At 62.8% G+C, this 54495-nt stretch carries 61 protein-coding genes, 1 tRNA gene and 2 pseudogenes (1 of these 64 only partly in view); 34 read left to right on the top strand and 30 right to left on the bottom strand.

Going from position 1 to position 54495, the window contains the following annotated elements:
* The 5 genes from HAQ05_RS21955 to HAQ05_RS21935 form a co-directional block, all read right to left on the bottom strand.
* Window positions 1–450: the 5' portion of an amino acid ABC transporter ATP-binding protein gene (locus HAQ05_RS21955; RefSeq protein ID WP_190424544.1), read on the bottom strand. Its footprint begins 288 nt before the window's first position; the window shows 450 of its 738 coding nt (coding positions 1–450); it begins with the start codon at window positions 448–450; its stop codon lies beyond the left edge, outside the window.
* A 3-nt stretch (window positions 451–453) separates the two neighbouring features.
* Complete coding sequence (locus HAQ05_RS21950; RefSeq protein WP_190424541.1) at window positions 454–1215, bottom strand: amino acid ABC transporter permease; 762 nt, start codon at window positions 1213–1215, stop codon at window positions 454–456.
* Window positions 1215–1889, bottom strand: coding sequence for an amino acid ABC transporter permease (locus HAQ05_RS21945; protein ID WP_190424540.1), 675 nt, complete (start codon window positions 1887–1889; stop codon window positions 1215–1217). The genes HAQ05_RS21950 and HAQ05_RS21945 overlap by 1 nt, the downstream gene beginning before the upstream one ends.
* Window positions 1890–1919: 30 nt before the next feature.
* Window positions 1920–2726 (bottom strand): transporter substrate-binding domain-containing protein, encoded by an 807-nt coding sequence (locus HAQ05_RS21940; RefSeq protein WP_190424539.1) that lies wholly within the window; start codon window positions 2724–2726, stop codon window positions 1920–1922.
* Window positions 2727–3112: 386 nt separating this feature from the next.
* The gene (locus HAQ05_RS21935) at window positions 3113–3772 is read right to left on the bottom strand and encodes a GntR family transcriptional regulator (RefSeq protein WP_202988106.1); all 660 of its coding nucleotides are present in this window, start codon (window positions 3770–3772) and stop codon (window positions 3113–3115) included.
* A 168-nt stretch (window positions 3773–3940) separates the two neighbouring features.
* Between HAQ05_RS21935 and HAQ05_RS21930 the strand changes: the two genes are divergently transcribed.
* The 9 genes from HAQ05_RS21930 to HAQ05_RS21890 all read left to right on the top strand — a co-directional run bounded on the left by HAQ05_RS21930 (window position 3941) and on the right by HAQ05_RS21890 (window position 11078).
* On the top strand, window positions 3941–4486 hold the full coding sequence (locus HAQ05_RS21930; RefSeq protein ID WP_202988105.1) for a flavin reductase family protein: 546 nt from the start codon (window positions 3941–3943) through the stop codon (window positions 4484–4486).
* 64 nt (window positions 4487–4550) lie between these two features.
* Window positions 4551–5615 (top strand): LLM class flavin-dependent oxidoreductase, encoded by a 1065-nt coding sequence (locus HAQ05_RS21925; protein WP_190424535.1) that lies wholly within the window; start codon window positions 4551–4553, stop codon window positions 5613–5615.
* A 137-nt stretch (window positions 5616–5752) separates the two neighbouring features.
* Window positions 5753–6415, top strand: a complete 663-nt coding sequence (locus HAQ05_RS21920) for an amino acid ABC transporter permease (RefSeq protein ID WP_190424533.1) — start codon at window positions 5753–5755, stop codon at window positions 6413–6415.
* Between the two features lie 2 nt (window positions 6416–6417).
* Window positions 6418–7074, top strand: coding sequence for an amino acid ABC transporter permease (locus HAQ05_RS21915; RefSeq protein WP_190424531.1), 657 nt, complete (start codon window positions 6418–6420; stop codon window positions 7072–7074).
* Window positions 7071–7796 (top strand): ATP-binding cassette domain-containing protein, encoded by a 726-nt coding sequence (locus HAQ05_RS21910; RefSeq protein WP_190424529.1) that lies wholly within the window; start codon window positions 7071–7073, stop codon window positions 7794–7796. The genes HAQ05_RS21915 and HAQ05_RS21910 overlap by 4 nt, the downstream gene beginning before the upstream one ends.
* A 32-nt stretch (window positions 7797–7828) precedes the next feature.
* Window positions 7829–8638, top strand: coding sequence for a transporter substrate-binding domain-containing protein (locus HAQ05_RS21905; RefSeq protein WP_190424528.1), 810 nt, complete (start codon window positions 7829–7831; stop codon window positions 8636–8638).
* A 40-nt stretch (window positions 8639–8678) separates the two neighbouring features.
* Window positions 8679–9509, top strand: a complete 831-nt coding sequence (locus HAQ05_RS21900) for a transporter substrate-binding domain-containing protein (protein WP_190424526.1) — start codon at window positions 8679–8681, stop codon at window positions 9507–9509.
* Between the two features lie 32 nt (window positions 9510–9541).
* Window positions 9542–10303 carry an SDR family NAD(P)-dependent oxidoreductase gene (locus HAQ05_RS21895; protein WP_190424525.1) on the top strand — a complete coding sequence of 254 codons (762 nt, stop codon included), beginning with the start codon at window positions 9542–9544 and terminating at the stop codon, window positions 10301–10303.
* A 397-nt stretch (window positions 10304–10700) separates the two neighbouring features.
* Complete coding sequence (locus tag HAQ05_RS21890) at window positions 10701–11078, top strand: hypothetical protein (protein WP_190424523.1); 378 nt, start codon at window positions 10701–10703, stop codon at window positions 11076–11078.
* Window positions 11079–11125: 47 nt separating this feature from the next.
* On the opposite strand, the gene HAQ05_RS21885 is transcribed toward HAQ05_RS21890, so the two are convergent.
* The 7 genes from HAQ05_RS21885 to HAQ05_RS21855 all read right to left on the bottom strand — a co-directional run bounded on the left by HAQ05_RS21885 (window position 11126) and on the right by HAQ05_RS21855 (window position 18302).
* Window positions 11126–11602, bottom strand: coding sequence for a MarR family winged helix-turn-helix transcriptional regulator (locus tag HAQ05_RS21885; RefSeq protein ID WP_190424521.1), 477 nt, complete (start codon window positions 11600–11602; stop codon window positions 11126–11128).
* Between the two features lie 108 nt (window positions 11603–11710).
* Window positions 11711–12475, bottom strand: coding sequence for a class II aldolase/adducin family protein (locus HAQ05_RS21880; protein ID WP_190424519.1), 765 nt, complete (start codon window positions 12473–12475; stop codon window positions 11711–11713).
* Window positions 12476–12491: 16 nt separating this feature from the next.
* A complete protein-coding gene (locus HAQ05_RS21875; RefSeq protein ID WP_190424517.1) occupies window positions 12492–13478 on the bottom strand; it encodes a ketopantoate reductase family protein in 987 nt (328 codons plus the stop codon).
* A gap of 9 nt (window positions 13479–13487) precedes the next feature.
* Window positions 13488–14246: an ABC transporter ATP-binding protein gene (locus tag HAQ05_RS21870; RefSeq protein WP_190424515.1), complete on the bottom strand. Its 759-nt coding sequence runs from the start codon at window positions 14244–14246 to the stop codon at window positions 13488–13490.
* Window positions 14247–14250: 4 nt separating this feature from the next.
* Window positions 14251–16038, bottom strand: coding sequence for a branched-chain amino acid ABC transporter ATP-binding protein/permease (locus tag HAQ05_RS21865; protein ID WP_190424513.1), 1788 nt, complete (start codon window positions 16036–16038; stop codon window positions 14251–14253).
* Window positions 16035–17072, bottom strand: coding sequence for a branched-chain amino acid ABC transporter permease (locus tag HAQ05_RS21860; protein ID WP_190424511.1), 1038 nt, complete (start codon window positions 17070–17072; stop codon window positions 16035–16037). The genes HAQ05_RS21865 and HAQ05_RS21860 overlap by 4 nt, the downstream gene beginning before the upstream one ends.
* Window positions 17073–17144: 72 nt before the next feature.
* Window positions 17145–18302, bottom strand: a complete 1158-nt coding sequence (locus HAQ05_RS21855) for an ABC transporter substrate-binding protein (RefSeq protein ID WP_190424509.1) — start codon at window positions 18300–18302, stop codon at window positions 17145–17147.
* Between the two features lie 560 nt (window positions 18303–18862).
* Between HAQ05_RS21855 and HAQ05_RS21850 the strand changes: the two genes are divergently transcribed.
* From HAQ05_RS21850 to HAQ05_RS21790, 13 genes are all read left to right on the top strand, one after another.
* Entirely contained in the window at window positions 18863–19984 is a 1122-nt protein-coding gene (locus HAQ05_RS21850) for an amidase (RefSeq protein WP_190424507.1), read from the top strand.
* A 14-nt stretch (window positions 19985–19998) separates the two neighbouring features.
* Complete coding sequence (gene iacA, locus HAQ05_RS21845; protein WP_190424505.1) at window positions 19999–21171, top strand: indole-3-acetate monooxygenase; 1173 nt, start codon at window positions 19999–20001, stop codon at window positions 21169–21171.
* 18 nt (window positions 21172–21189) lie between these two features.
* On the top strand, window positions 21190–21552 hold the full coding sequence (locus HAQ05_RS21840) for an IacB protein (protein ID WP_190424503.1): 363 nt from the start codon (window positions 21190–21192) through the stop codon (window positions 21550–21552).
* Window positions 21553–21562: 10 nt separating this feature from the next.
* The gene (locus HAQ05_RS21835; RefSeq protein ID WP_190424501.1) at window positions 21563–22075 is read left to right on the top strand and encodes a nuclear transport factor 2 family protein; all 513 of its coding nucleotides are present in this window, start codon (window positions 21563–21565) and stop codon (window positions 22073–22075) included.
* A 37-nt stretch (window positions 22076–22112) separates the two neighbouring features.
* Complete coding sequence (locus HAQ05_RS21830; RefSeq protein WP_190424499.1) at window positions 22113–23387, top strand: Rieske 2Fe-2S domain-containing protein; 1275 nt, start codon at window positions 22113–22115, stop codon at window positions 23385–23387.
* Window positions 23388–23402: 15 nt separating this feature from the next.
* Entirely contained in the window at window positions 23403–23879 is a 477-nt protein-coding gene (locus HAQ05_RS21825) for an aromatic-ring-hydroxylating dioxygenase subunit beta (RefSeq protein ID WP_190424497.1), read from the top strand.
* Between the two features lie 11 nt (window positions 23880–23890).
* Complete coding sequence (locus HAQ05_RS21820) at window positions 23891–24631, top strand: SDR family NAD(P)-dependent oxidoreductase (protein WP_190424495.1); 741 nt, start codon at window positions 23891–23893, stop codon at window positions 24629–24631.
* A 22-nt stretch (window positions 24632–24653) separates the two neighbouring features.
* Window positions 24654–25607, top strand: coding sequence for a PDR/VanB family oxidoreductase (locus tag HAQ05_RS21815; protein ID WP_190424493.1), 954 nt, complete (start codon window positions 24654–24656; stop codon window positions 25605–25607).
* 10 nt (window positions 25608–25617) lie between these two features.
* Window positions 25618–26115, top strand: a complete 498-nt coding sequence (locus tag HAQ05_RS21810; RefSeq protein ID WP_190424491.1) for a flavin reductase — start codon at window positions 25618–25620, stop codon at window positions 26113–26115.
* A 202-nt stretch (window positions 26116–26317) separates the two neighbouring features.
* Entirely contained in the window at window positions 26318–27562 is a 1245-nt protein-coding gene (locus HAQ05_RS21805) for an OprD family outer membrane porin (RefSeq protein ID WP_190424489.1), read from the top strand.
* A gap of 71 nt (window positions 27563–27633) precedes the next feature.
* The gene (locus tag HAQ05_RS21800) at window positions 27634–28926 is read left to right on the top strand and encodes an MFS transporter (protein ID WP_202988104.1); all 1293 of its coding nucleotides are present in this window, start codon (window positions 27634–27636) and stop codon (window positions 28924–28926) included.
* Window positions 28927–28989: 63 nt separating this feature from the next.
* Window positions 28990–30198, top strand: a complete 1209-nt coding sequence (locus HAQ05_RS21795) for an alpha-hydroxy acid oxidase (protein ID WP_190424484.1) — start codon at window positions 28990–28992, stop codon at window positions 30196–30198.
* Window positions 30185–30808 carry an NIPSNAP family protein gene (locus HAQ05_RS21790; RefSeq protein WP_190424482.1) on the top strand — a complete coding sequence of 208 codons (624 nt, stop codon included), beginning with the start codon at window positions 30185–30187 and terminating at the stop codon, window positions 30806–30808. Before HAQ05_RS21795 ends, HAQ05_RS21790 begins: the two co-directional genes overlap by 14 nt.
* 156 nt (window positions 30809–30964) lie before the next feature.
* On the opposite strand, the pseudogene HAQ05_RS28810 reads toward HAQ05_RS21790, so the two are convergent.
* The 5 genes and pseudogenes from HAQ05_RS28810 to HAQ05_RS21770 form a co-directional block, all read right to left on the bottom strand.
* A pseudogene (locus tag HAQ05_RS28810) lies at window positions 30965–31093 on the bottom strand (tyrosine-type recombinase/integrase); the annotation flags it as partial.
* Window positions 31094–31990: 897 nt separating this feature from the next.
* The gene (locus tag HAQ05_RS21785) at window positions 31991–32347 is read right to left on the bottom strand and encodes a type II toxin-antitoxin system RelE/ParE family toxin (RefSeq protein ID WP_190424480.1); all 357 of its coding nucleotides are present in this window, start codon (window positions 32345–32347) and stop codon (window positions 31991–31993) included.
* A 2-nt stretch (window positions 32348–32349) separates the two neighbouring features.
* Window positions 32350–32640, bottom strand: a complete 291-nt coding sequence (locus HAQ05_RS21780; RefSeq protein ID WP_190424557.1) for a type II toxin-antitoxin system ParD family antitoxin — start codon at window positions 32638–32640, stop codon at window positions 32350–32352.
* A 126-nt stretch (window positions 32641–32766) separates the two neighbouring features.
* A pseudogene (locus HAQ05_RS29190) lies at window positions 32767–32874 on the bottom strand (His-Xaa-Ser system protein HxsD); the annotation flags it as partial.
* A gap of 348 nt (window positions 32875–33222) precedes the next feature.
* A complete protein-coding gene (locus HAQ05_RS21770) occupies window positions 33223–34137 on the bottom strand; it encodes a LysR family transcriptional regulator (RefSeq protein ID WP_238935046.1) in 915 nt (304 codons plus the stop codon).
* A 206-nt stretch (window positions 34138–34343) separates the two neighbouring features.
* Between HAQ05_RS21770 and HAQ05_RS21765 the strand changes: the two genes are divergently transcribed.
* The 4 genes from HAQ05_RS21765 (at window position 34344) to HAQ05_RS21750 (ending at window position 39427) form a co-directional block, all read left to right on the top strand.
* Window positions 34344–35357, top strand: a complete 1014-nt coding sequence (locus tag HAQ05_RS21765; protein ID WP_190424478.1) for a zinc-dependent alcohol dehydrogenase family protein — start codon at window positions 34344–34346, stop codon at window positions 35355–35357.
* Window positions 35358–35874: 517 nt separating this feature from the next.
* Complete coding sequence (locus HAQ05_RS21760) at window positions 35875–37257, top strand: undecaprenyl-phosphate glucose phosphotransferase (protein ID WP_190424476.1); 1383 nt, start codon at window positions 35875–35877, stop codon at window positions 37255–37257.
* Between the two features lie 116 nt (window positions 37258–37373).
* Window positions 37374–38588, top strand: a complete 1215-nt coding sequence (locus HAQ05_RS21755) for a putative DNA modification/repair radical SAM protein (RefSeq protein WP_190424474.1) — start codon at window positions 37374–37376, stop codon at window positions 38586–38588.
* Window positions 38585–39427 (top strand): TIGR03915 family putative DNA repair protein, encoded by an 843-nt coding sequence (locus HAQ05_RS21750; protein ID WP_190424472.1) that lies wholly within the window; start codon window positions 38585–38587, stop codon window positions 39425–39427. Before HAQ05_RS21755 ends, HAQ05_RS21750 begins: the two co-directional genes overlap by 4 nt.
* 89 nt (window positions 39428–39516) lie before the next feature.
* Here HAQ05_RS21750 and HAQ05_RS21745 read toward each other — a convergent pair whose 3' ends face one another.
* The 7 genes from HAQ05_RS21745 to HAQ05_RS21715 form a co-directional block, all read right to left on the bottom strand.
* Complete coding sequence (locus HAQ05_RS21745) at window positions 39517–40503, bottom strand: glutathione S-transferase C-terminal domain-containing protein (protein ID WP_190424471.1); 987 nt, start codon at window positions 40501–40503, stop codon at window positions 39517–39519.
* A 90-nt stretch (window positions 40504–40593) separates the two neighbouring features.
* On the bottom strand, window positions 40594–41595 hold the full coding sequence (locus HAQ05_RS21740; RefSeq protein WP_190424469.1) for a glycosyl transferase family protein: 1002 nt from the start codon (window positions 41593–41595) through the stop codon (window positions 40594–40596).
* On the bottom strand, window positions 41592–41927 hold the full coding sequence (locus tag HAQ05_RS21735; RefSeq protein WP_190424466.1) for a TusE/DsrC/DsvC family sulfur relay protein: 336 nt from the start codon (window positions 41925–41927) through the stop codon (window positions 41592–41594). Before HAQ05_RS21735 ends, HAQ05_RS21740 begins: the two co-directional genes overlap by 4 nt.
* Window positions 41924–42199 carry a sulfurtransferase complex subunit TusB gene (gene tusB / locus HAQ05_RS21730; protein WP_190424465.1) on the bottom strand — a complete coding sequence of 92 codons (276 nt, stop codon included), beginning with the start codon at window positions 42197–42199 and terminating at the stop codon, window positions 41924–41926. Before tusB ends, HAQ05_RS21735 begins: the two co-directional genes overlap by 4 nt.
* Window positions 42199–42558 (bottom strand): sulfurtransferase complex subunit TusC, encoded by a 360-nt coding sequence (tusC, locus tag HAQ05_RS21725; protein ID WP_190424463.1) that lies wholly within the window; start codon window positions 42556–42558, stop codon window positions 42199–42201. Before tusC ends, tusB begins: the two co-directional genes overlap by 1 nt.
* A gap of 1 nt (window position 42559) precedes the next feature.
* Window positions 42560–42952, bottom strand: a complete 393-nt coding sequence (gene tusD, locus HAQ05_RS21720) for a sulfurtransferase complex subunit TusD (protein ID WP_190424461.1) — start codon at window positions 42950–42952, stop codon at window positions 42560–42562.
* A gap of 106 nt (window positions 42953–43058) precedes the next feature.
* On the bottom strand, window positions 43059–43730 hold the full coding sequence (locus HAQ05_RS21715; protein WP_190424459.1) for a Bax inhibitor-1/YccA family protein: 672 nt from the start codon (window positions 43728–43730) through the stop codon (window positions 43059–43061).
* 178 nt (window positions 43731–43908) lie between these two features.
* Between HAQ05_RS21715 and HAQ05_RS21710 the strand changes: the two genes are divergently transcribed.
* Window positions 43909–43996 (top strand) — tRNA-Ser (locus tag HAQ05_RS21710).
* A gap of 826 nt (window positions 43997–44822) precedes the next feature.
* Here the strand turns inward: HAQ05_RS21710 and HAQ05_RS21705 are convergent.
* On the bottom strand, window positions 44823–45128 hold the full coding sequence (locus HAQ05_RS21705; RefSeq protein ID WP_190424457.1) for a HigA family addiction module antitoxin: 306 nt from the start codon (window positions 45126–45128) through the stop codon (window positions 44823–44825).
* A gap of 8 nt (window positions 45129–45136) precedes the next feature.
* Window positions 45137–45415: a type II toxin-antitoxin system RelE/ParE family toxin gene (locus HAQ05_RS21700; RefSeq protein ID WP_190424455.1), complete on the bottom strand. Its 279-nt coding sequence runs from the start codon at window positions 45413–45415 to the stop codon at window positions 45137–45139.
* A 506-nt stretch (window positions 45416–45921) separates the two neighbouring features.
* On the opposite strand from HAQ05_RS21700, the gene HAQ05_RS21695 reads away from it, so the two are divergent.
* Window positions 45922–46140, top strand: coding sequence for a hypothetical protein (locus HAQ05_RS21695; RefSeq protein ID WP_190424453.1), 219 nt, complete (start codon window positions 45922–45924; stop codon window positions 46138–46140).
* Between the two features lie 126 nt (window positions 46141–46266).
* Here the strand turns inward: HAQ05_RS21695 and HAQ05_RS21690 are convergent, their stop codons facing one another.
* The 4 genes from HAQ05_RS21690 to HAQ05_RS21675 form a co-directional block, all read right to left on the bottom strand.
* Entirely contained in the window at window positions 46267–46497 is a 231-nt protein-coding gene (locus HAQ05_RS21690) for a hypothetical protein (RefSeq protein ID WP_190424451.1), read from the bottom strand.
* Between the two features lie 84 nt (window positions 46498–46581).
* Window positions 46582–47865 (bottom strand): NAD(P)/FAD-dependent oxidoreductase, encoded by a 1284-nt coding sequence (locus HAQ05_RS21685; RefSeq protein ID WP_190424449.1) that lies wholly within the window; start codon window positions 47863–47865, stop codon window positions 46582–46584.
* A gap of 10 nt (window positions 47866–47875) precedes the next feature.
* Window positions 47876–48796, bottom strand: a complete 921-nt coding sequence (locus HAQ05_RS21680) for a dihydrodipicolinate synthase family protein (RefSeq protein WP_190424447.1) — start codon at window positions 48794–48796, stop codon at window positions 47876–47878.
* A 16-nt stretch (window positions 48797–48812) separates the two neighbouring features.
* Entirely contained in the window at window positions 48813–50306 is a 1494-nt protein-coding gene (locus HAQ05_RS21675; protein WP_190424445.1) for an aldehyde dehydrogenase, read from the bottom strand.
* Between the two features lie 195 nt (window positions 50307–50501).
* Here HAQ05_RS21675 and HAQ05_RS21670 point away from each other — a divergent pair, with 195 nt between their 5' ends.
* From HAQ05_RS21670 to HAQ05_RS21650, 6 genes are all read left to right on the top strand, one after another.
* Entirely contained in the window at window positions 50502–51122 is a 621-nt protein-coding gene (locus tag HAQ05_RS21670) for a helix-turn-helix domain-containing protein (protein ID WP_190424443.1), read from the top strand.
* A 221-nt stretch (window positions 51123–51343) separates the two neighbouring features.
* Window positions 51344–52132, top strand: coding sequence for an ABC transporter permease subunit (locus HAQ05_RS21665; protein ID WP_202988103.1), 789 nt, complete (start codon window positions 51344–51346; stop codon window positions 52130–52132).
* Between the two features lie 346 nt (window positions 52133–52478).
* Window positions 52479–52658, top strand: a complete 180-nt coding sequence (locus tag HAQ05_RS28805) for a hypothetical protein (protein WP_238935045.1) — start codon at window positions 52479–52481, stop codon at window positions 52656–52658.
* 30 nt (window positions 52659–52688) lie between these two features.
* Window positions 52689–52850, top strand: coding sequence for a hypothetical protein (locus tag HAQ05_RS28800; RefSeq protein WP_238935044.1), 162 nt, complete (start codon window positions 52689–52691; stop codon window positions 52848–52850).
* The gene (locus HAQ05_RS21655) at window positions 52847–53140 is read left to right on the top strand and encodes a Dabb family protein (protein ID WP_190424439.1); all 294 of its coding nucleotides are present in this window, start codon (window positions 52847–52849) and stop codon (window positions 53138–53140) included. The genes HAQ05_RS28800 and HAQ05_RS21655 overlap by 4 nt, the downstream gene beginning before the upstream one ends.
* A 216-nt stretch (window positions 53141–53356) precedes the next feature.
* Window positions 53357–54495, top strand: a 1139-nt coding sequence (locus HAQ05_RS21650) for an amidohydrolase family protein (protein ID WP_190424437.1), incomplete at its 3' end; no start/stop codon positions are given.

The raw sequence follows: 54495 nt of genomic DNA, 5'->3' as shown, positions 1-54495 counted from the left end.
GATTGCCACTCGCTGCTGCTGGCCCCCGGAGAGCTGCGCCGGGTACACGTTGGCTTTGTCCTTCAAGCCCACTTTGCTTAGCAGCGTCATGGCCTCGTCGCGCACCTTGCGTTCGTCCCGCTTTTGCACCCGGGTGGGGGTTACCATGACGTTGCGCAGCACGCTCATGTTGTTGAACAGGTTGTACTGCTGGAACACGATGGCGATTTTTTCCCTGGCAGCACGCACGCTGGCTGCCGAGCCGTAGTCCACCGCCTGCTCGCCAATGCTGATGCTGCCCCCGGTAGGTTGCGTCAACCCCATGATGACCCGCAGCAGCGTGCTCTTGCCTGAGCCGGAGCCGCCAATAAGGCTGACCACCTGGCCTTTTTCGACGCTCAGGCTGAGGCCGTCGAGCACCGGTTGCGAGCCGTAGGAACATGAAAGGTTATTGATATCCAAGTGCGGCATGGGTTATCTCCGGTCCAAGAGCGCTGGGTTGGGCAGGGCGGGTGTGATGGGCGTGGTACCGGCGGGCATGGCGTCGGCCGTGGGGTTGAAGGCGCGCTGCGTGCATTGTTCCAGCCAAGCTCCGAGCAGGCTCAGCGGCCACGACAGTGCGAAGTACACCAACATCACCAGCCCGTAGATCAAAAACGCCGAGTAGCCGCGGGTGATGAGAATTTTGCCGGCGAACGTCAGCTCCACCACCCCCAACTGCGATGCCAGGGCGGTGTCCTTGATGAACGACACCATAAAGCTGAACGCTGGGGGCAACACTACTTTCCAGGACTGGGGCAGCATTACCGTAAACAGGATTTGCAGCGGGCTGAAGTTCAGGGTTTTCGCGGCGTCGATCTGCGGTTGCGGCACCGAGTCAAAGCCTGCTCGGAAGATTTCCGCCAGGTAGGCGGTGGCAATCAGGCACACGGCGATCAGCGCGATGCTGAAGAACGACAGGTTGGTGCCCAGGGCCTGCAATACGAACAGGGTCAGGAATAACGTGACCAGAAACGGGATTCGCCGCATCAGCTCGACGAACACCACCAGCACCATGCGCAGCGGCAACAGGTACAGCGTGCGACTGCGGCGCAGGCAGGCTACCACCAGGCCCACCAGCAGGCCGCAGCTGCAACCGGCCACGGCCAGCGCCAGGGTACTCAAGGCTGCCTGCAGCAAAAAGGTGAAAGTGAAGCCGGTGAACAGTTGGTGAAGTTGTACCGAAAGCGGCAGCATCAGATAAACCTCGCTCGAACGCGCAGGCAGAAGTAGCCCACGGCATACAGAAACAAGCTGGCGATGAAGGTCAGCACCACGTAGATGGCCCCGGCCACGCTGAAGGCCTCGATACTGCGCATGGTGGTGGAGCTGATCTCGATGGCCTTGCCGGCCAGTTCATCCACGCCGAACAGGCCGCCGATGGAGCTGCCCAGCACGATCCAGATGAAGAAATTCGACAGCATCGGGTACAGCGTCTGTGCCAGGTGTGGCAGGGTCACATAGCGAAAGCGCTGGCAGGTGTTCATGTTCAAGGTGGCGGCGGCCTCAAGCTCGGCTTGACGGACCGAGGCCAGGCCGCCACGGAAAATATCGGTCAGGTATGCACCGGCGTTCAGTGACAGGCCGATCAGCACCGCCTGCATCGGCGTGAGCACAATGCCCACGTCTGGCAGGCCGTAGAACAGCACGAACAGCTGGATCAAGGAGGGCGTGTTAGTGAAGAACACGACATAAGCCCGCACCGACCGACGCAGCCATGGCCGGCCGTGGCGTTGGGCCAGGGCGCCGCCAAGGCCGATCAGCACGCCCACCCAGAACGCGACGAAGGCAACCAGCAGGGTAGTGATGGCGCCGGCGAGCAGGTCCGGCCAGTGCCGAAGTATTTCACCGAACTGCAGCGAGTAATTCATAGGCGGCCTCCCGGGCGCAGGGCAGGGCGGTCAGAAGTACGGTGAGGGCTGTACTTTCACCAGCATCGGGGCCTTGAACCACTGCTCCCACGTCTGGTTGACGAAGCCACTGGTGTGCAGGTTGTACAGCGCTATGTTGAGCAGGTCGCGCAGGGCGGTGTTGTTCTGCGCCACCCCGATGCCGTCATAGCCGGTGTTCAGCGCCTCGGGCATGGTCACCCAGTGGGTGTCGGGGTAGTTCTTGGTGAAGGGCACGTAGAACTCGATGTTCTCCACCAGCGCGTCGGCGCGGCCCTGGGCAATCGAACGGATAGTGTCGGCCATGGTGTCGACATATAGGATCTTGGCGTTGGGCAGGTTCTGCTTGAGGAAGTCAGCCGTCCACACGCCGCGAATCAATACCAGGGTGTATTTGGCGTCATTGAGTTCCTTCCAACTGCTGATCTTGACTTTGTCAGTGGTCAGCACCCCCATCGACTCGGTGTGCAGCGGCACTGTGTAGCTGATCAGCTTGGCGCGCTCGACCGTGCGGGTCAGCCCTCCCAGGCAGATGTCGATACGGTCGCTGACCAGGAATGGCACGCGCTGGGCGATCTCGGTCATCACGAACTCAGGCTTCACGCCGATGCTTTCGGCCAGCTTCTTCGCGACGTCGATGTCAAACCCTTCCAGTTCGTTGGTACTGCCCAGTGCCGACTGCGGTGGCGAGTTGGGCAGCACACCCACCCGCAGCACGCCACTTTTGAGAATGTCATCCAGCGGCCTTGCCTGCGCCGGCAGTTGCGCCCCAATCACCCACAGCAAACCGAGTACGGCAACGGAAAATCGCTTGAGCATGCTTGACTCCGGACGTTAATCATCGGCCGCAACGAGGATCGAGACGGCATCTTTTTTGATGATTATCAACAATCCGTGGAGTGTCAATGGGGGGTGCCCCGGCGCAGGGAGGTGCTTTTCGGGAGGTGCTTATGGGGTCTGTAAGGCAAAGGAGGGACGGCGCCTTCGATTCAAGATTGCAGTTAAGCTACTGAATATCAATATGTTTATGCGGGTTTCAGGGGTGCCGCACTAGAAAGGGCCAAGGCAAATAGCATGTGATTCATGCCCTTAGGCAGGGCGGGCTTGCAAGGTATTCGTAGCCAAGTGCACGTTATTGGTGCATAAAATAATTTGGCTTTTTACAAAAGGGTATGGCCGCTGCCGTCAGGCAGCGGCACAAGGAATCACCCGTGGGCCAACCCCGAACCGACATGGGCCAGGTAACGCTCTACCGCGCGATCAAACTTCGCCTGCCAGATGTGCTCGGCCCGCAGCAGGTCGCGAGCCTTGATGGCCTCGTACAATGCCAGCACGTAATTGATCGCATCGCCTTCGCGGTCGGTGTAGGCGATGCGCGAGAGATTGTTGAACCTGCGCACTTCAGCGCTCAGTTCGGCGAAATAGCGCTCGCAGCGCTCCTGGCCGCTGGCCTCGACGATAGCCTGCTGGAAGGCCAGATCGTTGTCCACGGACGCGGCCTGGTCAGCTTGGCGGGCCAGCTTGAGCGCTTTGTTGGCCATGCTTTCCAGATGTTTCAGGGTCGCCGGTGTCAGTTGGCCTTCACGGCTCAGCAGCGCCTTGAGCGCCAATTTTCCCAGGGCCGAACGCAGGCTGTAGACCTCCAGGATCATGTCCACGCTGAGTTCTGCGACGATCGCGCCGCGGTTCACCCGTATCTCCACCAATCCCTCGCGGCTGAGCAGGCGCAATGCCTCGCGTACCGGGTGACGAGAAATGTTCAGTTGGTCCGTGAGCTGTTTCTCGATCAGCCGGTCACCGGGCTTGAACCCGCCGTCGATGATCGCGGCGCGGATCTGCGCCGCAGCGTATTCCGCGCTTTCCATGTTGCTCATTGGTGCGAGCATCGTCGCCGTTTTTTTGCTGCTGGAAACCATAGTCCTGGCTCACGTTGAAGAGTACCCCGAGTTTATCACGGGGTAAGGCCAGCTGCAGATGATCAACAATTTTCTGATCACCGCTTGACCGATTGTTGACAATCTGCAATTTTAAAAATGTCTTCACGCCATAGTGGGCTTTTCACCGTGATCCTTCCCGCCATTTCCCCCGCACTGCCAGACAACTTCAAGCAGGCCATGCGCCGCCTGGCAGCGGCGGTCAGCGTCATCACTTGTGCCGATGAACAACAGTGGTTCGGCCTGACGGCTACCGCGGTCACCTCGCTGTGCGTGGAGCCAGCCTCGATCATCGTGTGCATCAACATCGCGTCGTCGGTACTGCCAGCCCTCAACGGTTCGCGGCGCTTTTGCGTGAACCTGCTCACCACTGAGCAGCACAGTATTTCCAGCAATTTCGGTGGCCGCTTGAAGGGCGCAGAGCGCTTCAGCGAAGGGCACTGGGAGCTGGACAAGGGCGGTGTGCCCTACCTGGTCGGTGCCCAGGCCAACCTGTTTTGCGAACTGGACAACAGCATCGCCTACGGCACCCACCTGATTGTGATCGGCCTTGTGACCCAAGTGCATTGCGCCGAGGCGGTGGCGCCGCTGATTTACCAGAACGGCAGCTACGCCGGCACCGCGCCCTTGGCTGCGTCTTTTTGAAATGGCCGGTGACCACCGGCCTTCGCCCTGGCCCCGCCAGGCTACACGTTAGGAGCACGTATCCATGAAGTTTGGCATTTTCAGCCTGATGACCTTGCGCGACCATCCACAGGGTGCCGCCGGCGTGATGGCCGATACCCGTGAAATGGTGCAAGCCGCCGAGCAGGCTAATTTCGATATCGCTTGGTTCGCCGAGCACCACTTCTGCAACTACTCCTCGTCGCCTTCGCCGCTGATGATGGCCAGTTACGCCGCTGGGTGGACCTCGAAAATCAAGCTCGGGGCCGGCGTGCTGGTCCTGCCCCTGTACAATCCGCTACGCGTGGCGCAGGAGATCGCCTTGCTTGACGTGCAGTCCCAGGGCCGCGCTGTGATCGGCCTGGGTACAGGGTACCAGGCATTCGAGTTCGAACGTTTCGGCGTCGACATCCACGACAAAGTCGAGATTTTCCTGGAGTACTGGGAAGTGATCGAGCAAGCGTTGACCCAAGGCGTGGTCGAGTTTCAGGGCAAGCACATCCAGGTGCCACGCACCACCTTCTCGGTCAGCCCGATCCAGAAGCCGCTGCCACCTGTGTACTACACCTCCACGGGGCCGGCGCTGCTGGAGCGCTTCAAGAACACCGATGCCGTGCCGTTCCTGGCAGCCAGCACGTTGGGCTCGCCGGTGCTGTACAAGATGATCGACGGCCTCAACGCCAACTGGGAAAAAGTCAGCGTGGCACCGAAAAGCAAACCGCTGTCGATCATGCAGTACGTGCACGTCACCGACAGTCGCAGCGAAGCCCTAGAAGCAGGCGAGCGTGCGCGCTACGTGGGCAGGCTGGCCCATCATTTGCGTCATAACACCTTGCCCATGGATGGCAACTTCATTCGTGACCAGGCCGTGGACGGCGAACAGAGTATTGAACAGTACGCCGCCAACATCGTCTGCGGCAGTGTGGAAGAGGTGGCCGCGAAGATGATCGACAACATTCAACGCCTGGACCCGTCGCACTTCGCCTGCAACTTCCAGTTTGGCTGCATGCCGCTGGCGCGCGCGCGCCGCTCACTGGAGCGGTTCACCACTGAAGTGCTGCCACTGGTCGAGCGTGAGCTGGGCCCGCTGGAAAACATCGGCAAGCGCTGATGGGTTTGACCCGTACCGCGCGAAACAGCGTGGGCGTACCGTGCCTTGCAGCACATGTCTCGACTGCCGCTTGATGGGTATGCGTGCACGCATGCCTGAAAGGCCCGCAAGGGTCGGCTGTATCGGAGTGGCACGCCATGTTCGGTTATACCTTCTATTGGTCTCTGGTCTGGGATGCGATCCCCGAGCTGCTTGCAGGTGCCTGGCTCACGGTACAACTGGCAGCGCTGTCGATGCTGCTGGGCACTGTGTTCGGCCTGCCGCTGGCGGTGGCCCGCCGGCAGGGCGAGGGGCGCGCGTATCGCCTGGCCACCGCGTGGGTGGAGCTAGCGCGTAACACGCCAACGCTGTTCCAGATCTACATGATGTACTTCGGCCTGGGCGCGCTGGGCATCCAGATCAGCAGCTACTGGGCCGTGTTGATCGCACTTACCTTCAACAACACCGGTTACCTGGCGGAGATCTTCCGCGGCGGGCTGGCGGGCATCGCTCGCCAGCAGTTGGCGGCGGCACGGTCCCTGGGGCTGAACCAGCGCCAGGGCTACCTGCATGTGGTGTTCCCACAGCTGTTGCGCATTGTGTTTCCTGGCTACGTCACGCAGGCGGTGTGGGCCATGCTCAATACCTCGCTGGGAATGCTGGTGGGGCTGCAAGAGCTCAGTGGCGCAGCGCAGTCGGCCCAGTCGGTGAGCTTCCGCAGCTTCGAATTCTTCCTGATAACCGCCTTGATCTACTACGTGATCGCCAAGCTCATCGAGTTTGGCGCGCGCGCGGTTTTCTGGCGCTGGTTGAGGACCTGATCATGCAATTCGTTCTCTCGGACCCGTCCCTGCATTGGCGTGATCTGTGGTTTCTACTGCAGGGCGCCGGGCACACGTTGTGGGTAACGCTAGTGGCCGGACTGCTAGGCACCTTGGGCGGCATTCTGCTGGGCTGGATGCGCTTCGGCTCAGTATGGCTGCGTTGGTTCACCGCGCCCTACGTGGATGTGGTGCGCAGTGTGCCGATGATCATTCAGTTGATCCTCGCCAACAGCTTCCTGGCGCTCTCCGGGCTGGGCGTCAATGCCTTCTGGTTGTCGGTACTGGTGCTCAGTTCGTCCATGGCGGTGGTCACCAGCGAAGTGGTGCGCGGGGGCCTGGAAGCCGTGCCGCCCACCTATCGCCGCGCGGCGCGTTCGCTGGGCATCAATTGGTTGCAGGAGTTCTGCCACATCAGTGCGCCGCTGGCGCTGCGCACCAGCTTCGCGGCCTGGGTCGGGCTGCTGTTGGGGCTGGCCAAGGACAGCGCGCTGGTCAGCGTGGTCGGCTACGTGGAGTACATGAAGTCTACCCAAATCCTCATCACCCGTACCCATGAAGCCTTGTTACTGCTGTTGGGCGTGGGGCTTTTCTATTTTGTGATCTGTTACCCGGTATCGCGCTACAGCGCGCGCCTGGAAAGGAGGATGGCGCTGTGATCGATATTCGTGGCGTTCGCAAGCATTTCGGCAACATCGAGATTCTCAAGGGCATCGACCTGGACGTGAACAAGGGCGAGTTGCTGTGCCTGCTCGGCGCCAGTGGTTCGGGCAAGTCCACCTTGCTGCAGTGCATCAATGGCCTGGAGCCCATCCAGGGCGGCAGCATCAAGGTCGACGGTATCGAGGTGCATGCCGCCTCGACGGACCTGAACATGCTGCGCCAGCGCCTGGGCATCGTGTTCCAGCAGTTCAACGCCTTCCCGCACCTGAAGGCCTGGGAGAACGTGGCCCTGGCGCCACGCCTGGTGCAAGGCAAAAGCCGCCGCGAAGCGCACGAGATAGCCCTGCATCACCTAGCCCACGTGGGCCTGGCGGAAAAAGCCGACCTCTTGCCTTCTCGCCTGTCCGGTGGGCAACAGCAGCGCTTGGCCATCGCCCGGGCATTGGCCATGAAACCTACCTACATGTTGTTCGACGAGGTGACCTCCGCGCTGGACCCTGAGCTGGTCGGCGAGGTGCTCGACACCATGCGCCTATTGCGCCAGGAGGGGATGACCATGGTGGTGGTTACCCACGACATCACCTTTGCACGCAACTCCAGCGACCGCGTCGCCTTCCTGCACCAAGGCACCGTGGCCGAGATCGGCACCGTGAGCCAGGTGCTAGGCCAACCCCGCAGCGAGCACACGCAGAAGTTTCTGCGGCGTGAGCATTGCTGAACATTCGTTTTTTCATTGCTTAAGGTTCGACCATGAATAAAACCGTATTGGTTATGGCCATGGCGTTGGCCGCCGGGCAAAGCTGGGCCGCCTCTACACTCGACACCGTGGTGCAGGCCAAGGTGCTGCGCTGCGGCGTGATGCTCGATTCACCGCCATCGGGCTATCGCACCGCGGACAACCAGCCCGCTGGATATGACGTGGCCTACTGCGACGACTTGGCCAAGGCGTTGGGTGCCCGCGCCGAAATCGTCGAAACCCCGTCGCCGGACCGCATCCCGGCGCTGGTATCCAACCGCATCGACGTACTGGTGGCTTCAACCACCAACTCCACGGCGCGCGGGTTGTCGGTTGCCTTCAGCCAACCTTACTTAAGCGTGCCGATCGCCGTGCTGACCCGTGAGGGATCGGGCATAAGGGGCTGGGATGACCTCAAGGGCCACGCCCTAGGTGGGGTGACCGGCACCACCACCGAGCAATTCCTGAAAATGGCCATCGGCAGTTGGAAGGTGCCAAGCACCCATTACGTGGGTTACGGCAACGACAACGATTCCTACGTGGCGCTGGAGCAGGGCAAGGTCGACGCGATCCTGCTGTCGGTGCCGGTCTCCACGCTATTGATCAGGAGTGGGCAGTTCCCACACTTGCAACTGGCCGGCATGGCGCCGATGCCGCCAGACCTGCTGGCCATCGCGGTCAAACGCGGCGATACCGAGTTCCTCAACTGGACGCGCCTGTTCGTATGGAACCAGGTGGCGTCCGGCCGTTACAAGACCCTCTACAACCAATACTTCGCCCCGGGCGATGCGCCGTCGCTGAGCATCGGCGGCGTGGACTACTGATCTGCCTATCCCTGTATCTACAACTTCAACGGAGCGTGCCATGCAGTTTTCATCGATCAAGCCGCTGTTACCACTAACGCTGGTGCTGGCCGGGTCTCTCGCCGCCCAGGCCCATGCTGATTCCACCTTGGACCGCATCGTGCAGGCCAAAAAGTTGCGCTGCGGGGTGATGCTCGACTCGCCGCCCTCCGGCTACCGCACCCCGGACAACCAGCCTGAGGGCTTTGACGTGGCCTATTGCAAAGACATGGCCAAGGCTCTGGGCGCCACGGCGGAGATCGTCGAAACCCCGTCGGCCGACCGCATCCCCGCGTTGGTGTCCAACCGCATCGATGTGCTGGTGGCCTCCACCACCAGCACCGTAGCCCGAGGCCTTTCGGTGGCGTTTACCCAGCCATACATGAACTACACCACGGCGGTGATCACCCGTAAAGACAGCGGCATCAAAAGCTATGCCGAGCTCAAGGGCCACACCCTGGGCGGTGTGACAGGCACCTCCACCGAGCAGATGCTCAAGCGCGACATCGCCGCCTGGAACGACAGTAAAACCCAGTACACCGCCTATGCCAGTGACACCGAAGCCTTCCTCGCCTTGCAGCAAGGCAAGGTTGACGCCGTGCTGCAGGCCACTGCAGTGGCCGCTGCGCTGATCAAGAGTGGGCAGTTTCCCACCTTCGAACTGGCTGGTGAGGCGCCATTCCCGCCAGACCTGGTGTCGATCGCTGTGCGTCGCGACGACCAGCAGATGCTTGGTTGGGCGAAGCTCTTTGTGTGGAACGAGGTGTCATCCGGCCGCTTCGGCGAACTCTACAAGCAGTACATCAGCGCCACTGAACTCCCGAGCCTGAGGGTGAGCGGCGTCGATTTCTAACCCCCCCCCCTACTGCGTAATAGGACACTTCCATGATTCGCTTTGAACTGAAAAACCGCCGCGCGCTGGTCACTGGCGGCGCCTCCGGCATAGGCCTGGAAACCGCGCGCATGCTCGCCGAAGCCGGTGCCGACGTGGCCATCAATTACCTGCCGGGCGACGCCCGGGCCGAGCAGGCGCTGGAAAGCCTGGCCAAGTACGGTGGCCGTGTGATCGGCGCGCCGGGCGACCTTTCCGATGCCGCCGCCGCGCAGGCCATGGTGGAGCAGGCCATCGCCGACCTCGGTGGCCTGGACCTGTTGGTCAATAACGCGGGCACCCCGGGCTTGAGCAAGCCAGTGCCGGTCGGTGACCTGGAGGGCATCAGTGAGGAGCTATGGGCCACGCTGCTCAACGTCAACCTGATGAGCGTGTTCCGCTGTTCGAAAGCCGCCGCCACGGCGCTCAAGCAAAGCCGCGGCGCGATCGTCAACACGGTGTCGATTGCGGGTTTCAGCGCGGTCAGCAGCAGTATCTGCTACAGCGCCTCGAAAGCCGCTGCTATCAACCTCACCAAGAACCTCGCCCGTGGCCTAGCGCCGGAGGTGCGGGTCAATGGCGTGGCCCCCGGGGCGGTCGACAGTAGCTGGTCGATCCAGTGGACCGAGCAGCATCGTGCCAACTCCGAGGCCTCCACCCCGCTCAAACGTTGGGCAACCCCTGCGGACGTGGCCGAGATGATCCTGTACCTGGGCTTTGGCGCTGCCATGACCACCGGGCAGGTGCTGGTGATCGACGGCGGAATTTCGATCTGACTCGCCCCGACCTTTGCTTCGAAGAAATGCCCGAGCCCAGTCCGTACTCCCATGGGCTCAGTGGCAAGGCAAATGGCGTCGATACGGATCGCTTGGCAAGCCCAAGGATAAAAAGGGCGCCCCCATCAGGATTTGAGGATGGCCACTTCACCGTGAGGTTCTGCTGGCCGAAAGGGACCTCGATGCTGACGGGCTTTATAGACCGGGCAGGGTTTCTGGCGCCAGTGTCATTCGAACAAAAGCGGGCAACGCCGGGGCCTGGCGATCACGATAAAGAGGTATCCACTTTCAAACCAAGTTGGCGTTGATGCCGCGGCGCGGGGCTACACTGGCCATCCACATGCCAGGTTGCAGGCACTCCTGAACGATCCTCGGCTTTCAACAGTTTGCCGCGGCCTTGCGTGATGGTATCCGCGCCAACGGTGCCAACCACTACCCGGCCACGCCGTACACCGCCTACCGCGGGCTCCCCGGCAGCAATATCCAAGCGCTGCACACCTACTTCACGCACGGCGTATCCGCGGTGGATGAACCGGTGGCACGAACGCAACTGGCGTTTGCGTTCAACCAGCGCTGGCTGATCAAGGGCTGGAACCTGCTGTTCCTCAAGGGTGAACCGCCACCAATCACGCCACTGGCCGAAGACAAGGTCGCCCGCGGCCGTTACCTGGTCGATACCCTCGGCCACTGCGGGCTGTGCTACACCCCGTGCAACCTTGTGGCGGTGCTGGCTCTGTTGATGTTGGCCTTGTCTAGGCGCACGCGCGCTCGCTGAAGTGGCGATCAGCCAAGCACCCGGGCCGCTCGGTCGCGGCCCGGGGGTCAGAAGTCTTCAAGGTTGTGAAAGACCGTTTCGAGCAACCGGCTCAATCGTTGGATCTGCGCTTCGGTCAGCCCGGTGAAGCTGCGCTTGAACAGCTCCCTGGTGGCGCCCTGCATGCGCTCGATATTGGCAAGGCCATGGGCAGTGATGCATACCCGGGTCACGCGGCCATCTTCGGTGCTGGTGGCGGTGTCGACCAGGCCGTCGTCTTTCATGCGGTAGACAATTTTGGTGATGGTCGACAGCTTAGCGATGGCATGGGTAGAAATTTCTGAAATGCTCGATTCGCCGTTTTCCTTGAGAATCCACAGCACTCGCCAGCGAGGTATGTCGAGGTCGATCTTCTTCAGCACACGCTCCATCGACTGTGTATAGCGCCCGTGCACCCGGGCCAGCCAGTAAAAAGGGAATTCCTCTTTGCAAAACTCGTCGCTGGCAGGGTCGTAGCGGTTACGGCGTTTTTTCGGGATGTTCATCGTTCACTCAAACTAGGGGGCGGGAGCAAGACGCGCAATAATAGACTTTTCCCGCAATTTGGACATCCGTGCCGTCAAGCTCGGGCCGTGCCCCCCCTCTGAATTGGCCTACCAGGCAAGAGCGCGTTCAAGGCTCATCTTGCGCACCATGGCGTCGAAAAACTTGCTGGCAAAACCGCTTTCGCGGATCAGCATGGCGGTCAGGCCCGCGCACTTGGCGGCGATGCCGTCTTCCAGAGGGTGGTCTTCACCGCCGAGGGCACCGGCCGCGCACTGGTTTTCGGCGGCGCGCTGCACCGTCCAAAGCAAAAACAACGCCTTGTCGATACTGCTTTCGCCCACCGCGATGCCGTGGTTGCGCAGCACCAGCACATGGTTGCTGCCCAGGCTGTCGATCATCCGCGCCTTTTCGTCATCGAACAGGGTGATGCCTTCGAAGGTGTGGTAGCCCACCCGGCCGTACAGCTGCGCGCCGTAGAAGTCGTCGTGGGTGAAGCCGCGTTTTTTCTGTACCACCGCCGAAATCGGCGTGGTGTGGGTATGGATCAGGCAGTGGATGTCGTCCCGGGCGCCATGCACGGCGCTGTGCAGGGCAAACCCGGCCGGGTTACCGTCGTAAGCTGACGGCTCGAGCTTGGTGCCGTGCAGATCGACCTTGAGCAGGTTCAGCGGGGTGACCTCGGTGTAGTTCAGGCCGAACGGGTTGACCAGGTAGTGGTGCGCGGGGCCCGGCAGGCGCGCGGAGATGTGGTTGAAGATGGCTTCGGTCCAGCCGAACCAGTCCACCAGGTGGTAGCACTGAGCAAGCTGGACGCGCAGCGCCCATTCTTCGTCGTTGATGTGGGCGGGCTGAATGAATTCGTCACGGTTCATAGGGAGGGCCTGCTGATCAGAGTGAAGGTTGGCCGCGAAAACGTGCCAGGTTGAGGATGTCGCGGGTCACCGGCATGGCCAGGCCCTGGCGCTCGGCCAGTTCCACCACCGCGTCGCCGATCGCCTGCAGCTCCAGCGGGCGGCCATGTTCGTAGTCTTGCAGCATCGAGGTGCGCACCGCACCCATGCCGGCGCCCATTTCCATGAAGCTTTGCGGGTCGATGGCCACCCGCGCGCCATAGGCGGCGGCGGTCAGCAGGGCCTCGTTGAACACTTTGCTCACCACTGCCTTGAGTTCGGGCTCGCCGTACAGCTGCGCCAGGGTTGCGCCGGTGACCACCGACAGCGGGTTGGAGGTAAGGTTGGCGATGATCTTGGTCCACAGCGCATCGCGGATGCGCTCGCTGGCGCGAGCTTCGATGCCGGCGGCGGCGAGCAGCGCGCACACCCGTTGCAGCCGCGGGCTCTGGCTGTTGTCGGGTTCGCCGAGGATCATCAAATGCGGGTTGCTGGCGCGTACCACACCCGGGGCCAGCACCTCGGCGGTGATAAACACTACGCAGCCGAGGATGCGTTCCAGCGCCAGCGCCTGGGTGAGTACCCCGGCCGGGTCGACCGCTTCGACGCGGGAACCGGCAAAGCGCCCGGGCTCGCCGTGGAAGTACCACCAGGGCACGCCGTTGACCAGCGGGACCACCACGGTGTTCGGCCCCATCAGCGGGGCGAGGGTGGGCAGCAGCGCCGCCAGCGCCGGGGCTTTGGTGCAGAGAAACAGCACGTCTTGTTCGCCGAGGGCGGCCGGGCTGTCACTGGCGCGCACCATCACCTGGTGTTCTCCGTCTAGGTCTGCTAGGCGCAGGCCGTGCTCGTTGATGGCCGCCAGCGCCGCGCCGCGGGCTAGCAGGCTCACCGGTTGGCCGCTGGCGGCCAGGCGCGCGGCCAGGGTGCAGCCGATCGCGCCGGCACCGGCCACGCATACCCTCAAGGGGTGGGCAGTTGTCATCGCAGTTCCTTAGCTGGCAAGCATGGCTTGGTGCTTGCTGGCGGCGCCCAGGTAGGCGTCGATCACTCGCGGGTCGGTGGCCAGCTGCGCGGCTGGGCCTTGCATCGCCACCTGGCCGGTTTCCAGCACATAAGCGTAATCGGCAACCTTCAGTGCGGCGCGGGCATTCTGTTCCACCAGCAGGATTGACACCCCCTGGCCACGCAGTTGGGCGATGATGCGGAAGATCTCGCGGGTGATCAGCGGTGCCAGGCCCAGGCTCGGTTCATCGAGCATCAGCAGCTTGGGCTTGGCCATCAGCGCGCGGCCCACCGCCAGCATTTGCCGTTCGCCGCCGGAGAGGGTGGCGGCGGCCTGCTTGCGCCGCTCCAGCAGGCGCGGAAACAGGCTGTATACCTCCATCAGGCTGGCATCGAGGTAACGGTCGCGCTGGCGGTAGCGCATGAAGCCGCCCAGCTTGAGGTTGTCTTCCACGCTCATGCTGGAGAACAGCTCACGTTTTTCCGGCACCAGGCCCAGGCCGCGGCCCACCAGAACTTCCACTTCCGGCACCGCTTCCAGGCGGCCATCGAAGCTGACCTGCCCGCGCGAGCCCAGCACGCCGATGATCGCCGACAGCAGAGTGGTCTTGCCGGCGCCGTTGGGGCCGATCACGGTGACGATCTGGCCTTGGCCAACGGCCAGGCTGGCGTTGCTCAAGGCCTCCACCTTGCCGTAGGCAACGCTGAGGTCCTTGACCTCCAGCAAGGGGTTATTCACTTGGTTCATCGTTTCACTCCGCACCTAGGTAGGCTTGCAGTACAGCGGGGTCGGCCTGGATCGCTTCGGGCAAACCGTCGGCGATTTTCTGGCCGAATTCCATCACGGTGATGCGGTCGGCTAGGTTCATCACGAAGTCCATGTCGTGCTCGACCAGCAAAATGGCCATGCCCTCATCGCGCAGCCGTGCCAGCAGTTCGGCCAGGGCCTGCTTCTCTTTGTGGCGCAGGCCGGCCGCGGGCTCGTCGAGTAGCAACAGGCAAGGGTCGGCGCACAGCGCCCGGGCGATTTCGAGGATGCGCTGCTGGCCCAGGGCGAGGCTGCCGGCCTCTTCGAACAGATACCCACCCAGCCCGACACGCTCCAACTGCTGGCGTGCCTCGGCCAGCAAGCGCGCTTCTTCATGGCGCTCCAAGTGGGCGAAGCTGGCCAGCACGCTGCCGCTGGCGCGCAGGTGAGCGCCGATCGCAACGTTCTCCAGCACGCTCATGGCCGGCAGCAGTTTCACGTGCTGGAAGGTCCGGCTCATGCCACACTGGGCGATCTGCCGCGAGGGCACCCCATTGATGCGTTGGCCGAGAAACAACACCTCGCCGGAGGTGGGCACGTCGACCCCGGAGAGCTGGTTAAACAGGGTGCTCTTGCCGGCCCCGTTAGGGCCAATCAGCGCGAGGATTTCCCCGGCGTGCACGGCCAGGTCCATCTCTTTATTGGCTACCAGCCCGCCGAACCGGCGGGTCACCTGGCGCGCCTCGAGGATCAGCATGCCCTTGGTTGGCGGCAACCGCCGCGCCAGCGGGTCGGCCGGTGCCGGTGGCACGCGGCGCACCGGGGCCACCGGCAGGTACCTGACCAGCAGAGGCCACAGCCCGCCGGGTATGCGCTGCATCATCAGCACGATGAGCAAGCCGAACACGATGGTTTCATAGTTGCCTTGGCTGCCCATCAGCAGCGGTAGCCAGTCCTGCAACCACTGCTTGAGCAGGGTCAGCACGCCGGCGCCGAGCAGGGCGCCCCAGACGCTTCCCACGCCACCGATCAGCGCCATGAACAGGTAATCGATGCCCATGTTCAGGCCGAACGGGGTGGGGTTCACGAAGCGCTGGGTATGGGCGTATAGCCAGCCCGACAGCGCGGCGAATAGCGCCGCCACCACGAAAATCACCAGCTTTGCGCGAAAGGTGTTCACCCCCATGGATTCGGCCATCACTTGGCCGCCCTTGAGCGCGCGGATGGCGCGGCCCTGGCGTGAGTTCAGCAGGTTCTGGGTGATCAGCACGGCGGCCAGCAACACGGCCCAGATCAGGTAGAAGACATGCTCGCCTTTCTCCAGGCTGAGGCCGAACAGAGTGATCGGCGGCAGGTCGGTGATGCCGGTCTGGCCGCCAAAGCCTTCGAGGTTGCCGAACAGGTAGTACAGCGAGATGCCCCAGGCGATGGTACCCAGCGGCAGATAGTGCCCTGAGAGCTTCAGCGTCAGCGCGCCGAGCACCAGCGCCACCACCGCAGTGAGCACCAACGCCAGCAGCAGCGCCAGCCACGGCGAACCGCCAGCCCAGGCCAGCCAGCCTGGCAGTTGCGCCGTGGTGGTGAGGTAGGCGCTGGTGTAGGCGCCCAGGCCGACGAACGCCGCCTGGCCGAAGCTGGTCATGCCTCCCACGCCGGTGAGCAGCACCAAGCCCAGCACCACCAAGGCGTACAGGCCGATGTAGTTGAGCAAGGTGACCTCAAAGGCTGGCAGCAGCAGTGGCGCTACCGCCAGTACGGCGATGAACGCCAGGATCAACACGCGCGGTTTCATGCGTCTTCCTCCACGTGATGGCTGCGCAGCGAACGCCACAGCAGGAACGGGATGATCAGCGTGAACACGATCACCTCTTTGTAGTTACTGGCCCAGAACATCGAGAACGCCTCCACCAGACCCACTGCCAGCGCGCCCAGGGCAGCCAATGGGTAGCTGACCAGGCCGCCGATGATGGCGCCGACGAAGCCCTTGAGGCTGATGATGAAACCGGAGTCGAAATACAGCGTGGTGATCGGCGCGATGAGAATGCCCGACAGGCAACCGATGAAGGCCGCCATGGCGAAGGTGGCCTTGCCGGCCAGCTCGGGTGAGATTCCCATCAATCGCGCGCCGTTGCGGTTCACTGCAGTGGCCTGCAGGGCTTTGCCGTAGAGGCTGCGGCCGAAGAACAAGAACAGGGCGATGATCAGTACCAGCGACAGCGCCAGCACCCACAGGGTCTGGCTGTTGAGCGTCACCGGGCCCAGTTCGAGGCCGGCCTGGGAGAACGGCGTGGTACGCGCGCCTTCCGGACCAAACAGCAGCAGCCCAACGCCGACCATCGCCACGTGCACGGCGATCGACACGATCAGCAACACCAGCGGGGTGGCGCCAGCGATGGGCTGGAAGAATAAACGGTACAGGCGCGGGCCCAGCGGCACCACCAGGCACAGGGTGAGCAGGGCCTGGGCGGCCACCGGCAGGCTGGCCAGTGGCAAGTGGTACACCGAGATGACCAGCGCCGCGCACCAGGCGAGCTTGCCGAGCATCCCCCGGTCTACCCGCAGGCCTCGGCCGGCGCGGTAGCGGGCGAGCACGTCGAGGGCGCATTCGGTCACGGTTAGGGCCAGCAGCAGCCAGGCCAGCGGCGTGGGCTCGCCGGCCTGGATCGTGGCCATGGTCAGGGCGCCGTAGGTCACGAACTCACCCTGGGGGATCAACAGGATGCGGGTGACGGTGAACACCAGCAGGATCGACAGCGCCAGCAGGGCGTAGATGGCGCCATTGGTGACGCCATCCTGGCCTAGCAGCAAGGCTATCTGCAGATTCATATTCTAAGGTCTCGCAGCAAGGTCAACGGCGTCGCGGCGGGAGAGGGCGCAGGCCCCCAGCCGCGGCCTGGTTTATTTCAAAAGCGCCCAGTGCCCGTCCTTGACGGTGATCAGCTCGCGGCCACGGGTATCGAAGCCGCTGTGGTCTTCAACACTCATGTTGTACACGCCCTGGGTCGCGGCCAATTCGTGGGTGTTTTCCAGCGCATCGCGCAGCGCCGCGCGGAACGCCGGGGTGCCGGGTTGGGCTTTCTGCTCGGCCGCCGGGATGGCTTTTTCCAAGAGCAGGCCGGCGTCGTACACATTGGCGCCGAAGGTCGCCGGGGTTTGCCCATAGGCGGTTTTGTAGGCGTCGATGTAATGCTGGGCGATGGCCTTGGACGGGTGGCTGTCGGGCGTTTCATCGAGCACCAGCATCAGGCTGGCGGCGAGGATGGTTCCCTCGACCTTCTTGCCCCCCAGCTGCAGGAATTGATCCAGCGCGGCGCCGTGGGTCTGGTACATCTGGCCCTTGTAGCCTTGGTCGAAGAGGGTGGTTTGTGGCATCACCGAGGAACTGCCGGGGGCCGCAACCAGCACGGCGTCGGGTCGCGCCATGAGGATTTTCAGGCCCTGGCCGGTGACGGAGGTGTCCTGGCGCTGGAAGCGCTCATTGGCCACCACCTTGATGCCGTTCTTCTCGGCCAATGCCCCTATCACCTTGCTCCAGTTTTCACCGTAAGGGTCCGCGGTGCCGATGAAACCCAAGGTTTTCACCCCGCGCTTGACCATGTTTTCCACCAGCGCCTGGGCGATCAGGTCGTCGTTTTGGGTGGTTTTGAACACCCATTTCTTCTGCTCGGTCATCGGCAGCACCACCGCGGCGGTGCCTACCGGCGCCAGCATCGGTGTGCCGGACTCGGCTGCGAATTGGATCACCCCCATGGCATTGGGCGACCCACTGGGGCCGATGATCGCGTCTACGTGCTCTTCGTCGATCAGCTTCTTGAAGGCCTTCACCGAAGCGGTCGGGTCACTGCCGTCATCCAGGGTGATGTAGCGCACCGGCTGGTCGCCTATCTGTTTGGGCATCAGCGCCACGCTGTTTTTCTGCGGGATGCCCACCAGGGCGATGGGCCCGCTGGCGGAGGTGATCACGCCAATTTTCACCTCGGCCCGGGCCGCGGGGGCCCCACTCAGCGCGATGCCAGCGGCGCCGGACAACAGGGCGGCGGTCAACAGTTTCTTCATCTCGTTCTCCATCAGGGCAAGGTCGGCTGGGCAGCAAAAGCGCCACGGCGTTGGTGGGGCGATAGCAGGTTGCATGCCAGCGTTTGGCCTGCACCGTGGCCGGGCACGGCGTTTTCAGCGCCGGGCGGCGGGGTGCGCCGGGCTGGTCGTAGGTGGGGTAGGGCGGCCGAGGGCCCGCGAAACAGGGGTTTGGAGCGTTTTTATATTCGTTTTAGAATATTTTTTGGCATTGTTTTTAGCCTAATTATTTTTATTTTATTTAGGCTTTTATCGCGCTTTGACCGTGGGCTTAACAGCGGACTTTCGCCAAGTAAACGATCTTTAAGGTAGCTTATATATTAATAGAATGCCACTTAAAACAGATAGATAGAATAGTTTTGATGATTTTCAGAGTCAGGTATGAAATGCCCAATTTCGGTGCTTGGGTGCATCTTTTTGCACCAAAATGGCAGTGATATTTCCATTGAAAAATCAGTTGACGATTCACGTAAAACTGCGCGATGTTGGAAAAAAGCGAGGCACAGCCCGCTTGGCGTGAGCGGCACAACGAGGTAGCGCAGATGACGATCGTGGTAGAGCAACTTTCCCTGGGTGGTAGCGGCCCGTGCGTGATGGTCAAAGACACCATCGATGTGGCCGGGGTAGCCACCCGTGCCAGCAGCTGCGCCCTGGAAAACGCAGCACCGGCCGCTGCCCATGCCGAAGTGGTCGAGCACCTGCTCGCCGCCGGCTGCCGGCTGACCGGTAAAACCGGCCTGCACGAGTTGGCGTTTGGTACTACCGGCATCAATGCCTACACCGGCACGGCGACCAACCCACGCTTTGCCGGGCGCATCCCGGGTGGTTCGTCGAGCGGTTCGGCGGCCGCGGTGGCCGCGGGCCTGGCGGATTTCACCCTGGGCACCGACACCGGTGGCTCGGTGCGCATCCCGGCTTGTTGCTGCGGTGTATTCGGCTTCAAGCCCAGCTTCGGTCGGGTCAGCCGCCGCGGCGTGATGCCGGCGCACAGCAGCCTTGACTGCGTAGGCCCGTTCGCCGCCAGCCTACCCATGCTCGAAACCGCCATGTGCGCCATCGACCCCACCTGGCAGCCCAAGGCCGGGCCGTGCCAGGTGCGCATTGGGGTGATCAATGTGCTCGCCAGCGCGCCGGTGCAGCAGGTGGTCGACGGGGCCCTGGCCGCCACCGGTCAGCCGCTGGGCCAGGTGGCGTTGCCCAGCTTCGATGCGGCGTACGCCGCCGGCATGGTGGTGATCAACCGCGAAACCTTCAACGCTTGCCAGGGCTTGCTCGCCAGCGGCCTGGTCGGCGCCGACATCGCTGGGCGCCTGGCCGCCGCGGGCGAAACCACCGATGCCGCGCTGGCCGAGGCCGAAACGGTGCGCGCGCGGTTTACCGAGGAGGTGAACGCCGCGTTCGCCCAGTACGAGGTGCTGGCGCTGCCGACCATGCCGGACTTCCCGCTGCGCCTGGAGCAGGCCACCGACACCCGTGCGGTGCTCGGCATGACTGCCTTCGTGCGGCCGTTCAACCTCTCTGGCCACCCGGCCTTGAGCATTCCGCTTGGCAGCGAACAGGGCCTGCCGGTGGGCCTGCAGTTGGTGGGCGCCCACGGCACCGACGAAGCGCTGCTGGCCGCCGCCAGTCTGCTGTTGCAGCAGCTGTATTCCAACCGTACCTGATCATGGAGCCCTTCATGAATTCGCTCAGCGCGCCGGCCCTCGATGCCGCCGCCACTCCGCTTGCGGGCGAGGCCTTCGAGGCCCTGCTCGGTGACATCCGCCAGCGCGCCCGTGAAGGCGAGTTCGACCGCCAGCGGCACATCTCCCAAGATGTGATCGACGCCTTCAGGGCGCAGGGCGTGTACCGCGCGCTGGTGCCCAAGCGCTTTGGCGGCAACGAATGCTCGCCGGCGCAGTTCTGCCAGATGATCGAGCGCATCGCCCACGCCGATGGCTCGGCCGGCTGGGTCGCCAGCTTCGGCATGAGCCCGGTGTACCTGGCGGCGCTGCCACCACAGACCATCGCCCAGGTGTATGCCAATGGCCCGGACGTGGTGTTCGCCGGCGGTATCTTCCCGCCGCAGCCGGCCGAGGTGATCCCTGGCGGGTTCAAGGTCACTGGCCGCTGGAAGTACTCCAGTGGCTCGATGGGGGCCGACCTGGTCGGGGTGGGTATCGCCCCAAAGAACGGCGCCACCCTGGCCTTGCCGCGTTTGGCGGTGATGCCGAAACATCAGGCGCGCATCGAAGACACCTGGGCCACCGTCGGCCTGCTCGGCACCGGTAGCCACGACCTGGTGGTCGAGGAGGTGGTCGTGCCGGAAGAATGGACCTTCGTTCGTGGCGGCGCGCCGAACCTCGATGAGCCGTTCTTCCGTTACCCGTCGCTGGCCTTCGCCACCCAGGTGCTGTCGGTGGTGGGCCTGGGGGTGGCGCGCGCGGCGCTGGACGAACTCGCCGGCATGGCCAGTGGGCGCATCTCGGTCACTGGCGCTCCGGCGCTGGCTGACCGCCCGTTGGCCCAGGTTGAAGTGGCCAAGGCCGAAGCGGCCCTGCGCGCTGCGCGGGCGTTCTTCTTCGAAGCTATCGAGCAAGCCTGGGCCCACGTGCTGGCTGGTGACCCGGTGCCAGCCGCAGCCACCAACCTGCTGCGGTTGTCGTCTACCCACGCTACCCGTGTGGCCGCCGATGTGGCGCGCACCGCGCAGATGCTTTCAGGCATGAGCGGCGTGTACAGCACCAGCCCCCTGGCGCGCTGTGTCAACGACGCCCAGGTGGTGACCCAGCATGCCTTCATGGGCGATGTGACCTATCAGAACGCTGGGGCAATGTTCTTCGGCAAAGCGCCCCTGCCGGGCTACCTGTAATTTTTCGAGGATTGCTTTATGAGCGAGAAAAAACCATTGCGCGTGTTGTTCTGCATGGGCATCAACCAGAATTTCTTCAACGCCCCGCGTGATGAACAACTGCAGGTGTGGGGCGCGTTCAGCGCCATGTGGAACGGCATCCACGATCTGGCCGGGGTGAGCGTGCTCGGCAATATGGACGACGACCAGAGCATGGTCGGCCCCTCCGATGGGTTCCCCTGGACCACCTACCTGCTGGCTGACGTGCCGGACGTGGAAACGGTGCACGCTGCCTGCAACCTGTTCCGCACCACCGCAGTGGGCGATGGCCCGTACAAGCTTTGGCGTTACGCCAAAGTGGAGGCCCGGGTGGGCCGCGAACTGATCATCCAGCGCAGTTGAGTACGCCGCCATGACCGAACAGGACCAAGCACGCCTGCGCCGCTTCGAAAGCGAACACGCCGTGCGCGCCTGCATGAACCGTTACATGGTGCTGTGCGATGCCCTCGATGAACGCACCCCGCTCGATGAATTGGCCGGGCTGTTCACCGCTGAAGCCGTGTGGGAAGGCAAGGGCGCCCGGTACGCCCATAGCTTTGGCGGTTACCGTGGCCGCGAGGCGATCCGGGCGATGTTCTCCAGCTACATGAAGCCGCCCGCGCACTTTGCCCTGAACGTGCATTTTCTCACCAGCGAGCTGATCCAGGTGAAGGGCGATGAGGCGCTCGGCAGCTGGGTGATGTTGCAGGCCAGCACCTTCGCCAGCGGCGCCTCGCACTTGAACGCGGCGCGCCTGCACGTGCGCTTCGCCCTCGAAGAAGGGCACTGGCGCATGGCGCACTTCCAGACCGAAAACCTGTTCGGCCGCCCGGTATCGACCTGGAACAGCGAGGCGCCGTTGCCGGTGCCCACCCCTGAAGAATGAACTGAACGGCCGGCCCAAGCGCCGACGAGGAGACACCGTGAGCAATCTGATTCCCGCCATCAACCTGGCCGTGGACCCTGCCGAGCTGGTGCAGAGCGACCGCGTGCATACTTCGCTGTACAACGACCCGGCGCTGTTCGACGCAGAGCTGGCGAAGATCTTTCACAGCACTTGGGTGTGGGTCGCCCACGCCAGCGAAATTCCCGACAACGGCAGCTACAAGACCACGTACATAGGCAAGCAGCCAGTGATTGTGGTCCGTGACCGCAAAAAAGACGTACACGTGCTGCTCAACCGCTGCCGCCACCGTGGCGCCACGGTGTGCGAGCACAAAAAGGGCAAGACCAACAGCTTCGTCTGCCCGTACCACGGCTGGGGCTATGCACTGGACGGTTCGCTGCGCGGTATCCCGCACCCGGAGAGCTACGGCGACTGCATAGATAAGGCCGAGCTGCCGCTGGTGAGCCTGCGTACCGAAAGCTACGCCGGGATGATCTTCGCGACCTTCAAGCACGACATCGAGCCGTTGGTGGACTTCCTCGGCCCCGCCAAAAAGTGGATGGACCTGTTCATGAAGCAGGGCGCTGGGTACGGCATCAAGGTGCCGGGCGAGCACCGCTTTCGCTTCCCTGGCAACTGGAAGATCCAACTCGAGAACACCACCGATGCCTACCACTTCCCGCTGGTGCACAAGAGCTTCCTGAGCTCGGTGGATGAGCAGACCTTGGAGCTGTTCGACTTCGTCAAAGGCCCCGGCTACGTTGAAGACCTCGGCAACGGCCATAGCGTGATGGTGATGATCCCCGACCTGATCGACCTCGAGGCGGACCTGGACAGACCCATCCCCGAGCGCTTCGAAGCCCTGGCCGCCGAGCTGCGCGAAGAAGGCATCGACGAGCCACAGGTGCGCCGCATCGTCCGCGCCGTGGGCGGCACCGGCTTCAACTTGAACCTGTTCCCGAACGTGGCCTGCTCGATGGCGTTCTTCCGCGTGCTGCAACCGATCTCGGTGCACGAAACCGAAATCCATCACTCGGTGATCACCATGGACGGTGCCCCGGCCGCGGCCAACCGTTACCGCCTGCGCCTGCATGAACACTTCCAGGGGCCGATGGGCTTCGGCACCCCGGACGACTCCGAAGCCTGGGAGCGGGTGCAGAAGGGCGCCAAGGCCGGCGAAGACCTGTGGATCATGCTCAACCGCGGGCTGCCGGGCGAGAAGCCCAGCGAAGACGGCCTGGTGTCTGACGTGAGTGCCGAAACCGGCATGCGCGCGGCCTACCAGCAGTGGAAAAAGATGATGCAAGCCTGACCCGTGGAGAACCTTATGAACCTGCAACTGCTGCAAGAAGTGACTGCCTTCATCTGGCAGGAAGGCGACATGCTCGACCACGGTGAATACGACGGCTGGCTCACGCTGTGGACCGAGAAGGGTACCTACATCATCCCGATCGACCCCAAGGCGACTGACTTCGAGAACACCCTGAACTACGCCTACGACGACCATCACATGCGCCAGCTGCGCGTGCAGCGCCTGATTGGCGGCGAGTCGATCTCCACCAGCCCGCAGCCGCGCACCGTGCGCACGATCTCGCGCTTTCGCGTGCTCTTCGACGACGGCGTGAACGTGACCGTGCGCTGTGCGCAGAACGTGCGCGAGTTCCGCAAGGAAACCCTCAAGCACTACAGCGCGGACCTGGTGTACGAGCTGGTGCGCGCAGAGCGCGGTTTCAGGATACAGCGCAAGTTGGTGAGCCTGATCAACAGCGACGATGCCCTGGCGGGCATCGGCTACATCCTGTGACGGGGGCGAGCATGACGCATGTGGCATTGGTCACCGGGGCCGGCCAAGGCTTGGGCGCGCGCTTTTGCGCCCAACTGCTGACGGCCGGTTACCAGGTGGTGGTCAGCGACCGCAATCTGAAGGCCGCCCAGGGGGTGGCCGCGCAACTCGACGCCAGCGGCGAGCACACGCTGGCGGTGCAGCTCGATGTGGCGAGCAAGGCTGACTTCGAAAGCGTCCTGGCTCAGGTGCTGGTGCGTTTCGGCGCGCTGCACGTGGTGATCAATAACGCCGCGGTGACCAAAACCACCCCGCTGATGCAGATCAGCCCGGAAGAGTTCGACGCCGTGGTGGGCCTGAACCTGCGCAGCGTGTTCCTCGGCTGCCAGGTGTTGGGTGCCTACCTCGCCCAGCAGGGCTACGGGCGGATCATCAACATGGCCTCGCTGGCCGGGCAGAACGGCGGCACCGCCACCGGTGCCCACTACGCCGCGAGCAAGGGCGCGATCATCACCCTGACCAAGATCTTCGCCAAGGAGTTCGCCGCCCGCGGCGTGACCGTTAACGCCATCGCCCCGGGCCCGATCGACTCCCCGGCGGTGCATGCTGCGGTGCCAGCCGAACGCCTGCAAGGGCTACTGGGCAACATCCCGGTACAGCGCCTGGGCGATGCGGGTTTTCTCGGTGACCTAATCGTGCAACTGGCGCGTCCCGAAGCCTACTTCACCACCGGGGCGACTTGGGACGTGAACGGCGGGCTGTTCATGCGCTGACCCTGAAGGAGGGTGATTCGCGATGGCTGAACAACTTCTCGATGTGATCGTGCGCAAGCGTGAACTGCAGGGCGACGGCGTCGTCGTGCTCGACTTGACCCGGGCCGACGGCGCCGCGCTACCACTGTTCGACGCGGGCGCCCACGTAGACATCCACATTGCCCCAGGTCTGGTGCGCCAATACTCGCTGTGCAGCGACCCGGCCGACGCCAGCGTTTACCGCCTGGGCGTACTCAAAGACCCGGCCTCCCGCGGTGGGTCTGCCGGCGTGCACGCCCATTTGCTCGAAGGCCGGCAGGTGCAGATCAGCGCCCCGCGCAACCTGTTCCCGCTGGCTGAAGGCGCCACCCGCTCGATCCTGTTGGGCGGCGGCATCGGCATTACCCCGATGATCGCCATGGCCTATGCCCTGGAACAGCGCGGTGACGCGTTCGAGTTGCATTACTGCGGGCGCTCGCGCAACCACAGTGCATTCCTCGCCGAACTGGGCAGCGCGCCGTTCGCCAGCAAGGTGGTCACCCACTTCGATGACGAGCATGGCCGCCTCGACCTGGCCGCCGTTTTGGGCCAAGGCCGGGCTCGCGTGCACATGTACACCTGTGGGCCGGCTGGCTTCATGGACTGGGTGATCGACGGCGCGCGCCAGCAGGGCTATGCCGAAGACCACATCCACAAGGAGTACTTCCAGGCCGAGGTCGACGCCAGTGGTGAAGGCTTCGAAGTGGTGGCCGCGCGTAGCGGCAAGACCGTGCAGGTGGCCGAGGGCCAAAGCATTCTGCAGGCGCTGACCGCGGTGGGCATCGACATTCCGATTTCCTGCGAGCAGGGCGTGTGCGGCAGTTGCCTGTGCGACGTGCTCGAAGGCGAGCCCGACCACCGCGACGTGTACCTGACCGATGACGAAAAAGCCGGCAATGACCAGATCCTGGTGTGTTGCTCGCGGGCGAAGTCAAAAAAACTCGTGCTCGACATCTGAGGAGGACTCCATGGTCGATGTAGCTGATTTTCGTAACGCCATGGCCTTGCTCGGCGGCGCCGTGTCGGTGATCACCACCGACGGCCCCGCGGGGCGCTTCGGCTTCACCGCCTCGGCGGTGTGCAGCGTGACCGACGAACCGCCCACCTTGCTGGTGTGCATGAACCGTGCGTCCCATTCCAACACCCAGTTCAAGGCCAACGGCACGCTGTGCGTGAATGTGCTGGCCGGCACCCACCTGGCGTTGTCCGGTGCCTTTGCCAGCAAGGCACTGACGATGGACGAGCGCTTCGCCAGCACCCCCTGGACCACCCTGGAAAGCGGTGCGCCGGTGATGCTCGAGGCGCTGGTGAACTTCGACTGCCGTATCACCCAGGTGCATGAGGTGGGCTCGCACAGCATTTTCTACTGCCAGATCCAGAGCATCCGCCAGGGCGGTGCCGATGAAGGCCTGGTGTATTTCAACCGCGCTTACCACCGCCTGTGCGAGCACTCCAAGGCGGTCTGAACCACCTGCGTTACCACTGCTTGAAAACAACAAGAGCAATAGCAGGCCCGGCCCCCTGAGGGAGCCGCGCAAGGGGCACCGTACCCCGCCACAACGTGAGCGCCGCCACAGAGCGCGCCGCGTCTTCCTGCCGAGTTCCGCTTCGTTGATCTGCTCACACATCGAAAAGGCCCGCACCGCGGGCTATGAAAGGGGCCGTGACATGTTGTACTCGTCGATTGCGCACAATTTGAAAGTCATGGGGTTGCTGGGCCTGGCCGCCGTGCCGATGGGCGCCTATGCCGACATCTGGGACGACAGCCACCTGAAGGTAGACGCCAAGAACCTTTGGCTCGACCGCAACTACACCGAAAGCGGTGCCACCACCAACAAGGTCGGTAACTGGTCGCAGGGCTTCGACCTCCAGTTCACCTCTGGCTACACCGATACGCCGCTGGCCTTCGGCCTCGACCTGGACGCCCAGTACGCCTACGTATTCGATGCCAAGGGCAACGACGGCTCGCTGCCGTACGATGCCAAAAATGGCGTGCCGGACGACTATAGCCGGGGCGGCGCTACCTTCAAGATGAAGTATTCCAAAACCGAACTGAAGATCGGCGACATGCGCCCTGAGCTGCCGATCGCCTGGCACGACCCCAGCCGCCAGCTCGACACCATCTTCCAGGGCGCGGTGATCGAGTCGAAGGAAATCCCCGACCTGACCCTGACCGCTGGGCGCTTCTGGTCGGCGGTTACGCGTGAATCCTCCGACCACGAAAAATTGTACAAATATGGCTCTACCGACAACCTCGATAGCGACGGCCTGGACTTCGGCGGGGCGACCTACAACGTGACCAAAAGCCTGCAGGCCAGTTATTTCTACGGGGTGATGCACGACATCTACAAGCAGCAGTACTACGGGCTGGTGCACCTGGCGGACCTCGGTGAAGGCTACAAGCTGCGCACCGACGTGCGCTGGTTCGACAACAACGAAGACGGCAAGGCCCTGAACGGCGAGATCGACAACCGCGCGCTGAGCGCTGGCTTTGCCCTGAGCAAGGGCCCCCACAAGTTCACCCTGGCCTACCAGCGCATGTACGGCACCAGCATCTTCCCCACGCCCAATGGCTACATCCCGCAGTTCTACCTGCTCAACTGGGCCAACCAGCCGTTCATGCGCCCGCAGGAACGCTCGGTGGGCCTGGGTTACAGCTACGACTTCGTCGGCTGGGGCATCCCTGGGCTGACCTTCAGCACCCGCTACATCAAGGGCACCGACATCTTGCGCAGCGGCAACCTGTCAGATGGCCACGAGAACGAACGGGACCTGGCCCTGCGCTACGTGGTGCAGAGCGGCCCGCTCAAGGGCCTGGGCTTCGAATGGAAGAACTACCTGGTGCAGCAGAACTTCGGCGATGACTTCCAGGAGAACCGGTTCTACACCACCTACACCTGGAAGGTCTGGTAACCCGCCGGCGCCCCGCAGGCGCGCAGCCTGGCTGCGCGCCTACTGTTCTCACCCCTGGAGGGATGCTAACCATGACCGCGCAAACGCCTCAGTCCCTGCGCCGCATCGTAGTCGCCTCGGTGATCGGCAACGCGCTTGAATGGTACGACTTCTTTCTCTATGGCACCGCCGCCGCACTGGTGTTCGGGCCGTTATTCTTCCCCGCCGGCACCGACCCGGTGCTTGGCACGCTGGGCGCCTTCGCTGGCTTTGCGGTCGGCTTCGTCGCCCGGCCGGTCGGCGGGGTACTGTTCGGCCACATCGGTGACCGCCACGGGCGCAAGCGCGCGCTGGTGATCACCCTGGCGCTGATGGGCATCGCCACCTTTCTCATGGGCCTGCTTCCCACCTTTGCCCAGGCCGGCTACCTTGCGCCGTTGGCGCTGGTATTGCTGCGTGTGGTGCAGGGCGTGGCCTCGGGCGGTGAATGGGGCGGCGGCGTGTTGATGCTCAGCGAGAATGCCCCGCCGGGAAAGGCCGGTTTCTATGCCGCCTGGAGCCAGCTGGGTGTAAGCGGCGGTTTCGTGCTGTCGGCCGCGGCCTTCTATGCCGTGCAGTTGCTGCCCAATGAGGCGTTCATGAGCTGGGGCTGGCGTGTGCCCTTCTTGGCCAGCGTGCTGATTTTCGGTGTGGGGCTGTACATCCGCCGGCGTTTGCCGGAAAGCCGTGACTTTCAGCAAGAAGCCGCCCCGGCCGCCGCGGTGCAACACCTGCCGGTGTGGCAGGTGCTGCGCGAACACCCCAAGGCAGTGTTGCAAGCCATGGGCCTGCGCTTGGCGGAGAACGGCGGGGCGTATATCTTCCTGGCGTTTTCCATGGCCTATGCCAAGTTCAGTGGCCTGGCGACCCAGGTCGTGCTGGCCGGGGTGATGCTTGCCATGGTGCTGGAGGCATTCAGCATCTTGTTCTGGGGCTGGCTCTCGGATGTGATCGGCCGTCGCGCCGTGTACGCCTTTGGCTCGGTCGGGTTGGTGGTGCTGGCGTTTCCATTCTTCTGGCTGTTCGACACCCACCAGCCGGCGCTGGTGTACCTGGCGCTGGTCCTCGGCTTACCGATCAGCCACGGTGCGATGATCGGCACCCAGCCAGCGCTGATGGCCGAATTGTTCCCTACCCATGTGCGTTACACCGGCCTGGCCCTGGGGCATGAGATTGCTTCGATCTTTGCAGGCGGTTTCGCGCCGATGATTGCCACTGGGTTATTCGCCAGTGTGCACGCCGCCTGGCCGGTGGCGCTGATGCTGGTACTGTTCGGGGTGCTGACCAGCCTGACCCTGCTCACGCTGCCGGGGCGGCCGCGCGCCATGCGCGCTACCTCGGCTTGAGTGAATGGTTTTCCTCGCCCGGTTGCTCGCCGGGCTTTTGTTATCTTGTAGAAGGGGTGCCCGATGCGCCGTTATCACACTGGCCGTGACCTCACCCAGGTGCACAGCATTGCCGAGCTGGCGGCCATGGCCCGCCAGCGTTTGCCGCATTTTGCCTGGGAATACCTGGCCGGCGGCGCCGAAGAGGAACAGACCCTCAGCGGCAACCGCCAGGCCTTCGCCGAGCGCCACCTGCACGCGCGGGCGCTGGTGCCGTGCCAGCCGCCGGCGACCGAACGCAGCCTGTGGGGCGAAACCCAGGCCTTGCCGTTGATGATCGGCCCCACCGGCTACAACGGTATGCTTTACAAGGATGCCGACCTGCACCTGGCCCGCGCTGCCACAGCCCGTGGCGTGCCGTTCTGCCTGAGCACGGTGGCCTGCGCGGCCCTGGAAACCATTGCCGAGCGGGTGCCTGGGGTGAACCTGTGGTTCCAGCTATACCCCATGCGCGACCCGGCAGTGCAGGCCAGCCTGCTGGCCCGGGCCCGCGCCGCCGGGGTGCGCAACCTGGTGGTGACCAGTGATGCGATGGTGCTCGGCAACCGTGAGTGGGACCGGCGCAACTTCACCCGGCCACGGGTGCTCAGCTGGCGCAACCGGTTCGACGTGCTGCGCCACCCACGCTGGATGGCCCAAGCACTGTGGCCGCACGGCCTGCCCACCGTGGGCAACCTCAACCTCTATCTGCCCGAGGGGCAGCGCACGGCGCTGGGCTCGATGAAGTTCATCGGCGAGCAGATGGATACCGGCTTGGACTGGGACTTTCTGGCCCGGCTGCGCCAGCAGTGGGAGGGGCGGTTGCTGCTCAAAGGCGTGCTGCACCCGGCCGATGCCGAGCGCTGCATCGCCCTGGGGCTCGACGGCGTGGTGGTGAGCAACCACGGTGGCCGTCAGCTCGACGGCGCCCTGGCCAGCCTCGATGCCCTCGAGGCGATCGTGCCGGTGGCCCGGGGCAAACTGGAGTTGTTGCTCGACGGGGGCATCCGCCGCGGCAGCGACATCGTCAAGGCGCTGGCCCTGGGCGCCGACTCCGTGCTGCTGGGCCGCGCCACCCTCTACGGTGTGGCGGTGGGCGGGGAGGCCGGTGCTGGTAAAGCGCTGGATCTGCTCGCCGACGAGCTGCGCCGCTGCCTGAACCTGGCCGGTTGTACCGGCATCGATCACCTCGGCCGGCACTGGCTGGCTGGGGCACCTCGTTCCGCTCATGAGCCCGCCCATGCACCTGTATGAATTGATCCGCTACACCCTGCGCGTACGCACCCCCGCGCAGGCCTTGCCACGCTTGCGGGCCACCCTGCAGGAAGCCGGCGAGGGCGTGCGGCTGATGGGCTGCTGGGTGTCGGAAATCGGCCCGCAAAACACCGTGGCGGTGTTGCGCGGTTTCCGCGATAGCCAGGCCCGCCAAGCCGAGCGTGAGCGGGTGCTGCTGGCGCTGGATGCCTTCGGCATCGGTGAGTTCGTGATGGACCAGCAAATAGATGACTACAGCCTGTTTCCCTTCCTGGAACCGCTGGCGCCTGGCGCCCATGGCCCGTTCTACGAGCTGCGCGAGTACAACCTGGTGCCGTCCGGCCTAGTCCCGACCCTGGCCGGCTGGCGCAAGGCGGTGGGGCCGCGCACCGCCGCCACCTACTCCCCGGTGTATGCCGCCTTCTACGCGACCAGCGGGCGGCTGCCGCGCTACCTGCACATCTGGCCTTACGCCAGCCTTGAGCAGCGCCTGGAGGTGCGCACCCGCGCCGTGCAAGACGGCGTGTGGCCACCGGAAAACTCCGCGCCGCAACTGCGGGAGATGCACTCGGTGGTGTACCTGCCCGCGGAGTTTTCGCCCTTGCGGTGAGTGCCGCCGGCACGCCTTCACGTGCAGACAACAACCCGACCAGCCTGAACCTTTTTTGCCCGACGCGCCTGGGGTTCATCACAGCCCGTTCGGCCTCGGCGCCAGCCTGTGGACCAATGACCTGTCCGAGGCGCTGCGGCTATTCCCACAGGGCGAAGCTTGCTCCGGCCGGGGTATGATGTGCTTGCTCTTGTCGAGGTGCTTGGCTTTGCTGCCGACATAGCGCCAGTCCGCGCTTATCAGGTCGACGTCCTCCCAACGCATTCTGGCCAGCTCACCCGGCCGGCCGTTCGCTTGCCGGGTTGTTGTTCACCGCCTGGCGAATTTTCAGCTGTTCACATCGCCATGAAGGCATCGCTGAGTTTTCATCGAAAGGCGAGATGAGGAGTAGTCGCCATTGCTGGGGGTACCGTTTTCGATAGAAGGAGAAGGTACCCCAACGACACCCCAGATGCTCTAGGAACCATTGGGCTACGACGGGCGACAGTGGGTAAAGGTATTTGTAACTGCTTGATCTTGATAGGAGTTTTGGATTTCAGTGGGCATCAGCTACAGACTATCCGGGTCCCCAAAAAACATTTTGACGTCGCTCTAGCACGGGAGTTATAGCCTGAAAAAAACGAAATGTGCCCCCAGTTGTGCCCCCATTCGCGCCGGGTGTGCAAGTGATCGCGAATGGAGACCTCCGACTGACTCCAGTATGGCACTGGCTGGTATTTAGCGCGCCTCCGTATACTGGATGAGCAACCCGTACCTGGCAAATCCTTGGTCGTTCGGAAAAGGATATGGGTAATGATTCGATATCCTTAAGCGGAGTTGTCGGGTCTGTCTCTTAGCACCTATCCTGAAATTGACTCGCGAGATGCTCGTGCTCTGCGTGCTGCTGTAAGGCCGCTGGTCGACAGGGCATCGATCCGTGTGTCCATCGGCAGTTGGAGCGTAATGCCAGGCGCCTAGCTTCTGAAAACGCCTATGAAGCGGTTGTTCAGCATTGAAAGTGTTGGGCAAAGTTGAACATCGTGTTTCTGGTCGTGGATCTCGATAGTCCGGTCGGGCCCAGAGCCTGGCGCTTCAGTTGGCCGCCGAGCCGGCTGGCAGCGGGAGGGGTCGGGTTGAGATGTAGAGGGGGGCGCCTTACCTTCTCTGTTCATGGCCGGTTCAACCGTTGGGCCAGGTCGCTGATCAGTCGTTCGGCAAATGCAACTGCAGTTCCATGGCGTCATGAAGGAGTCTGACGACCTCGATCACGTCGTCGTTTGCCACACGATAGAACACGATATGGCGGGGGCTTTTGACCGTTCCATGTGTTTGTTTGGCCTGCTGACGTGAATAGATGAGGTGATAGCTGCGAAGGCCCGGTGCGAGCTCATCGCGGTCGTGGCTGCCAATGCGATGAGGCGTGTCGGCAAGCGCTTGGAGCGCCGCGAGGATCAGCGCCTGGTAGCGCTGGCGTGCTTGATCGCCGAACTGCGTCTGGGAGAGCCTGAGGATGTCGACAATGTCGGCGCGCGCCGGGTTGGAGATCCGATACTGCGGCATGCTCAGTGTTTCTCTCTCGCGGGGAGGGTTGCCTCCAGGCTCAGGCCCTCGAGGTAGTGCTCCAGATCCCCTTCGTTCACCTGAGTAAAGCGCCCGTGCTCAAGATCCATGATGCCGATCGAGGTCGCCTGGCGCAGTGCCTCAATTTTGGCGGTGTCTTCGGCGACGCGCTGCTCCAATAAACGCAAACCTTCCCGCATCACTTCGCTGGCATTCTGATAACGGCCGGACTGCACCAGGTCATGGATAACCTGATCCTGGTGAGGGGTGAGCACAACGTTTCGCGTCGCCATAACTAGCTCCAGTTCCATGCAAACAGGTACTTTTGATTGTTGGCATATTATGCCATTTTCGCTCAGGAGAATAGCTTGGGGCCGACATCCGGCGATCCGGTGATGGCTGACTCGGCGCCAATCAGCAATAGCGACCTGGATCGCGACAGTGTCAGCCAGGGAATAAGCGGCGCGATGCACCACGCTGAGCGGGTAGGCTGCGCTGTCGAGTTTCAGCGTGACTGGCCATGTCATCGGAACCGGTCCTTCAAATCCATTGGGAACGTGTGGATTTTGCCTGTTGCCAAAGCATTATGCCATCATATTATTTTTTACATTCGCAGGTATTTGTCGAGCGTGGTGGGTGGTGCGCTCACTAAGGTTCGGTCATTGATACGGGGTAGGGCGAGGATCCACATCTCCCTCAGTGCATCCATCCTCATCAATAGCCCACTTGGCCTCAGGCTGGGTGCATCCTTTTCAAACCATCCAAAGCATGCCCTCAAATGTGCCCCCAATGTAGCAATCCACTGGAAGTGAATGGAGCTCCATGGTTTGTGGAAAGGCAAAAATGATCAACTGAACAGCCCGCCCGACGGACACCTAAAGACTATCCGGGTCCCCAAAAAACATCTGCAACCGTGAGCGCAGCCAGCGCTCGGCCGGGTCGTTATCTTGTGAGCCGCGCCAGGCCATGTGCAATTCGAAGCTGCGCACCGGCAGGGGCACTTCCTGTGCGCGTAAGCCGCCGGCAGCGATCAGGCTTTCGGCGGTGTAATCCGGCACCATGGCGATGATATCGGTGCCGGCGAGGAGGGTACCCAGCCCGTTGAACTGAGGCACCGCCAGCACCACATGGCGCTTGCGCCCGACTTTTTCCAGTTCCTCGTCGATAAAGCCTGCTAAGTCGCCCGCAAAAGATACCAACGCATGGGGGCGGCTACAGAAGGCATCCAGGCCGATGCTGCCGGGGATGCTGTCGGCACGCAACACGATCGGCTTGCTGCGGCGCAGCACCTTGCGCTTGGCGTTGGCCGGTAGTTCGTTGGTATAGCTCACGCCTACCGAGATTTCGCCGGACGCCAACAAGGCTGGCATCAAAATGTAATTGGTACGCCGTACCACCAACACGATGCCTGGTGCCTCTGCCCGCAGGCGCTTGAGCAGTTGCGGCAGCAAGGCGAACTCAACGTCGTCGGATAAGCCCACGCGAAACACGGTGGTGCTGGTGGCGGGGTCGAATTCGGCCGCGCGGCTGACCGCGGTGGAAATCGAGTCGAGCGCCGGCGTTAGCAAGGCGCCGATTTCGATGGCCCGTGCGGTGGGCTCCATGCTGCGCCCGGTGCGCACGAACAACGGGTCGTCGAAGAGCGTGCGCAGGCGTGACAATGCCGCGCTGATGGCCGGCTGGCCAAGGAAGAGTTTTTCCGCGGCACGGGTTACGCTGCGCTCATGCATCAGCGTTTCGAAAACGATCAACAGGTTGAGGTCGACGCGGCGCAGGTCGTTGCGATTCATCGGTGGGCTCTGTTCCGGTGTCAGCGTGCGGGAGCCTCGAATAGTAAGGCGAAAAGCTGGTAGGCTGCATAAATATGTGAAAACGGCCAGGTATATCGGCAGGCCGATCAATGCCAAGCATGGTGACTATTAACCGGCCCCCATGGCACTGCCGGCAAAGCCCGGATAATCTGCAAGCCTTTAGAGGTCATTGAACGAGGTTCGTAATGTCCCGCACAGTTCGCTTCCATAAGTTCGGCCCGGCCGAAGTGCTCAAATGCGAAGAGCATGAGGCTCCGTTGCCCGCGCCCGGCGAAGTGCAAGTGCGAGTCGCGGCCATCGGTGTGACCTGGTACGACGTGCTCTGGCGGCAAAACCTGGCGCCGTCCCAAGTGCGCCTGCCCGCGGGCCTTGGCCTTGAGATGGCCGGCGTGGTCACCGCCTTGGGCGAGGGCGTTGATGACCTCGCCGTGGGCGACCAGGTCGCAAGCTTCCCTGCCGCTAGCGCCAACGAGCACCCGGTGTATGCTGAAGTAGTGGTGTTGCCGCGGCGGGCACTGACCCGTTACCCCGGCATCCTGACCCCCGAGCAAGCGGCGGTGCACTATACACCGCTGTTGATGGCGTGGTTCGCCTACACCGAGCTTGCTCGTGCCCAGGCTGGGCAAACCGCGTTGGTGACGTGCGCTGCATATTGCGCTGGGCCTGCGTTCGTGCAATTGGGCAAAGCCCTGGGGGTAAAGGTGATCGCCCTGGCCAAAAACGGCGCACAAGGCGAGGCGGTGATGGCGCTGGGTGCCGATAAGGTGATCGTGACCGAAGAGCAGGACCTGGTGAGCCAAGTGGCCAAGTACACGAACGGCAGCGGCGTGAACATGGTCTTCGATGGGCTCGGCGGCCCGCAAATGGCGGTGCTGGGCGATGTAATGGCGCCGCGTGGCAGCCTGGTGCTGTATGGGCTGCAAGGGGGTAACCAAACAGCGCTGCCGGCCTGCGCGGCCTTCCAGAAAAGCCTGCAGCTTCATCTGCACTGCCTGTGTAACTTTACCGGCACCCCGGAACTGGGCATTCCCCAAGACACGGCGGCGGTGCAAAAGGCATTGCAGCAGATCAACCAATTGACCGCCGACCGTGTGCTAATGCCCGCGACCCCGCGAGTGTTCCGCTTCGATGAGGTGGTCGAAGCGCACCGGTACATGGATGAATGCCCGTGCATGGGCAGTGTGGTATTGACGGTATGAGGCCGCCGCCGGGTTTCCGGCGGCCGTGCTGTAGCAAAGTTAATTGGCGCCAATAAACACCCTGCGCCACCGGATCAAATAATTGGCACCTTGATATTTAGTTTTTAACCATCTGATTTATATATGTTTTATTTTTCACTGTGACGGCGGCCGATTTTTTGCTGGCAAATTGCCGTTGCTGCTTGCCACTTGCTTTTGCCCCCCTTTACTATCGCCCTCATTCACCTAAGTAGCCTCAAACGCCGCTTAGATGACCTGGCAGTGCGTTCACGTGCGTAGCCCTCGTACCTTTTCAAACCGCCCCCGCCGCCACCCCAAACCGCGCAAGCCCCACTTGGGGCGGTAGCGTGCCTGGGGGGTGGCCCCCTCCTGCTGCTATGGCCGCTCGGTTGTTCTACCGGTGCGGTTTTTTACCTTCCAGGCATCCCTTGCGCCGCGCTATAGCGGGGCAGTGCGCGGCTGCCCGGTATTTACGTGCCGTTCTGGCACGCCTTACCCGTTTGTGGAGGATTGTTCGATGATTGCGCCTCGCTTGCACCCGATGGTTAACCGTCGGGGCCTGACATTCTGGGCTATGTGGCTCACCGGTAGTGTGGTGTCGTGCGTGCTGTTGGGGAGCGTGATATATGCCCACTTCGGTGGTTTCCCACCGCCCCACCGGGCGTTGATGGTCATAGGCGTGCTCGCCTCCGTACCGATCTATAGCGCGCTGCACGTGTACCACAAACGCCTGAACTATGCGGCGGGCCTGCTGCGGCTACTGGCGGGGTGGTGCGTGCTGGTGGGTACTCTGGGGCTGGTGGCCATGGCCAGCGGCAGCCCGGAAAGTATTGACCCTGACCTGGCCTTGCAGGCTATTGCATTCGGCTACTGGGGGCAGGCTGCAGCGTTCGTCCCGCTACGTTTTTTGCTGAACAGGCACACATTACGGCTCAAGAACGACCGCAAAGCGGTGATCATTGGTAGCGGCGAGCTGGCTGCCAAGTTGGCCCGGCAACTCAAACCGCGGGTGCCCGTGCTCGGTGTGGTCGCACTGGAGCAGGGCGCCGACGCCGTCGTGGGCCTCGCCACCCTGGGCAGTTTCGCTGAGTTGCGCCAGATCATACAGCGGGCGCACGTACGCCGAGTGTACATCGCCCTGTCACTGGACCGGATGGTGCAGATCGAGTCGATATACGTAGACCTGCTAGATCTTGCGGTAGACGTGGTGTGGGTGCCAGATTTCGGGAGCATGATGTTGCTGAACCAGTCGATTTCGCAGATCGAACAGATCCCTGCCATTTACCTGAACGAAACGCCGCTGAGCTCTCACCCCGCCGCGGCCTTTGGCAAGGACCTCATCGAGCGTTGCCTGGCCCTGCTTGCGCTGGTCGTATTGGCCCCGGTGATGCTGGCCGTGGCGGTGGCCGTCAAGCTGTCATCGCCTGGCCCGGTGTTTTTCCGACAAGGCCGTGATGGCTGTAACGGAAAGGTGATACAGGTGTACAAATTTCGCTCGATGCGCATGCACGATGACCAAGACGTGAAACAAGCCACCCGTAATGATTCGCGGGTGACCCGGGTGGGGGCCTTTTTGCGCCGTACTTCATTGGACGAACTGCCGCAACTGTTCAATGTGCTCAGCGGCGAGATGGCGCTGGTCGGCCCTCGGCCACACGCCATTGCCCATAACCACTACTATTGCGGCAAGCTGATGGCGTATATGGCACGCCACCGCATTAAACCAGGCATCACAGGCCTCGCCCAAGTAAACGGTTTTCGCGGTGAAACCGAGACGTTGGAGAAGATGCAAGGCCGCCTGGAAAGGGACTTGGCGTATATCAACCATTGGTCGCTATGGCTCGACATCAAGATCCTGCTCAAGACGCCGTTCACCCTGTTTTCGAAAAACATCTATTAGCACGCCTGGCCCTCGGGTGTACTGGGGTGCATGCTGCGCAACCATGACCGACGGTGCTTGTTTTGCGGTTGGGTGCTCTGTACTGTATTTAAATACAGTATTATCCTGAGCATGCCATGGAATTGATCGACAAACTCAGCATCCTGGCCGATGCCGCCAAGTATGATGCCTCGTGCGCCAGCAGCGGCGCCCCGCAGCGAAGTTCGAAGGGCCGGGCCGGGCTCGGCGCCAGTAATGGCATGGGCATTTGCCACAGCTACACGCCAGATGGCCGCTGCGTGTCGTTGCTCAAGGTGCTGTTGACCAACTTCTGCCTGTACGACTGCCAGTATTGCGTCAACCGGCGCTCCAGCGATGTGCCGCGGGCGCGGTTCAGCCCGGAAGAGGTGGTGCGCTTGACGCTGGATTTTTACCGGCGCAACTGCGTCAGTGGGCTGTTCCTGAGTTCGGGGATCATTCGTTCACCGGACTACACCATGGAGCAACTGGTGCGTGTGGCGCAACTGCTGCGCGAAACCCACCAATTTCGCGGTTACATCCACCTCAAAACGATCCCTGACGCCGACCCGCTACTGGTCGAGCAGGCCGGCCGCTACGCCGACCGGCTCAGCGTGAACATCGAACTGCCCAGCGAAGCCAGCCTGCGCCAATTGGCGCCGGAAAAAAGCGCGGCCTCGATCCGCGCGGCAATGGGCACCATCCAGCGCGGCGAGCTTTCGCGGCAAGGCCAACCACGGGCGCCGGCCTTCGTACCGGCCGGGCAGAGCACGCAGATGATCATCGGTGCCGACACCACCGATGACAGCACGATTTTGCGCAATGCCGAAGCGCTGTACCGCGGCTACCAATTGCGCCGGGTGTACTATTCGGCCTTCAGCCCAATTCCCGCCAGCCCTGCCAGCGTGCCGCGCGCCGCACCACCGTTGTTGCGTGAACACCGTTTGTACCAAGCCGATTTTCTGCTGCGCGGGTATGGTTACCGTGCCGCTGAGCTGCTTGCGGGCCCCGGCGACCTGGCCTTGGACATCGACCCCAAGCTTGCCTGGGCGCTGGCCAACCGGGAGGGTTTTCCGCTGGACCTCAACCATGCCGAAGCACTGCAGATAGCCCGGGTTCCCGGCATCGGCCTGCGCAGTGCACAGCGCCTGGTGGCGCTGCGGCGCCAGCGGCGCATTCGCTACGACGACCTGGTGCGCTTGCGCTGCGTGTTGGCCAAGGCCAGGCCCTTTATCATCACCAGCGATTACCACCCGCGCCAGGCCGATGCGCCGAGCCAATGGTTGCGCCGGCAATGGCTGGAAGCGCCGCGCCAGCTGGGGCTGTTCCCATGATCAGCCTCGATTGTGGCGATTGCTTCGACATTTGGCGTGGCCAGGCACGGCAGTTATTGAGCCATGGTATAGCGCCTTGCGCCGTAACCTGGGCCGGCGCTGGTGGTGATCTGTTTGCCAGTGCGGGGCCGATGCCCCTCGGCCAAGGCCCGCGGCAACCGCGTGTGCCAGCGCAACTGCCGGGGCTACTGTGCCAGGCCGCGCGCTATCGCGGTGAACAACGTTGGAGCCTATTGTATGAGGTGCTTTGGCGCGTGGCTCAGGGCGACCGTAGCGCGATGTTGGCGGGGAGCGACTTGGGCAGTGAATTGCACCGGCGGGTCAAGCAGGTCCGCCGTGAAACCCATCACATACACGCGTTTTTGCGCTTCGTTCCGGCTGCCGAAGGCGCAGCCGAGGACGCAGCCGTTGGCGCAGCTGGGCCGCAGTTCGTGGCCTGGCATGAACCGGCGCACGATGTGTTAGGTGATGCCTGCGAGCATTTCATCGGCCGCATGGGCCAAGCACGGTGGCTGATTGCGACGCCCCGCGATGGCGCCTATTACGACGGGCAAACGCTGCAATACCAACGCCACTGCCCCGCAGCTTGGCAACACCTGGCGCAGGGAGGGGATGACCCCGACGGTGGCTTGTGGCTGGCCTATTACCGTAACTTGTTCAACCCGGCACGGCTCAACCCCAAAGCCCTGCAAGGGCACATGCCTGGGCGCTTCTGGAAGCACCTGCCGGAAGGCCCGTTGATTCCCGCGTTGGTTAGCGATGCACAACTGGGTAAGCGCCGCGACGGCCAGGCCCGGGAAGTGGCACGGCTCAAAGGCAAGCGAGTGGGCAAGGGGTAGTGGAGTGTTTGAGACACTCGCACGAGAAATGATGAATGTTATTGCTGGGGCAGGGCGGCCCGGCAGCAAGCGGCACCGCTGCGGCCATCCTAGGCAGGCCGTTGCCAGATGCCCCGCCCTGGTAACCGTGCTCGATCATGCGGGCGGTTGAAATCCAGCGTCGGGCCCTTGGGTACGATACCGTTGGGGTTGAGGGTGGGGTGGCTGCCATAGTAATGGCGCTTGATGTGGATGAGGTTTACGGTATCGGCCACCCCCGGCCATTGGTACAGCTCGCGCAACCAATGGCTCAGGTTGCGGTAGTCTTCCACTCGCTGGGCGTTGCATTTGAAATGGCCGTGGTACACGGCATCGAAGCGTATCAGTGTGGTGAACAGGCGCAGGTCGGCCTCGGTCAGATAATCACCGGCAAGGTACCGCTGGCCACCCAGATGCCCATCGAGCCAAGCCAGCTCATCGAACAGCGCGCAGAACGCTTCTTCGTAGGCCTGCTGGGCAGTGGCGAAGCCTGCCCGGTATACGCCATTGTTCACCCGCGGATAGATGCGTTCGTTGAGGGTGTCGATTTCGCTGCGCAACGGCGCTGGGTAGAGGTCCAGCCGGTTGCCGGTTAGGGTGTCGAAGGCGTCGTTGAACATCCTCAGGATGTCAGCCGATTCGTTGTTGACGATGCACTGGCGTTCGCGGTCCCACAGTACCGGCACCGTTACCCGGCCGCTGTAGCGCGCCGCATCACGGGTGTAAAGCTGGTGCAAGTAGGAAAGGCCATACAGGGTATCGCCGCTGGAGCCTGTTTCGGGGGCAAAGGTCCAGCCTTGCTCGCCCATCAACCAACTCACCACGCTTACCCCGATGTAAGGCTCCAAGCCCTTAAGGTGCCGAGCGATCAACGTTCGATGTGCCCAGGGGCAAGCGAGGGATACGTACAGGTGGTAACGCCCGGCTACGGGGGCAAAGTCGGCGCCGAGCGCCGAACTGACCCAGTAGCGGCGTTGTGACGGCTGGCGTTCGAAAGCGCCATCCTGGCCGTTTTGGTACCAGCGGTCTTGCCACTGCCCATCAACGAGTAGACCCACGTTCAACTCCTGTGCCCGTTTAAGGTTCTGTGCCTTTTTAGGCGTCAGGGTTCACCGGCGATACCGAAAACGCCGCTGGTAATCACCCGTTCATGCCTTGGGGGTACGTGCTCGCCAATAGTGCTCGGCCTGCTCGAAGGCGCTTTGCTGTGCCTGGCCGAGCCCGCGCAAAGCCAGCGCCATGGTGGCCACCACGGCTTTTTCGCCGTAACTGTCCACGGCTTCGCCGCGCCATACCGCCAACAAGGGTTCGACCTCCAGTGCAGCCGGTTTAACATGGCGCTGTGCCGATAACGCTGGCCATTCTTCATCCCAGGCGTTACCGCCGGCGGTGCCATAGAGATGGCAGGCGGCGTCCGGGTTCACCTCGATTTCACCACCATCACCCTTGATCACGATCGTGGTATCGCCCAGCAACTGGCTGGCGGCGCGGTGGACGCTCTGGTAGCCCGGGTGGAAGATGCTCTGCAGCCCCAGCCGCGCACCCAGCGGGTTAAGAATGCGCGCCAGTGAATGAATGGGCGAGCGCAGACCAAGGGTATTGCGCAGGTCGATCATCCGTTGTAGGGCCGGGGCCCAATCCAGCAGCGGCATGAACGCCAGCCCGCCGCCGTTCAAGGCTTCGCTAGCCTGCTGCCAGTTACGGCACAGCGGGATGCCGAGCGGGCCGAGTAACTGCTCGGTGTATAGCCGCCCAGCGGTATGCGCGCCGCCGCCATGCATGAAAATGCGCACCCCCGAGCCCGCCAGGCATTTGGCAGCTAGTAAAAACCACGGCAAATGGCGTTTTTTGCCGGCATAGCTGGGCCAATCGATGTCTACGGCCAATGCCGGCGCATGCAGGCGCTCGCGCACCGCCTCGGTGAAGCCCGCCAATTCCTCGGGGCTTTCTTCCTTGTGCCGCAGCAGCATCAGGAAGGCGCCCAACTGGGTATCTTCCACCTGGCCATCGAGCAGCATGCCCATGGCCAAGCGTGCTTCTTCGCGGGTAAGGCTGCGGGCACCGCGTTTACCTTTACCCAGGATGCGCACGAACGCGGCGAAAGGGTGTTCGGCGGGTGCCTGCAACGTTAACGCCGTGGGGGTATTCATATGCAATTCGTCGGTTTGGGCAGCCCGGCGAGCTTGGCGGCAAGCTTTGCGGGTGTGCCATTGAAAAGGCGGTTCAGCTGGGCGCTATTGCCCACCTCGGGCCCGAGCCGTACGGCGGTGTATTTGACCAGCGGGCGAGTGGCCGGCGACAGCTGGAATTCGCGGTAGAAATCGCGTAGCACCGCCAAAACCGCCCAATGCACCTCGCCCAGCGAGATGCCCTCGCGCTCAGCCAGCGCCGTGGCTACGGCCGGCGACCAATCAGCCAGTTCGCACAAAAAGCCGTCTTTGTCCAAGGCGATCTCGCGCCCATCGGCGATGAGGGTACTCATAGCCAGCTATTCACCTTCGCGTAGGTCAGGGTTAGGGCGACGAAGGCTGGATAGTCCACCACCTCCACGGCTGCCTTGGCAACTACCGCGCGGGCCTGCACGTCTTCTTCCAGGGCATACAGCCGCGGGTGGCGCAAAGCCGAGGCGTCAGCCAAGGCGTATACCGCATCGCCGCAAAGCAACAGGCCGTCTTCCGGGCCCAGCACCCGCAGGCAACTGGCCAGGCGGCCATCGGTAAACGGCGAGTGTGATAGTACGTGCAAAGTCGCCATCAGAGCGTGATCACCTCGTCGAAGCGGTTGAAAAGGGCGGTGATGGCCTCTGCCGCCAAGGGCTGCGCCTCCACGGCCAGGGTGCCAGCCGCCAGCCCTCGCACGTGCAGGCTGTGCTGGCAGGCATACACTGCTTCTACCCCGAACAGGTCGAGCGCTTGCAGGTTGGCGCACAGGTTTTTTTGCTCCAACGCCGCGGGTGCTTGACCTTGCTGCAATTGAAACACACCGTCGTCGAGAAACAGTATGGCCAGCGGCAAGCCGAATGCCCCCCCGGCCAGGGCAATGTCCAGTGCCTCACGGGCGGCCGGGCCTGCCCAGGGGGCTTGGCGCGAAACGATCAACATGGATTTGGCCACCTCATACCCCCCCGAAACTGACAAGGCGGTCTGCCGCCTGGGCCGCTTCGTGCAGTTGCCCCAGTCCGGACAACACCCAGGGCTCGGGCAGATTCGCGGCGGGGCGGCCGTAACGGCCCGCTTCCTGTTCATCGAGTACGCCCCTGCGCAATGCCGCGGCGATGCAGACCACCGCATCGAGCTGCGCCTGTTGGATGAACGTGTGCCACTGGGCGGCTATATCGCTTTCATCCTGGGGGAACACCACATTGGCCGATGCGCTGTGCACGCCGTCTTGGTAGAAAAACAACCGCACGATCTCATGCCCTTCGGCCAGTACGGCCTGGGCGAAGCGCAACGCCCGCCGCGAGGCGGGTGCATGGGCAGGGGCGAACACGGCAATGGCGAATTTCATCAGGCTCTCGAACTGGCGACTGCCGCCGATTCTAACCCCTCGGGCATGAAAAAGCCCGCCGAAGCGGGCTCTGAAGCGGGCCTTGCAGCACGCCGTTTAACATGGATCAGTCGTCGCGCCCCATGATCCCGAACAGTTGCAGCAGGCTCAGGAACAGGTTGTAGATCGACACATACAGGCTCACGGTGGCCATGATGTAGTTACGCTCGCCTCCATGAATGATCGCGCTGGTCTGGAACAAAATGCACACCGACGAGAACAGCACGAAACCGGCGCTGATCGCCAGTTGCAGGCCGCTGATCTGGAAGAACATGCCAGCCAGCGTGGCCCCCAGGAGCACGAAGAAGCCCGCGGTGATGAAGCCTGCGAGGAAACTCATGTCTTTACGGCTGATTAGCACGTAGGCCGACAAGCCGCAGAACACCAGCGCGGTCATCGCGAAGGCGGCGCTGACCACCTCTGCACCGCCCTGCATGCCCAGGTAGCGGTTGAGGATAGGGCCAAGGATAAAGCCCATGAAGCCGGTGAGGGCGAAGGTGGAGAGAATGCCCCATACCGAATCGCGCAGCTTGTTGGTGAGGAAGAACAGGCCGTAGAAGCCAATCAGCACCACGAACACGTTCGGGTAGCGAACATGCATTTGTTGCGACACGAACGCCATGACGCCGCTGAAGGCGAGGGTGAGGGCGAGCAGGCCGTAGGTGTTGCGCAGCACGCGGCTGACCTCGGAGCGGCCCACCTCCGAGCGTTGGTTGACGATGTAATCCTGTTCGCGCATGGCGATACTCCTCTTGAGTGGATGGCGACGATTGAACCAAGCCTGGGGCCCGACGGCAAGTGACAAAGCCGCTATAGAAACACTCCGTTGCAAATGACTGGGCCATCAGCCTGATAAAGCCCCGACACCACGATTTGACAGGCGGTTGCATTACGGTATGATGGCGCCCGCAAAACGAGGAGGTGTGGCCGAGTGGTTTAAGGCAGCGGTCTTGAAAACCGCCGATGGGCAACTATCCTAGAGTTCGAATCTCTACGCCTCCGCCATATTCAAAGCCCTGATTATTCAGGGCTTTTTGCTTTCATACGGCATGCATTTATCCGTACCTAGCCGGCACCGCTTCCATTTGGTTACGGAACCGCTTACAAAATGTTGCCTATTTCGAAGGCTTGGCGATCGACCCGACGCGCCTGTAGACGCGCCCGGTGATGTCGCTTTTGGTGTACCCAAGCAGCAAACTGGCGCCCTCAAGATACTTGATTTCAGAAGCCGCCTTTGGGCGGATGTCCCTGAACTGGAAGCTGGCAATCTTAGGGACTAGCGGAGCATCACCTGCCGCCTTCGCCCCCTTCCTGGCCTTTTCCCCTAGCGTCGTCCCAGCGCCTGCGGCGCATCGGAGCCGAAAGACGTTTGCCATTCTTGCTGATGAGAAGGTACTGGGATGGGTGCGCAGCGTTACGTTTTCCCAAGATCTCTACCGAGAGAACGTCAAGGTCGCCGCTTCGAGCCTTGCGATCCGGCGGACCTGCGCCAAGGCGCCCTCATCGTGATGCAGGTCCGCTCACCGGTGGCCAACCATGCCGGGGTGTACCTGGCCGATGGCAAGCTCAAGACCGAGCCGGATCATCACCCGGCACCCGGGGCGATCCTGTACACCTGTATGGCCGGAACTCGAAGCGCGACCTGTTCGGCGGCTTGTTTGCGCAGGCGGCCCGCTTCTACATGAAACACAAGGATTCTCCCTATGGCTGAGCGCGTCATTGCGCTCGGCTGACCCATATGCGTTACAGGCCATGTGTCCATGCTGGATGCACCATCGGCCTGGCGCTGCCCCACGTAACTGAATAAGTCACGCAAAGCCCAGCCCGCTGTTCAAGCGCATGCCTCCAGCAAATGAACCTCTTGTGCAATACGCTGACCGTTTTCGATTTCCGCCTTGCGCAAATCATAGGTGGCCTGCAAGTTGATCCAGAACTCGGCAGACGTGCCCAATGCGGTTGCCAGCCTCAATGCAACGTCAGCGGTAACGTTCCGACGCTGCCGAACGATTTCGTTCACGGTGGGGGCAGAGACGTTCAGCGCGCGAGCCAGGGCGGTGGGCGTAATCTGTAATGGGTCGAGGTACTCTTCTTTCAGTACCTCGCCTGGGTGGATGGGTCGCATACCATTTTTGAACATTATGCACCTCAGTGGTAATCGGCTATCTCAACGTTTTCAGGACCATTGTCGGTCCAGATGAAACACACGCGCCATTGATCGTTGATACGAATGCTGTGCTGGCCTGTTCGATCCCCCTGAAGCGCCTCCAGACGGTTGCCGGGTGGGGATTTGAGGTCTTGCAGCACCTTGGCCGAATCAAGCATGCCTAGCTTCCGCTCAGCCACCGACTGTATCGCGGTCCAGCGGCGTGTTTTGCCGGCGGTGAATAGGGTCTGAGTGTCAGAGCATTTGAAGCTACGGACCATGTATTAATGCTTAACGTTATGCGTTAATGTTGAGTATACAGAGTCGTGCGGTGAATTCAACCGCGAAATGATCCCCATCCATCCCTGCGCACCCTGGGGATAGATCCAAAAGCCTCGTCAGAGAAATCTGCCTGGGCTTCGTCGTCTCTGCCTATTGGAGACGGATATGACAAGAGCAAAAGGCGTCACGACACTCGCCGCATCAAAGGCCGGTTCTACGCAAAGCAGAAGGGGTACGAATGCTAGACCATCAGCGAAAGAATGGCCGGCATGTTCGCCAACCATGGCAAGGTTTGCCCATGCTGGATGTGCGGGAATCCGCGCAAACTCGATGAGCTGACCATGTAAGAGAGGCGCGCGGAGCTGGCTCTGGGTGAAGATTGACTTAGCATCAGTCGTGGCAGACCCGTTGTAGTTGACCGTTCAGCTAATTCCCGGCACGAGGGGATGTACCGCGCCTCCAATCTGCAAGCCTTGGCCACCTGCTGGGGCTATCGGAGGTGTATATGAACAGCGACATCAAACAACAAGGTGGATTCGAAAATGACCCCGATTCGACTGATCCGCTTGATCCGATAGAGCCAGGCGTCAATCCAGCCGATCGCCCCGGTGGCGGAAGCCTTCCTGATCATGAGGGCGAAATTCCCTTAAATCCTGATGATGAATCGCCTCTTCCAGACGACGATCCGCTTTCCGATGAAGACCCGCCATCAGCAGCGATGTAATCCGCATAAGCCCGGCCGCAGCGCCGGGTTTATTTCATTCCAGCGGCCGCAAGACGCAAAGGCCAAGCCTGCACCGACCAAAGGCTGGCCCATGCCACTTCGTGTCCGCTGCAAAATGATCTGCCATCACGTACAGAATTCGATCTCGGCCCCGATCTCGCGCATCTTCGCGTAAACGGTGTCCAACTCAGCATCGGAGAGTCCAATATCGCCGATATCGGCAGTGCCAGCTTTACCGGTTTGATGCTTGCCTTCAATTCCGGGTCTTTCGTTATCCCGTTGGTCGCCGCCGGTGGTGTTTGCCTGGTCGGTGCGCTCTCTTTCTTGCTTATCGTCGGCAAGATCGAGCCTTTGCAACCCCGCAACCTCTCGCAGCGGGACTGGAAAGGTCCGGAAGCGGACGCGATGGCCAGCTTGAAGTAGGCGGCGTGGCATTAGGTTTCAAAAACCTAATCGATCCTTCACCCGCCCAGAAACAATGGCGAGCTGCACCCCCACCGGCCAGAACCTGTGAAAGCGCATCGGTTTGATGGGCGAGAAGGGCATCGGGAATTGGTCGCGATCCGCACCGGCCATGTGTTCGGCCAGCACTTTGCCCATGGCCGTAGCAAGGGCCACCCCCCGGCCGTTGTAGCCTACGCAGGCGGTTAACCCGGGGGCTGGTTCGTGTACGTGCAGGTGGTGGTCCGGGGTGATCGCCACTTGGCCGTTCCAGCCGTGGGTCCATTGCACGTGACTCAACTGCGGCCAGAGTGCGCGGGCGTAGCCGGTTAGGTTATCCAACGGCGCGGGGGAGTGGATGGGCCGCATAGGGCCGCGCCCGCCCATGAGCAGCCGGCCTTGGCTGTCGATGCGGTAATAGACGGTGATCCGCCCGGTTTCGAATGCCACTTGCCGGCCGGGAAGAATACCCGCCGCGAGCGCGGGCGGCAGCGGTTCGGTCGCGGCGATGGCGCTGTAAACCGGCACCAGCGACTGCGCCAGCCCCGGCCAAAGCGCACCGGTGTAGCCGTTGGTGGCAATCAGCACTTGGCTGGCGAGCACCCGGCCGCCGCCAGTGCGGATGTCCCAGCCATCGCCCAGGCGCTTGAGCGACAGCGCTTGGCTGTGGGGGAAGATGTGGCCGCCGGCGTTGGCCACCGCATGGGCGAGGCCGCGAACGTACTTCAGCGGGTTAAGGTCGCCACCACGGCGATCGAGCAGGCCACAGCCGTAGCGATCGGTCCCGGTCAGCTCGGCCATGGCTGCCGGGCCCAGGGCTTCGACGGGCATGCCCCAGCGCGCGGATTGCTCCAGGGTGCGGTTTATCGAGCGGCCGGCATGGGCGTTCGGCGCGGCGCGCAAGGTGCCGTTCTGCCGTGCATCACAGTCGATGCCCAGGCGTTGGATCAAGGCCAGGGTGAACTCGGTGCTCGACCAACCGAATTCCACCATGCGCGTGCCGAGCGCTGCGCCGAATTGCCGGACGATGTCGTCCGGGTCGTATTTAAGCCCGGGGTTGAGTTGGCCGCCGTTGCGCCCAGACGCACCCCATCCCGGCTCATGGGCCTCCAGTACGGCGACCTGATGCCCAGCCTCGGCCAAGTGCAAGGCCGTCGACAGCCCAGTGATGCCGGCCCCGACCACCGCGAAATCGATGCGGTGGGCGCCTTCGAGCGGCGCCGCGAGGGTTAGCTCGGCGGCAGTTTCGCGGTACACGGTATTGGCCAAACCCACGCTGTCCATGGCGCGCACCCTATCGCAGTGGGGCAGGTGCGAGGGGCAGGGCGCCGCTTTGGTGTAGCGCGTTCAATACGCTCAACAGCCGGGTGCCAAGCGCTGCGAACATGGGCAGCAGGGGCGCTAGCGAACGGCCACAGGGCATGCCGAGCATGGCCAGCGCAGCGCGCAGTGGCACCGGGTTTTCCTCGGCGAACAGCGCATCCATCAGTGGGCAGAGCGTGCGCTGCAGGCCCCGTGTTTCTCTGAAACGGTCCGCCTCGGCCAGCCGCTGCACCTCGTTCCACACCCCGGGCAGCAACACCGCGGAGGTCAGCACGCCGCCGCGAGCGCCCATGACCACCTGCTGGGCGAACAACGTGTCTTGGCCGCTGAGCATCTGGAAGTCGGCACCGACGCACTGCATCACTTGGTCGAAGTGGTAAAGGTCGGTGTTCGATGCCTTCATGCCGACCACCACGGTTCCCTCGGCGAGGATACCGATGGTGTCCGGCTGGATCACGAAGTGGCTACGGGCCTGGTTGTCGTACAGCACGATGGGCAGCTCGACGGCGGCGCGCACTTCGCGCAGGTAATGGAGCACCCCGGCTTGGGTGTTTTTCGCGTAATAGGGCGCGATCACCATCAAGGCATCCGCCCCAGCCTGGTGAAATGCCTTGCCCGCCTCGATGGCGTCGTTAAGTCCCGGCGACAGCACGCCGGCTACCACCGGCACGCGCCCGGCCGCCACTGCCACGGTCTGTTCGATCACCTGGATGCGCGCCCGGTGCGAGAGCGCCGTGTACTCCCCGGTGCCGCCCAGGGGCACCAGGCCGCTGGCGCCCTGTTCCAACATGTAGCTGACCAGTGTGCGCAACGCCGGGATATCGACGCCGCCAGCCTCGGCCAGCGGGGTGGGGAAGGCCGGCAGCAAGCCGCGCAATTGCAACGTGGGCATGGAATGCTCCCTGGGGTCAGGCGCCGAGGTTGATCCAGGTGGCCTTGACGTCGGTGTATTTGTCGAACGCATGCAGCGACTTGTCGCGCCCGGAACCGGATTGCTTGAAGCCGCCGAAGGGCGAGGATATATCGCCATGGTCAAAGCAGTTAACCCAGACCACGCCGGCCCTCAGCGCACTGGACACCCGGAACGCCTTGTTGATATCGCGCGTCCACACGCCGGCGGCCAAGCCGTAAATCGTGTCGTTGCCGACCTTGATAGCCTCGTCGACATCTTTGACTTCGATCGTCGCCAACACCGGCCCGAAGATCTCTTCCTGGGCGATTTTCATGCTGTTGTTGACGTTGTCGAACACCGTGGGCTCGATGAAGCAGCCTTCGCCGATCACCCGTTGTTCGCCGCCCAGGCGCAAGCGTGCACCCTCGGCCTTACCCGCGTCGATGTACTGTAGCACCCGCTTCATTTGCCCGGCGTCGACCATCGCACCGATATCGGTGGCCGGGTCCAGCGGGTCGCCGACGCGCATGCCGCGCCCCACCGTGATGACTTTTTCCAGCACCTGTTCCTTCACTGCCGCCTCGATGATCAGCCGCGACCCGGCGTTACAGACCTCGCCCTGGTTGTAGAAGATGCCCCAGGCGGCGGAAGTGGCGGCCGCGTCCAAGTCGGGGGCGTCGGCGAGGATGATGTTGGGCGACTTGCCGCCGCACTCCAGGCCCACCCGTTTCATATTCGAATGGGCGGCATATTGCAAAAAGTACTTGCCCACCTCGGTGGAGCCGGTAAAGGCGATGCAGTCCACATCCATGTGTAGGCCGAGGGCGCGGCCCGCGGTTTCGCCGAAGCCCGGCACCACATTGAACACGCCCTCGGGAATGTCGGCCGCGGCGGCGAATTCGGCGATGCGGATCGCCGTCAACGACGACTGCTCGGCTGGCTTGAGAATCACCGAATTGCCCGACGCCAGAATCGGCGCGATCTTCCAAGTCGCCATCAGCATCGGGAAATTCCACGGCACCACCGCCGCGACCACGCCCAGTGGCTCGCGGCGCACCAGCGAAATGGCGGTGGGAGCGGTCGGGGCGACTTCGTCATACAGCTTGTCGATGGCTTCGGCGTACCAGCGCATGCAACCAATCGACAGCGGCATGTCCACGGCCAGGCTGTCGCGGATCGGTTTACCCATGTCCAGGGTTTCGAGCAGTGCCAATTCCTCTGCGTGCGCTTGCATCAAGTCAGCGAAGCGCAGCAGCCGGCGCTTGCGCTCAGCCGGGGCCATGCGTGACCACGTGCCGCGCTCGAACGCCTGTTTGGCACAGGCAACGGCACGCTCGACATCGGCCTGGTCACCTTCGGCCACCTGGGCGAGCACCGCGCCGGTGGCCGGGTTAAGGGTGTCGAACGTCTTGCCCGAAAGCGCCTTGACATAGCGCCCGCCGATGAACGCGTCGCCATTGAACACAAGCTTGGCCGCCTTGGCGTGCCATGGGCTGGATGCCGCTGTCATGCTCTTCTCCTGTCGCGGGAATGGAATAAAGGGCAGGCTGAGACCCAAAAAATGGTTGCACAGTTTCAGGATATCCACAATTTTGCTTTTTCAATATACTAAAAAACGGCGACGAGGCGGACTGCCGCAGTACCCCACCGGCTCGCGCCGTTCAGGCAAACCCGACAAAAAAACAGCCAGGTGTAAAAGGTGAACATGAGCCCACAATTGGACGGCGCTGAAAGCGCACAAGCCGGGACCGTACCAGAACCGTCGGGGCCTGGCCCCAAAGTGGGGGCGCGTATTCGTGAGTTGCGCCGGGCGCGCAAGCTGACCCTTGCGCAGTTGGCGGGCATGGCGGGAATCTCCATCGGTACCTTGTCTCAGGTCGAGCGTGAACGGGTGTCGCCCACCGTGCGTACGCTGTTCAGCCTGGGGGCCGCGCTGGGCGTGGCGCCGGCCTGGCTGCTCGACTCGCCCGATGAAAGCGACAACGATGCGCCTTACATCATCCGTGCCGACCGCCGCCAGCCGCTGATCGACGCGGCGGGGCTGCGCAAGGACTTAGTGTCGTCCACTGCCAGCCGGCACCTCAAGGGCCTGTATGTGAGCCTGGACCCCGGCGCCAGTTCGGGTAGCGATTTCTATGTTCACCGCGGGGAGGAAATTGGCTTTGTGGTCGCCGGGATGCTTGAGCTGAAGATCCAGGAACGAACGTTCATGCTGCACCGGGGTGACAGTTTCTCGTTCCCCAGCGATTTGCCCCACCGGTTTTCTAACCCGGGCCCCAGCCAATCGATTGTATTCTGGGTGAATTGCGACGTGGATACCGAGTGATTGTGCTTAACTAATTTCAGTATCCTGATTGTTATTTAGCGCAGTGTTATGTCCGGATCATGAACGCCGGCCAGGGTCGGCACCGGGGCGTCCATGAGCACTTAATGGCAACCGGCCCAGGTTCAGTTCGATACCGGGGCCTTGAAAGGGGTGGGAGGATGGGGGGTGTCTCTTCTTATTTGAGCAGGCGCGCCGGAGCGCTGCTTCTGGCGCCCTTGTTCGTGTTACTGCTGCTGTTTTTCGTGTTTCCCCTGTTGCTGACCGCCCGCGAGAGCCTGGGCGAGGGGGCATTAAGCCTGCAGGCCTATCAAGCGCTGTTCAGCAGCAGCCTGTTTTTCAAGGTGCTGCGTACCACCTTCGCCATCAGCGTGACCGCCACCGTGGTCAGCTTGTTCATCGGCTACCCGGTCGCCATGCACCTGGCCCGCCAAACGCCGCGCCGGCGGGTAGGCTACTTAATGCTGGTGATGTTGCCGTTTTGGACCAGTATCTTGGTCAAGAGCTTCGCCCTTACCGTATTGTTGGGCCACAATGGCCTGGTCAACCAATTGTTCAGCAGCGTGGTGGGCGCCCCGGTCAACCTGCCGATGGTGTTCAACCGCCTGGGGGCGATCCTCAGCATGGTCAACTACCTGCTGCCGTTCATGATTCTCTCCGTGCTCGGCAGCCTGTTGGCCCAAGACCCTAACCTCGCCAAAGCCGCCCAGGTGATGGGGGCCGGGCCTTTGCGCATCTTCCGCACCATTACCCTGCCATTGAGCATGCCAGGGGTCATCGCCGGGGTGATCATGAACATCACCTTGTCGATCGGTATGTACATTACCCCGGCCCTGCTGGGCGGGCGGCAAGACATGATGATCGCCAACCTGATCGACTTCTATACCCGCCAGACCCTCGACTGGCCAGCCGCCTCGGCCATTGCCGTGGTGTTGCTGGCGATCTCCGCGGTGCTGGTGATCGTGCTCGGGCGCGTGCGTGGCGGCAATGGCACACTGGGGGCGTTGGCATGAGGGGGGCTTCCGCTCGCCGCGCGGCAGCCGCGCTGTTCGTCCCGACGGTGGCCTGGGCGTGCTACCTGTTCCTATTGCTGCCCAGTTTGATCGTGCTGCCGATCTCCTTCAGCCCATCGACCGAGATGGAGTTCCCGCCCAAGGTGTTCTCCCTGGCGCTTTACCGGCAATTCTTCACAGACCCGGCCTGGTGGGGCTCGACCACCCAGAGCCTGCTGATCGCCTGCCTGACCACGCTGGTGACCGTGGTGCTCAGCGTGCCGGCCGCCTACGCCTTGCAACGGGCGCGGTTGCCGGCCACAGGGCTGGTCAATGCGCTGGTGATGGGGCCGACTATGAGGCCTTGGTGGCCTGCTTCACTGCCGATGCGGTGCACTATTTTCCCGCAGGCTTGCCCGAGATCCCCTGGCGTAGCGCCGACACCATCGCCCGCAAATGGGTTTGGTGTGTGGAAAACCTCGGCTCGCAGTGGACCATCGAAAAGATTCTGCTCAGCCACGACAGCCATGAAGCGGTGATTGGGTAGACCCACTGGAAAAACAAGCTCGGCACCGCCTTGCGTGGCGATGAATGGTATGTATTCGATGAGCACAGTGGCCTGATCCGGGAAATCCGTGCCTATTACGCATCGCCCGCGCAACAGGGTGTGGGCATCAATGAATTGGTCGATTTCGATTACGCCGGCCGTGGTTACCACTTGGAGGCCACCCAGCCATGATGCGCCACGTTGTGCTGTTTCGCCGCTTGCCGGCAGTTACCGAAAATGCTGCACTGGAAGCGGGGTTGGTGGAGCACATGCGCACCCTGGAGCAGCAAATCGATTTCGCCCGCGCCTGGACCGTAGCGGCCAACGAACTGGACCGGCCGATCTGCTGGGACTACATCCTCGATGCCACCTTCGATGACGCCGAGGCGGTGGCGCGTTGCCTGCCGCACCCCGCGCATCAGGCGTTGGTGGCAGACCTAAAGCAGTACTTCGAATGGGTCGCGGTCGATTACACGTGCTAATGGGCATGGAACCGCAGCGCCCCGGGTAAACCCGCAAGCAAGTGCCCCGGTGAGGGCGTTTGCCGGTGAACCCTGGGCAGGTGCCGCGGCGCGTCACGGCAGAGGGCCGAGTGGGTGGCTTGCGCGCGTGCAGTTTACCCGGCACGCAGGTATAACGACCCCACACGCCCCCTTGCTGCGTACCTGGCGCAGCGCGCCTTTGATCAGGAGTTCAACATGCCGGTGGATGCCAACCTCGAGCGCCGTACCCTGCTTAAACAGGGTGCGGCCCTGGCCGCAGGGGCGGCATTGCCTGCCCTGGCTGCCGATGCCCCCGCGGTAAAACCACGCCAGGCGCAGCACCTGTTGATACGGCGGGCGACGGTGCTGAGCATGGACCCGGCGGTAGGTGACCTGGCAGAAGCTGACGTGCTGATCCGCGACGGCAGCATCGTTGCGATCGGCCAGCAACTTGAGGGCAAAGGCGCCAGCGTGCTCGACGCCACGGGCATGATTCTGATACCCGGCCTGGTCGACGGCCACTGGCATTTTTGGAACAGCTTTCTGCGCAACAGCGCGCCGTTGCCTCATGGCAACACGTTTTTCAAGAACCAGCTTGCGGTCAGCCAACGCTTTACCCCTGCGTTGTCCGCCCTCGGCGTACAGCTGGGCCTGGCCGAGGCGGTGAACGCCGGTATCACCACCGTCAACAACTGGGCCCATAACCTGCGCAGCCCAGCCTTTGCCGAGGCCGAACTGCAAGCGATGGCCGACAGCGGGCTGCGCGCGCGTTTGTGGTATGGCTACGCGCAGGACCTGGCGGCGAACGGTCATATGGACTTCGACGCTATCGAACGGCTTCAGGCGCAGTGGCGCGGGGCAGCGGTGCATCGCCTGGACCTGGGCCTGGCGATCCGCGGCCCAGAGCGCACCGAACCGCCCATATGGGAACAAGAGTTTGCCTTTGCCGCCAGCCATGGATTGCCAATCTCTACCCATATCGCGGTCACCGCCCAGGCGCAGCAGAAAAAGGCCGTGCGCCAATTGGCCGAACGCGGGTTGCTTGCCCCGTCTGTGCAACTGGTGCATGCCACCCACGTGGATGCCGAAGACCTGCAAAGCATTGCGCGAAGCGGCGCGAGCGTGTGCTTGACGCCCCTGAGCGAGATGCGCGTGGGCTACGGGCTGGCGCCGGTCATGGCATTGCACAAGGCGAACATTCCCCTGAGCCTGGGTATAGACACGCTGGTGTTGAGCGGTAATGCGAGCCCGTTCAGGGTGATGCAGACCACCTTGAACCTGGCCACGGGCATCAGTGGCGATGAACAGGCACTGGCGGCCGGCGACGTGCTCTATTGGGCCACCCAGGGGGGGGC

Source organism: Pseudomonas typographi (assembly GCF_014694385.1).
GTDB classification, from domain to species: Bacteria; Pseudomonadota; Gammaproteobacteria; order Pseudomonadales; family Pseudomonadaceae; genus Aquipseudomonas; species Aquipseudomonas typographi.
This window is presented reverse-complemented; position numbering and strand designations above follow the sequence as displayed.

Bases quoted from the DNA above. Each gene is read 5' to 3' on its own strand.
- tusB (WP_190424465.1), bottom strand. From the start codon at position 42,199: ATGGCGACTTTGCACGTACTATCACACTCGCCGTTTACCGATGGCCGC.
- HAQ05_RS21670 (WP_190424443.1), top strand. From the start codon at position 50,502: ATGAGCCCACAATTGGACGGCGCTGAAAGCGCACAAGCCGGGACCGTA.
- HAQ05_RS21790 (WP_190424482.1), top strand. From the start codon at position 30,185: ATGCACCTGTATGAATTGATCCGCTACACCCTGCGCGTACGCACCCCC.
- HAQ05_RS21900 (WP_190424526.1), top strand. From the start codon at position 8,679: ATGCAGTTTTCATCGATCAAGCCGCTGTTACCACTAACGCTGGTGCTG.
- HAQ05_RS21755 (WP_190424474.1), top strand. From the start codon at position 37,374: ATGGAATTGATCGACAAACTCAGCATCCTGGCCGATGCCGCCAAGTAT.
- HAQ05_RS21945 (WP_190424540.1), bottom strand. From the start codon at position 1,889: ATGAATTACTCGCTGCAGTTCGGTGAAATACTTCGGCACTGGCCGGAC.
- HAQ05_RS21905 (WP_190424528.1), top strand. From the start codon at position 7,829: ATGAATAAAACCGTATTGGTTATGGCCATGGCGTTGGCCGCCGGGCAA.
- HAQ05_RS21835 (WP_190424501.1), top strand. From the start codon at position 21,563: ATGACCGAACAGGACCAAGCACGCCTGCGCCGCTTCGAAAGCGAACAC.
- HAQ05_RS21930 (WP_202988105.1), top strand. From the start codon at position 3,941: ATGTCTTCACGCCATAGTGGGCTTTTCACCGTGATCCTTCCCGCCATT.
- HAQ05_RS21760 (WP_190424476.1), top strand. From the start codon at position 35,875: ATGATTGCGCCTCGCTTGCACCCGATGGTTAACCGTCGGGGCCTGACA.
- HAQ05_RS21880 (WP_190424519.1), bottom strand. From the start codon at position 12,475: ATGAACCGTGACGAATTCATTCAGCCCGCCCACATCAACGACGAAGAA.
- HAQ05_RS21780 (WP_190424557.1), bottom strand. From the start codon at position 32,640: ATGGCGACGCGAAACGTTGTGCTCACCCCTCACCAGGATCAGGTTATC.
- HAQ05_RS21765 (WP_190424478.1), top strand. From the start codon at position 34,344: ATGTCCCGCACAGTTCGCTTCCATAAGTTCGGCCCGGCCGAAGTGCTC.
- HAQ05_RS21870 (WP_190424515.1), bottom strand. From the start codon at position 14,246: ATGAACCAAGTGAATAACCCCTTGCTGGAGGTCAAGGACCTCAGCGTT.
- HAQ05_RS21795 (WP_190424484.1), top strand. From the start codon at position 28,990: ATGCGCCGTTATCACACTGGCCGTGACCTCACCCAGGTGCACAGCATT.
- HAQ05_RS21950 (WP_190424541.1), bottom strand. From the start codon at position 1,215: ATGCTGCCGCTTTCGGTACAACTTCACCAACTGTTCACCGGCTTCACT.
- HAQ05_RS21675 (WP_190424445.1), bottom strand. From the start codon at position 50,306: ATGACAGCGGCATCCAGCCCATGGCACGCCAAGGCGGCCAAGCTTGTG.
- HAQ05_RS21770 (WP_238935046.1), bottom strand. From the start codon at position 34,137: ATGAATCGCAACGACCTGCGCCGCGTCGACCTCAACCTGTTGATCGTT.
- HAQ05_RS21925 (WP_190424535.1), top strand. From the start codon at position 4,551: ATGAAGTTTGGCATTTTCAGCCTGATGACCTTGCGCGACCATCCACAG.
- tusD (WP_190424461.1), bottom strand. From the start codon at position 42,952: ATGAAATTCGCCATTGCCGTGTTCGCCCCTGCCCATGCACCCGCCTCG.
- HAQ05_RS21750 (WP_190424472.1), top strand. From the start codon at position 38,585: ATGATCAGCCTCGATTGTGGCGATTGCTTCGACATTTGGCGTGGCCAG.
- HAQ05_RS21655 (WP_190424439.1), top strand. From the start codon at position 52,847: ATGATGCGCCACGTTGTGCTGTTTCGCCGCTTGCCGGCAGTTACCGAA.
- HAQ05_RS21735 (WP_190424466.1), bottom strand. From the start codon at position 41,927: ATGAGTACCCTCATCGCCGATGGGCGCGAGATCGCCTTGGACAAAGAC.
- HAQ05_RS21820 (WP_190424495.1), top strand. From the start codon at position 23,891: ATGACGCATGTGGCATTGGTCACCGGGGCCGGCCAAGGCTTGGGCGCG.
- HAQ05_RS21815 (WP_190424493.1), top strand. From the start codon at position 24,654: ATGGCTGAACAACTTCTCGATGTGATCGTGCGCAAGCGTGAACTGCAG.
- HAQ05_RS21840 (WP_190424503.1), top strand. From the start codon at position 21,190: ATGAGCGAGAAAAAACCATTGCGCGTGTTGTTCTGCATGGGCATCAAC.
- HAQ05_RS21885 (WP_190424521.1), bottom strand. From the start codon at position 11,602: ATGAACATCCCGAAAAAACGCCGTAACCGCTACGACCCTGCCAGCGAC.
- HAQ05_RS21895 (WP_190424525.1), top strand. From the start codon at position 9,542: ATGATTCGCTTTGAACTGAAAAACCGCCGCGCGCTGGTCACTGGCGGC.
- HAQ05_RS21800 (WP_202988104.1), top strand. From the start codon at position 27,634: ATGACCGCGCAAACGCCTCAGTCCCTGCGCCGCATCGTAGTCGCCTCG.
- HAQ05_RS21850 (WP_190424507.1), top strand. From the start codon at position 18,863: ATGACGATCGTGGTAGAGCAACTTTCCCTGGGTGGTAGCGGCCCGTGC.
- HAQ05_RS21785 (WP_190424480.1), bottom strand. From the start codon at position 32,347: ATGCCGCAGTATCGGATCTCCAACCCGGCGCGCGCCGACATTGTCGAC.
- HAQ05_RS21680 (WP_190424447.1), bottom strand. From the start codon at position 48,796: ATGCCCACGTTGCAATTGCGCGGCTTGCTGCCGGCCTTCCCCACCCCG.
- HAQ05_RS21715 (WP_190424459.1), bottom strand. From the start codon at position 43,730: ATGCGCGAACAGGATTACATCGTCAACCAACGCTCGGAGGTGGGCCGC.
- HAQ05_RS21700 (WP_190424455.1), bottom strand. From the start codon at position 45,415: ATGGTCCGTAGCTTCAAATGCTCTGACACTCAGACCCTATTCACCGCC.
- HAQ05_RS21740 (WP_190424469.1), bottom strand. From the start codon at position 41,595: ATGAATACCCCCACGGCGTTAACGTTGCAGGCACCCGCCGAACACCCT.
- HAQ05_RS21915 (WP_190424531.1), top strand. From the start codon at position 6,418: ATGCAATTCGTTCTCTCGGACCCGTCCCTGCATTGGCGTGATCTGTGG.
- HAQ05_RS21705 (WP_190424457.1), bottom strand. From the start codon at position 45,128: ATGTTCAAAAATGGTATGCGACCCATCCACCCAGGCGAGGTACTGAAA.
- HAQ05_RS21855 (WP_190424509.1), bottom strand. From the start codon at position 18,302: ATGAAGAAACTGTTGACCGCCGCCCTGTTGTCCGGCGCCGCTGGCATC.
- iacA (WP_190424505.1), top strand. From the start codon at position 19,999: ATGAATTCGCTCAGCGCGCCGGCCCTCGATGCCGCCGCCACTCCGCTT.
- HAQ05_RS21695 (WP_190424453.1), top strand. From the start codon at position 45,922: ATGAACAGCGACATCAAACAACAAGGTGGATTCGAAAATGACCCCGAT.
- HAQ05_RS21940 (WP_190424539.1), bottom strand. From the start codon at position 2,726: ATGCTCAAGCGATTTTCCGTTGCCGTACTCGGTTTGCTGTGGGTGATT.
- HAQ05_RS21865 (WP_190424513.1), bottom strand. From the start codon at position 16,038: ATGAAACCGCGCGTGTTGATCCTGGCGTTCATCGCCGTACTGGCGGTA.
- HAQ05_RS21810 (WP_190424491.1), top strand. From the start codon at position 25,618: ATGGTCGATGTAGCTGATTTTCGTAACGCCATGGCCTTGCTCGGCGGC.
- HAQ05_RS21805 (WP_190424489.1), top strand. From the start codon at position 26,318: ATGTTGTACTCGTCGATTGCGCACAATTTGAAAGTCATGGGGTTGCTG.
- HAQ05_RS21860 (WP_190424511.1), bottom strand. From the start codon at position 17,072: ATGAATCTGCAGATAGCCTTGCTGCTAGGCCAGGATGGCGTCACCAAT.
- HAQ05_RS21825 (WP_190424497.1), top strand. From the start codon at position 23,403: ATGAACCTGCAACTGCTGCAAGAAGTGACTGCCTTCATCTGGCAGGAA.
- HAQ05_RS21920 (WP_190424533.1), top strand. From the start codon at position 5,753: ATGTTCGGTTATACCTTCTATTGGTCTCTGGTCTGGGATGCGATCCCC.
- HAQ05_RS21935 (WP_202988106.1), bottom strand. From the start codon at position 3,772: ATGGAAAGCGCGGAATACGCTGCGGCGCAGATCCGCGCCGCGATCATC.
- HAQ05_RS21685 (WP_190424449.1), bottom strand. From the start codon at position 47,865: ATGGACAGCGTGGGTTTGGCCAATACCGTGTACCGCGAAACTGCCGCC.
- HAQ05_RS21875 (WP_190424517.1), bottom strand. From the start codon at position 13,478: ATGACAACTGCCCACCCCTTGAGGGTATGCGTGGCCGGTGCCGGCGCG.